Source organism: Bacillus sp. TH19, from assembly GCF_016651075.1.
Taxonomy (GTDB): domain Bacteria; phylum Bacillota; class Bacilli; order Bacillales; family Bacillaceae_G; genus Bacillus_A; species Bacillus_A mycoides.
Map to the genome: position 1 here is coordinate 1 of NZ_JAEKEO010000010.1, position 57671 is coordinate 57671.

General features: G+C 36.8%; 51 protein-coding genes, 1 pseudogene and 3 riboswitches (1 of these 55 running past the window's edge). Of the genes and pseudogenes, 38 read left to right on the forward strand and 14 right to left on the reverse strand.

Going from position 1 to position 57671, the window contains the following annotated elements; all coding sequences use genetic code 11:
- Positions 1–41: 41 nt before the first annotated feature.
- Positions 42–298 (reverse strand): annotated as a pseudogene (locus JFU54_RS30240) (hypothetical protein).
- A 292-nt stretch (positions 299–590) separates the two neighbouring features.
- Positions 591–692: riboswitch (purine riboswitch) on the forward strand.
- Positions 693–802: 110 nt separating this feature from the next.
- On the opposite strand from JFU54_RS30240, the gene purE reads away from it, so the two are divergent.
- The 12 genes from purE (at position 803) to purD (ending at position 14013) form a co-directional block, all read left to right on the forward strand.
- Positions 803–1288 carry a 5-(carboxyamino)imidazole ribonucleotide mutase gene (gene purE / locus JFU54_RS17870; RefSeq protein WP_002010008.1) on the forward strand — a complete coding sequence of 162 codons (486 nt, stop codon included), beginning with the start codon at positions 803–805 and terminating at the stop codon, positions 1286–1288.
- Positions 1285–2436, forward strand: a complete 1152-nt coding sequence (purK, locus tag JFU54_RS17875; protein WP_002140188.1) for a 5-(carboxyamino)imidazole ribonucleotide synthase — start codon at positions 1285–1287, stop codon at positions 2434–2436. The genes purE and purK overlap by 4 nt, the downstream gene beginning before the upstream one ends.
- Positions 2433–3740: an adenylosuccinate lyase gene (gene purB / locus JFU54_RS17880; RefSeq protein ID WP_002139387.1), complete on the forward strand. Its 1308-nt coding sequence runs from the start codon at positions 2433–2435 to the stop codon at positions 3738–3740. The genes purK and purB overlap by 4 nt, the downstream gene beginning before the upstream one ends.
- An 88-nt stretch (positions 3741–3828) precedes the next feature.
- The gene (gene purC / locus JFU54_RS17885) at positions 3829–4548 is read left to right on the forward strand and encodes a phosphoribosylaminoimidazolesuccinocarboxamide synthase (RefSeq protein ID WP_002029482.1); all 720 of its coding nucleotides are present in this window, start codon (positions 3829–3831) and stop codon (positions 4546–4548) included.
- Positions 4541–4795, forward strand: a complete 255-nt coding sequence (purS, locus tag JFU54_RS17890; protein ID WP_000278823.1) for a phosphoribosylformylglycinamidine synthase subunit PurS — start codon at positions 4541–4543, stop codon at positions 4793–4795. Before purC ends, purS begins: the two co-directional genes overlap by 8 nt.
- Positions 4792–5475 (forward strand): phosphoribosylformylglycinamidine synthase subunit PurQ, encoded by a 684-nt coding sequence (purQ, locus tag JFU54_RS17895; protein WP_002140189.1) that lies wholly within the window; start codon positions 4792–4794, stop codon positions 5473–5475. Before purS ends, purQ begins: the two co-directional genes overlap by 4 nt.
- Positions 5459–7678, forward strand: a complete 2220-nt coding sequence (purL, locus tag JFU54_RS17900; protein WP_061676125.1) for a phosphoribosylformylglycinamidine synthase II — start codon at positions 5459–5461, stop codon at positions 7676–7678. The genes purQ and purL overlap by 17 nt, the downstream gene beginning before the upstream one ends.
- Complete coding sequence (gene purF / locus JFU54_RS17905; protein WP_002124870.1) at positions 7663–9078, forward strand: amidophosphoribosyltransferase; 1416 nt, start codon at positions 7663–7665, stop codon at positions 9076–9078. The genes purL and purF overlap by 16 nt, the downstream gene beginning before the upstream one ends.
- Before the next feature lie 100 nt (positions 9079–9178).
- Positions 9179–10219: a phosphoribosylformylglycinamidine cyclo-ligase gene (gene purM / locus JFU54_RS17910; protein WP_002010019.1), complete on the forward strand. Its 1041-nt coding sequence runs from the start codon at positions 9179–9181 to the stop codon at positions 10217–10219.
- Positions 10216–10803 carry a phosphoribosylglycinamide formyltransferase gene (purN, locus tag JFU54_RS17915; protein WP_012260224.1) on the forward strand — a complete coding sequence of 196 codons (588 nt, stop codon included), beginning with the start codon at positions 10216–10218 and terminating at the stop codon, positions 10801–10803. The genes purM and purN overlap by 4 nt, the downstream gene beginning before the upstream one ends.
- Positions 10804–10827: 24 nt before the next feature.
- Entirely contained in the window at positions 10828–12363 is a 1536-nt protein-coding gene (gene purH / locus JFU54_RS17920) for a bifunctional phosphoribosylaminoimidazolecarboxamide formyltransferase/IMP cyclohydrolase (RefSeq protein ID WP_002010021.1), read from the forward strand.
- 378 nt (positions 12364–12741) lie between these two features.
- Complete coding sequence (gene purD / locus JFU54_RS17925) at positions 12742–14013, forward strand: phosphoribosylamine--glycine ligase (RefSeq protein WP_201065738.1); 1272 nt, start codon at positions 12742–12744, stop codon at positions 14011–14013.
- 36 nt (positions 14014–14049) lie between these two features.
- Here purD and JFU54_RS17930 read toward each other — a convergent pair whose 3' ends face one another.
- The 3 genes from JFU54_RS17930 to JFU54_RS17940 form a co-directional block, all read right to left on the reverse strand.
- Positions 14050–14214, reverse strand: coding sequence for a type II toxin-antitoxin system antitoxin (locus tag JFU54_RS17930; protein ID WP_001085171.1), 165 nt, complete (start codon positions 14212–14214; stop codon positions 14050–14052).
- Between the two features lie 15 nt (positions 14215–14229).
- Positions 14230–15075 (reverse strand): SPFH domain-containing protein, encoded by an 846-nt coding sequence (locus tag JFU54_RS17935; RefSeq protein WP_201065739.1) that lies wholly within the window; start codon positions 15073–15075, stop codon positions 14230–14232.
- A 220-nt stretch (positions 15076–15295) separates the two neighbouring features.
- Positions 15296–15679 (reverse strand): YgaP family membrane protein, encoded by a 384-nt coding sequence (locus tag JFU54_RS17940; RefSeq protein WP_002167052.1) that lies wholly within the window; start codon positions 15677–15679, stop codon positions 15296–15298.
- Between the two features lie 482 nt (positions 15680–16161).
- On the opposite strand from JFU54_RS17940, the gene pcrB reads away from it, so the two are divergent.
- The 6 genes from pcrB (at position 16162) to pruA (ending at position 24899) form a co-directional block, all read left to right on the forward strand.
- Positions 16162–16851: a heptaprenylglyceryl phosphate synthase gene (pcrB, locus tag JFU54_RS17945; RefSeq protein WP_201065740.1), complete on the forward strand. Its 690-nt coding sequence runs from the start codon at positions 16162–16164 to the stop codon at positions 16849–16851.
- Positions 16852–16863: 12 nt separating this feature from the next.
- Entirely contained in the window at positions 16864–19095 is a 2232-nt protein-coding gene (gene pcrA / locus JFU54_RS17950; protein ID WP_002010031.1) for a DNA helicase PcrA, read from the forward strand.
- Between the two features lie 15 nt (positions 19096–19110).
- Positions 19111–21120, forward strand: a complete 2010-nt coding sequence (ligA, locus tag JFU54_RS17955) for an NAD-dependent DNA ligase LigA (RefSeq protein WP_201065741.1) — start codon at positions 19111–19113, stop codon at positions 21118–21120.
- A 16-nt stretch (positions 21121–21136) separates the two neighbouring features.
- A complete protein-coding gene (locus tag JFU54_RS17960) occupies positions 21137–22333 on the forward strand; it encodes a CamS family sex pheromone protein (RefSeq protein ID WP_201065744.1) in 1197 nt (398 codons plus the stop codon).
- A gap of 94 nt (positions 22334–22427) precedes the next feature.
- Positions 22428–23198: a TSUP family transporter gene (locus JFU54_RS17965; protein WP_201065746.1), complete on the forward strand. Its 771-nt coding sequence runs from the start codon at positions 22428–22430 to the stop codon at positions 23196–23198.
- A 153-nt stretch (positions 23199–23351) separates the two neighbouring features.
- Complete coding sequence (pruA, locus tag JFU54_RS17970; protein ID WP_002159489.1) at positions 23352–24899, forward strand: L-glutamate gamma-semialdehyde dehydrogenase; 1548 nt, start codon at positions 23352–23354, stop codon at positions 24897–24899.
- A 330-nt stretch (positions 24900–25229) separates the two neighbouring features.
- Here the strand turns inward: pruA and JFU54_RS17975 are convergent, their stop codons facing one another.
- Positions 25230–25775: a cysteine hydrolase family protein gene (locus tag JFU54_RS17975; protein WP_002091344.1), complete on the reverse strand. Its 546-nt coding sequence runs from the start codon at positions 25773–25775 to the stop codon at positions 25230–25232.
- Positions 25776–26016: 241 nt separating this feature from the next.
- Positions 26017–26121, forward strand: a riboswitch (SAM riboswitch).
- Positions 26122–26247: 126 nt separating this feature from the next.
- On the opposite strand from JFU54_RS17975, the gene JFU54_RS17980 reads away from it, so the two are divergent.
- From JFU54_RS17980 to JFU54_RS17990, 3 genes are read left to right on the forward strand one after another with little or no spacing between them, the layout of a single operon-like run.
- Positions 26248–27267 (forward strand): methionine ABC transporter ATP-binding protein, encoded by a 1020-nt coding sequence (locus JFU54_RS17980; protein WP_201065748.1) that lies wholly within the window; start codon positions 26248–26250, stop codon positions 27265–27267.
- Entirely contained in the window at positions 27257–27922 is a 666-nt protein-coding gene (locus JFU54_RS17985) for a methionine ABC transporter permease (protein ID WP_002091343.1), read from the forward strand. The genes JFU54_RS17980 and JFU54_RS17985 overlap by 11 nt, the downstream gene beginning before the upstream one ends.
- A 21-nt stretch (positions 27923–27943) precedes the next feature.
- A complete protein-coding gene (locus JFU54_RS17990) occupies positions 27944–28798 on the forward strand; it encodes a MetQ/NlpA family ABC transporter substrate-binding protein (RefSeq protein WP_002010039.1) in 855 nt (284 codons plus the stop codon).
- 167 nt (positions 28799–28965) lie between these two features.
- Here the strand turns inward: JFU54_RS17990 and JFU54_RS17995 are convergent, their stop codons facing one another.
- The 4 genes from JFU54_RS17995 to JFU54_RS18010 all read right to left on the reverse strand — a co-directional run bounded on the left by JFU54_RS17995 (position 28966) and on the right by JFU54_RS18010 (position 31588).
- Positions 28966–29448, reverse strand: coding sequence for an HXXEE domain-containing protein (locus tag JFU54_RS17995; protein ID WP_201065750.1), 483 nt, complete (start codon positions 29446–29448; stop codon positions 28966–28968).
- A 63-nt stretch (positions 29449–29511) separates the two neighbouring features.
- Positions 29512–29703, reverse strand: coding sequence for a DUF3926 domain-containing protein (locus tag JFU54_RS18000; protein ID WP_002091335.1), 192 nt, complete (start codon positions 29701–29703; stop codon positions 29512–29514).
- Positions 29696–30877 carry an ArsA family ATPase gene (locus JFU54_RS18005; protein WP_201065752.1) on the reverse strand — a complete coding sequence of 394 codons (1182 nt, stop codon included), beginning with the start codon at positions 30875–30877 and terminating at the stop codon, positions 29696–29698. Before JFU54_RS18005 ends, JFU54_RS18000 begins: the two co-directional genes overlap by 8 nt.
- A 228-nt stretch (positions 30878–31105) precedes the next feature.
- Positions 31106–31588, reverse strand: coding sequence for a MarR family winged helix-turn-helix transcriptional regulator (locus JFU54_RS18010; protein WP_012260234.1), 483 nt, complete (start codon positions 31586–31588; stop codon positions 31106–31108).
- Positions 31589–31818: 230 nt separating this feature from the next.
- Between JFU54_RS18010 and JFU54_RS18015 the strand changes: the two genes are divergently transcribed.
- The 10 genes from JFU54_RS18015 to JFU54_RS18060 all read left to right on the forward strand — a co-directional run bounded on the left by JFU54_RS18015 (position 31819) and on the right by JFU54_RS18060 (position 42777).
- The gene (locus tag JFU54_RS18015; protein WP_002029490.1) at positions 31819–32055 is read left to right on the forward strand and encodes a YiaA/YiaB family inner membrane protein; all 237 of its coding nucleotides are present in this window, start codon (positions 31819–31821) and stop codon (positions 32053–32055) included.
- A gap of 141 nt (positions 32056–32196) precedes the next feature.
- Positions 32197–32487 carry an Asp-tRNA(Asn)/Glu-tRNA(Gln) amidotransferase subunit GatC gene (gene gatC, locus JFU54_RS18020; RefSeq protein WP_000086999.1) on the forward strand — a complete coding sequence of 97 codons (291 nt, stop codon included), beginning with the start codon at positions 32197–32199 and terminating at the stop codon, positions 32485–32487.
- Positions 32488–32501: 14 nt separating this feature from the next.
- On the forward strand, positions 32502–33959 hold the full coding sequence (gatA, locus tag JFU54_RS18025) for an Asp-tRNA(Asn)/Glu-tRNA(Gln) amidotransferase subunit GatA (RefSeq protein WP_201065754.1): 1458 nt from the start codon (positions 32502–32504) through the stop codon (positions 33957–33959).
- Between the two features lie 14 nt (positions 33960–33973).
- Complete coding sequence (gene gatB / locus JFU54_RS18030) at positions 33974–35401, forward strand: Asp-tRNA(Asn)/Glu-tRNA(Gln) amidotransferase subunit GatB (RefSeq protein ID WP_002010050.1); 1428 nt, start codon at positions 33974–33976, stop codon at positions 35399–35401.
- Between the two features lie 520 nt (positions 35402–35921).
- The gene (locus JFU54_RS18035; RefSeq protein ID WP_002010051.1) at positions 35922–36827 is read left to right on the forward strand and encodes a diacylglycerol kinase; all 906 of its coding nucleotides are present in this window, start codon (positions 35922–35924) and stop codon (positions 36825–36827) included.
- A 194-nt stretch (positions 36828–37021) separates the two neighbouring features.
- A complete protein-coding gene (locus tag JFU54_RS18040) occupies positions 37022–37768 on the forward strand; it encodes an HAD family hydrolase (protein ID WP_002010052.1) in 747 nt (248 codons plus the stop codon).
- A gap of 155 nt (positions 37769–37923) precedes the next feature.
- Entirely contained in the window at positions 37924–39288 is a 1365-nt protein-coding gene (gabT, locus tag JFU54_RS18045; protein WP_002140204.1) for a 4-aminobutyrate--2-oxoglutarate transaminase, read from the forward strand.
- 306 nt (positions 39289–39594) lie between these two features.
- Complete coding sequence (locus JFU54_RS18050; RefSeq protein WP_002029493.1) at positions 39595–40962, forward strand: sigma-54 interaction domain-containing protein; 1368 nt, start codon at positions 39595–39597, stop codon at positions 40960–40962.
- A complete protein-coding gene (gene gabD / locus JFU54_RS18055) occupies positions 40955–42406 on the forward strand; it encodes an NADP-dependent succinate-semialdehyde dehydrogenase (protein ID WP_002091321.1) in 1452 nt (483 codons plus the stop codon). The genes JFU54_RS18050 and gabD overlap by 8 nt, the downstream gene beginning before the upstream one ends.
- A gap of 47 nt (positions 42407–42453) precedes the next feature.
- Entirely contained in the window at positions 42454–42777 is a 324-nt protein-coding gene (locus JFU54_RS18060; RefSeq protein WP_000263259.1) for a DMT family transporter, read from the forward strand.
- A 40-nt stretch (positions 42778–42817) separates the two neighbouring features.
- On the opposite strand, the gene JFU54_RS18065 is transcribed toward JFU54_RS18060, so the two are convergent.
- A complete protein-coding gene (locus JFU54_RS18065; protein WP_002029496.1) occupies positions 42818–44047 on the reverse strand; it encodes an aminopeptidase in 1230 nt (409 codons plus the stop codon).
- A gap of 116 nt (positions 44048–44163) precedes the next feature.
- Positions 44164–45240 carry a polysaccharide deacetylase family protein gene (locus JFU54_RS18070; protein ID WP_016103211.1) on the reverse strand — a complete coding sequence of 359 codons (1077 nt, stop codon included), beginning with the start codon at positions 45238–45240 and terminating at the stop codon, positions 44164–44166.
- Positions 45241–45744: 504 nt separating this feature from the next.
- Here JFU54_RS18070 and JFU54_RS18075 point away from each other — a divergent pair.
- Entirely contained in the window at positions 45745–46452 is a 708-nt protein-coding gene (locus JFU54_RS18075; RefSeq protein ID WP_002124912.1) for a hypothetical protein, read from the forward strand.
- A gap of 45 nt (positions 46453–46497) precedes the next feature.
- On the opposite strand, the gene JFU54_RS18080 is transcribed toward JFU54_RS18075, so the two are convergent.
- Positions 46498–47694 carry a NupC/NupG family nucleoside CNT transporter gene (locus tag JFU54_RS18080; RefSeq protein ID WP_002010061.1) on the reverse strand — a complete coding sequence of 399 codons (1197 nt, stop codon included), beginning with the start codon at positions 47692–47694 and terminating at the stop codon, positions 46498–46500.
- Positions 47695–47891: 197 nt separating this feature from the next.
- Positions 47892–47993, reverse strand: a riboswitch (purine riboswitch).
- A 121-nt stretch (positions 47994–48114) separates the two neighbouring features.
- Here JFU54_RS18080 and rlmD point away from each other — a divergent pair.
- The 5 genes from rlmD to JFU54_RS18105 all read left to right on the forward strand — a co-directional run bounded on the left by rlmD (position 48115) and on the right by JFU54_RS18105 (position 54612).
- Positions 48115–49491, forward strand: coding sequence for a 23S rRNA (uracil(1939)-C(5))-methyltransferase RlmD (gene rlmD, locus JFU54_RS18085; protein ID WP_002140209.1), 1377 nt, complete (start codon positions 48115–48117; stop codon positions 49489–49491).
- A 201-nt stretch (positions 49492–49692) separates the two neighbouring features.
- Entirely contained in the window at positions 49693–50682 is a 990-nt protein-coding gene (locus JFU54_RS18090) for a tRNA dihydrouridine synthase (protein WP_061676137.1), read from the forward strand.
- Between the two features lie 214 nt (positions 50683–50896).
- The gene (locus tag JFU54_RS18095; RefSeq protein ID WP_201065756.1) at positions 50897–52915 is read left to right on the forward strand and encodes a GAF domain-containing sensor histidine kinase; all 2019 of its coding nucleotides are present in this window, start codon (positions 50897–50899) and stop codon (positions 52913–52915) included.
- Positions 52916–53291: 376 nt separating this feature from the next.
- Complete coding sequence (locus JFU54_RS18100; RefSeq protein ID WP_002029506.1) at positions 53292–53810, forward strand: YehS family protein; 519 nt, start codon at positions 53292–53294, stop codon at positions 53808–53810.
- 94 nt (positions 53811–53904) lie between these two features.
- Positions 53905–54612 carry a M48 family metallopeptidase gene (locus JFU54_RS18105; RefSeq protein ID WP_201065758.1) on the forward strand — a complete coding sequence of 236 codons (708 nt, stop codon included), beginning with the start codon at positions 53905–53907 and terminating at the stop codon, positions 54610–54612.
- A 69-nt stretch (positions 54613–54681) separates the two neighbouring features.
- Here the strand turns inward: JFU54_RS18105 and JFU54_RS18110 are convergent, their stop codons facing one another.
- Positions 54682–55377: an N-acetyltransferase gene (locus JFU54_RS18110; RefSeq protein ID WP_088038261.1), complete on the reverse strand. Its 696-nt coding sequence runs from the start codon at positions 55375–55377 to the stop codon at positions 54682–54684.
- A 14-nt stretch (positions 55378–55391) separates the two neighbouring features.
- A complete protein-coding gene (locus JFU54_RS18115) occupies positions 55392–56501 on the reverse strand; it encodes a mandelate racemase/muconate lactonizing enzyme family protein (protein ID WP_016103215.1) in 1110 nt (369 codons plus the stop codon).
- A gap of 93 nt (positions 56502–56594) precedes the next feature.
- Between JFU54_RS18115 and JFU54_RS18120 the strand changes: the two genes are divergently transcribed.
- On the forward strand, positions 56595–57671 hold the 5' portion of the coding sequence (locus JFU54_RS18120) for a transcriptional regulator (RefSeq protein WP_201065760.1). 201 nt of this gene lie beyond the right edge of the window; only the first 1077 of its 1278 coding nucleotides appear in the window; the start codon lies at positions 56595–56597; the stop codon falls past the right edge of the window.

Sequence of the window (57671 nt, forward strand, 5' to 3'; positions counted from 1 at the left end):
AAACCTAAGTCGTTTCGACTTAGGTTTTTTTGTGTTTATTTTTATTTACCGAAGGTTAAAATCCATAAATTTAATAATCCTAAAGACGAAAAAAGAATGAAATAGAGGCAGTTTAAAATAATGGTAATGATTTTTTGTGCTCCGGATTTTTCGAATGCTCCTAAAATAATCCCTAAGAATAGAAAAGATTATTTCTATCATAATAATGAGAGTAGAAAAATGGGATGATAGAAATAAGCATTCAATAATTACAGCAATTACTGCGATAGAGAAAAAAATAGGATAATAGCACAGTTATTTTTTTTCACGGTTATTCCTCCTTTGAAATTAAATCGTTATAATATAGGTTCTATCGATGTATAGAACACAAGAGAGTATACATATTGATTAAAACATACTGAAGTATTATATAAATAGTTATACGTAAAATAGATCTCTAGAAATATATATTCTAATTCCCTTTCCTTCTTGCATATAGTTGCAATTCTTCTTTTGAATATAACTAAAACACGAACGTTATCGATGACTAATAAAAAAACATTCGATTATTTATTGACATTGTTTATGAAATATTGTTAATATAGCCATAGAAACAATAATATATAAGACCTCATATAATCGCGGGGATATGGCCTGCAAGTCTCTACCTAACGACCGTTATTCGTTAGACTATGAGGGAAAGTCACTCGGTATTTTTCTATTCACAAGGGATACGTATGCCTGAGTAGAGCACTTTCTCTCATAGTAAAAGAGAAACTGTTCTATTTCAGGCTTTTTTTATTTGAATCGGGGGGATTCTAATATGAAATCACTAGTTGGAGTCATAATGGGAAGCACGTCAGACTGGGAAACAATGAAATATGCTTGTGACATTTTAGATGAATTAAATATACCGTATGAGAAAAAAGTTGTATCCGCTCATCGGACTCCGGATTATATGTTTGAATATGCAGAAACAGCTCGTGAACGTGGATTAAAAGTTATTATTGCTGGAGCCGGTGGAGCAGCGCATTTACCAGGAATGGTTGCAGCGAAGACAAATCTTCCTGTAATCGGTGTCCCAGTTCAATCAAAAGCGTTAAACGGCCTAGATTCATTATTATCCATTGTCCAAATGCCAGGAGGGGTTCCAGTTGCAACTGTTGCAATTGGTAAGGCTGGTTCAACGAATGCTGGATTGCTTGCTGCACAAATACTTGGATCATTTCATGATGACATACATGATGCATTAGAGTTGAGACGAGAAGCTATTGAGAAAACTGTGCGTGAAGGTAGTGAGCTAGTATGACGAGAATCATCTTACCTGGAAAAACAATCGGCATTATTGGAGGCGGCCAGCTTGGAAGAATGATGGCGTTGGCAGCTAAGGAAATGGGTTATAAAATTGCTGTTTTAGATCCTACAAAGCATTCACCATGTGCACAAGTTGCTGATGTTGAAGTCGTTGCACCATATGACGATTTAAAAGCAATTCAGCATTTAGCAGAGATAAGCGACGTTGTCACATATGAATTTGAGAATATTGATTATAGATGTTTACAATGGCTTGAAAAACATGCTTACTTACCACAAGGTAGTCAGTTGTTAAATAAAACGCAAAATCGTTTTACAGAAAAGAATGCAATTGAAAAAGCTGGGTTACCAGTAGCATCGTATAGATTGGTTCAAAATCAAGATCAACTTACAGAAGCAATTAAGGAGTTATCTTTCCCTTCTGTCTTAAAAACAACGACAGGTGGATACGATGGTAAAGGGCAAGTGGTTTTAAAGAGTGAAGCTGATGTTGTGAGAGCAAAAGAACTTACTAATAAAGCAGAGTGCATTCTAGAAAAATGGGTGCCCTTTGAAAAAGAAGTATCAGTTATTGTAATTCGTAGTGTAAGTGGTGAAACGAAAGTATTTCCGGTAGCGGAAAATATTCATGTAAATAACATTTTGCATGAATCTATCGTTCCAGCCCGCATTACAGAAGAACTTTCTCAAAAAGCAATTGCTTACGCAAAGGTACTTGCGGATGAACTAGAACTTGTGGGAACACTAGCGGTAGAGATGTTTGCTACAGCTGACGGTGAGATTTACATTAATGAATTAGCACCAAGACCTCACAATTCAGGACACTATACACAGGATGCATGTGAAACGAGTCAATTTGGTCAACATATTCGAGCAATCTGTAATTTACCTCTTGGAGAAACAAATTTGTTAAAACCAGTTGTCATGGTAAACATTTTAGGCGAACATATAGAAGGGGTCCTAGGACAAGTGAATAGACTAACCGGGTGCTATTTACACTTGTATGGAAAAGAAGAAGCAAAAGCACAGCGAAAAATGGGGCATGTTAATATTTTAAATGATAATATTGAAGTCGCTCTAGAAAAAGCGAAGAGTTTGCATATTTGGGACCATCAAGAACAACTGTTGGAGGGAAAAAGATGATTAATCGTTATACACGCCCTGAAATGGGTGCGATTTGGACGGAAGAGAACAAATTTAAAGCGTGGTTAGAAGTTGAGATTTTAGCGTGTGAAGCATGGGCTGAGCTTGGCGATATTCCAAAAGAAGATGTGAAAAAAATTCGTGAACATGCATCATTTGATATTGATCGTATTTATGAAATTGAAAAAGAAACACGTCATGACGTAGTTGCTTTCACTCGTGCTGTATCAGAAACACCAACATTAGGCGAGGAACGTAAATGGGTTCATTACGGTTTAACATCTACAGACGTAGTAGATACAGCGTTATCTTATATCTTAAAACAAGCAAATGAAATCTTGTTAAAAGACTTAGAAAACTTTGTTAGTATTTTAGCTAATAAAGCGAAAGAGCATAAATACACGATCATGATGGGAAGAACACACGGTGTACATGCAGAGCCAACAACATTTGGTTTAAAACTTGGTCTTTGGTATGAAGAAATGAAACGTAACGTAGAGCGTTTCAAACAAGCTGCTGATACAGTTCGCGTTGGTAAATTATCTGGTGCGGTTGGTACATATGCAAATATTGATCCATTCGTAGAAAAGTATGTTTGTGAAAACTTAGGATTAGAAGCAGCACCAATTTCAACACAAACATTGCAACGTGATCGTCATGCACATTACATGTCAACACTTGCACTAATCGCAACATCTGTTGAAAAGATGGCAGTTGAGATTCGTGGTTTACAAAAGAGTGAAACACGTGAAGTTGAAGAGGCTTTCGCAAAAGGTCAAAAAGGTTCTTCTGCAATGCCACATAAACGTAATCCAATTGGATCTGAAAATATGACTGGTTTAGCTCGTGTTATCCGCGGTTATATGATGACAGCTTACGAGAATGTTCCGTTATGGCATGAGCGTGATATCTCTCACTCTTCTGCAGAACGCGTAATTTTACCAGATGCTACAATCGCGTTAAATTACATGTTAAATCGCTTTGGTAATATCGTTAAAAACTTAACTGTATTCCCAGAGAATATGAAACGCAATATGACAAGAACATACGGCTTAATTTACTCTCAGCGCGTAATGCTTACACTAATTGACAAAGGTCTGGTACGTGAAGAAGCTTATGATATCGTACAGCCTAAAGCAATGGAAGCTTGGGAAACACAAGTACAATTTAAAGAGCTTGTAGAATCTGACGAGCGTATTACAAGTAAGTTAACGCAAGAAGAAATTAACGAATGTTTCAATTATGAACATCATATGCAACACGTTGATACAATCTTTGAACGCCTTGGATTAAACGAAGCGTAAAATTTCATATGGCACAGAATAGAGTCATTCTGTGCCATTCTTTATAAAAATATTATTCACATTTTTCAAACTACAGGGGGCTTGCGAAATGCAAAAGCTAGAATTGCTGTATGAAGGTAAGGCAAAAAGAATTTATCGTACAGAAGCAGCAGATATGGTTTGGGTAGAGTACAAAGATAGTGCGACTGCTTTCAATGGGGAGAAAAAAGCGACAATTACAGGAAAAGGTCGTTTGAACAATGAGATTACAACTTTATTGTTCAGAAAGTTACAAGAAGTTGGAATTAAAACACACTTTGTGGAGAAGTTATCTGATACAGAACAACTTGTCAAAAAGGTGAGTATTATTCCATTAGAAGTTGTCACAAGAAACGTAATTGCAGGTAGTCTTTCAAAAAGACTAGGAATGGAAGAAGGAACTGCTCTTACAACACCAATCGTAGAATTTTACTACAAAGATGATGATTTAGGAGATCCACTTGTAACGGAAGATCATATTCGTTTGTTAAATGTTGCAACACCAGAGCAAGTAAGCGTATTACGAGATGCAGCTCTACAAATCAATCAAGTGATGATTGAGCATTTCGCAAGCTGTCGTGTAAGATTAGTAGATTTTAAATTAGAGTTTGGCGTAACAGAAGAAGGGGAAATCATATTAGCAGATGAAATTTCACCAGATACTTGCCGTTTATGGGATGAAACGAGCAATGAAAAATTTGATAAAGATGTATTCCGTCGTGATCTTGGGAATTTAACAGAAGCATATGAAGAAATTTTAAAACGTTTAGGGGGAGCTTCACATGTATAAAGTTAAGGTATATGTAACGTTAAGAGAAAGTGTATTAGATCCACAAGGAACTGCGGTAAAGGGAGCGCTTCATAGTCTTTCATTTACAGAAGTACAAGACGTTCGAATCGGAAAATATATGGAATTAACAATTGATAAATCAGTATCTGATCTGGATAGCAAGGTAAAAGAAATGTGTGAAAAATTATTAGCAAACGTTGTAATGGAAGACTTCCGTTATGAAGTTGAGGAGGTTGTCGCACAGTGAAATTTGCAGTCATAGTATTCCCAGGTTCGAACTGTGATGTCGATATGTTCCATGCAATTAAAGATGAGCTTGGTGAAGAAGTAGATTACGTTTGGCACGATAGAGAGAATTTAGATGAATATGATGCAATTTTACTACCAGGTGGATTCTCTTACGGTGACTATTTACGTTGTGGTGCTATTTCTCGCTTTGCTAACGCAATGAAAGCAGTGCAAAAAGCTGCTGAGCAAGGAAAGCCAATTTTAGGAGTGTGTAATGGATTCCAGATTCTTGTTGAATCAGGATTACTACCAGGAGCATTAATGAGAAACGAAAACTTAAAGTTTATGTGCCGTACGGTTCAGTTACGTGTTGAAAATAATGAAACTATGTTTACATCACAATATGAAAAAAATGAAGTAATCAATATTCCAATTGCACATGGTGAGGGGAATTACTATTGTGATGAAGCAACTCTTAAACAATTAGAAGAGAATAATCAAATCGCATTCCGTTACGTAGAAAATCCGAATGGAAGCGTTTCAGATATTGCAGGTATTGTAAATGAAAAAGGAAATGTTCTTGGTATGATGCCACACCCAGAGCGTGCTGTAGATGAATTACTTGGCGGTGCTGAAGGGTTAAAAGTCTTTCAATCTATCTTAAAACAGTGGAGGGAAACATATGTCGTTAATGCTTGAGCCAAATCCAACACAAATTAAAGAAGAGCGTATATATGCGGAAATGGGGCTAACAGACGAAGAGTTTGCCATGGTTGAAAAGATTTTAGGCCGTTTGCCGAATTATACAGAAACGGGACTATTCTCTGTTATGTGGTCTGAACATTGTAGTTATAAAAATTCAAAGCCAGTTCTTCGTAAGTTTCCAACGACAGGTGAGCGTGTCTTACAAGGACCTGGAGAAGGCGCTGGAATTGTAGATATCGGTGATAATCAAGCGGTTGTATTTAAAATGGAAAGTCATAACCATCCTTCTGCAATTGAGCCATATCAAGGGGCAGCGACAGGTGTCGGTGGTATTATTCGCGATGTATTCTCTATGGGAGCACGTCCGGTAGCTCTATTAAACTCACTTCGCTTCGGTGAATTACAATCACCACGCGTGAAATATTTATTTGAAGAAGTAGTAGCAGGAATCGCAGGATACGGTAACTGCATTGGTATTCCTACTGTTGGCGGCGAAGTACAGTTTGATCCATGTTATGAAGGAAATCCACTTGTAAATGCAATGTGTGTAGGCCTAATTAATCATGAAGATATTAAAAAAGGGCAAGCACATGGTGCTGGTAATACAGTAATGTACGTAGGAGCATCAACTGGTCGTGATGGTATTCACGGTGCAACATTCGCATCTGAAGAGTTATCTGAAAGCTCAGAAGCGAAGCGTCCGGCAGTTCAAGTAGGGGATCCATTTATGGAGAAACTTCTTATTGAAGCATGTTTAGAACTTATTCAGTCTGATGCACTTGTTGGAATTCAAGATATGGGAGCTGCTGGTTTAACATCATCTTCTGCAGAAATGGCAAGTAAAGCAGGTATGGGTATTGAAATGTACTTAGATGATGTACCGCAGCGTGAAACTGGAATGACTCCATATGAAATGATGTTATCTGAATCACAAGAGCGTATGTTAATCGTTGTGAAAAAAGGTAGAGAGCAAGAAATAGTAGATTTATTTGAGAAGTATGGTCTTGCAGCAGTTACGATGGGGAAAGTAACTGAAGATAAAATGCTTCGCCTATTCCATAAAGATGAAATGGTAGCTGAAGTACCAGCGGATGCTCTTGCAGAAGAAGCACCAATTTATCATAAACCGTCAAAAGAAGCAGCATACTTTGCTGAGTTCCAGCAGATGAAAATGGAAACACCAAAAGTAGAAGATTATAAAGAAACGTTATTAGCTCTATTACAACAACCAACGATTGCAAGTAAAGAGTGGGTATATGATCAATATGATTATCAAGTGCGCACTAGCACAATCGTTACACCAGGTTCAGATGCAGCGGTTATACGTGTACGCGGCACAGAAAAAGGATTAGCAATGACGACAGATTGTAACTCTCGCTACATTTATTTAGATCCAGAAGTGGGCGGTAAAATTGCAGTAGCAGAGGCAGCACGTAATATCGTATGTTCTGGCGGGGAGCCACTTGCAATTACAGATTGCTTAAACTTCGGTAACCCAGAAAAACCAGAGATCTTCTGGCAAATTGAGAAATCAGTAGACGGTATGAGTGAAGCTTGCCGCAAGTTACAAACGCCAGTTATCGGCGGGAATGTATCAATGTATAACGAGCGTAGTGGTGAAGCTGTATATCCAACACCAACTGTTGGGATGGTTGGACTTGTACACGATTTAAAACACGTAACAACACAAGAATTTAAACAAGCTGGCGATTTAGTTTATGTAATTGGAGAGACGAAAGCTGAGTTTGGTGGAAGTGAATTACAGAAAATGATCTACGGAAAAATTTTCGGTCAATCACCAAGCATCGATCTAGATGTAGAATTAAAACGCCAAAAGCAAGTACTAGCAGCAATTCAAGCTGGCCTTGTTCAATCTGCACATGATGTTGCAGAAGGTGGTTTAGCAGTTGCAATTACTGAAAGTGCAATTGGTGCTAACGGTTTAGGTGCTACTGTGAAATTAGACGGAGAAGCAACAGCAGTATTATTTGCAGAATCACAATCGCGCTTCGTTATAACTGTAAAACGTGAAAATAAAGAAGCATTTGAGAAAGTGGTTGAAGCAATTCAAGTTGGAGAAGTGACAAATACAAATGAAGTAACAATTCATAATGAAGAAAATGAAGTATTACTTACAGCAAATGTAGATGAAATGAGAAAGGCTTGGAAAGGGGCAATCCCATGCTTGCTGAAATAAAGGGGTTAAATGAAGAATGTGGCGTTTTTGGAATTTGGGGGCATGAAAATGCAGCACAAGTTTCGTACTACGGATTGCACAGTTTGCAGCACCGTGGGCAAGAGGGCGCAGGCATTGTTGTAAATAATGGGGAAAAAATCATCGGTCACAAGGGGTTAGGTTTAATATCAGAAGTGTTTTCAAGAGGTGAGCTAGAGGGATTAAACGGGAAATCAGCAATTGGACACGTACGATATGCAACAGCTGGTGGAAGTGAAGTTGCTAACGTTCAACCATTATTATTCCGTTTTTCCGATCATAGTATGGCGTTAGCTCATAACGGAAATTTAATTAATGCAAAAATGCTTCGTCGTGAATTAGAGGCAGAGGGAAGTATTTTTCAAACAAGTTCAGATACAGAAGTACTTTTACACCTCATTAAGCGTAGTACAAAAGATTCTTTAATTGATAGTGTAAAAGAGGCTCTAAATAAAGTGAAAGGTGCGTTTGCATATCTTTTACTAACTGGAAATGAAATGATCGTTGCGCTAGATCCAAATGGATTCCGTCCTCTTTCAATTGGAAAGATGGGGGATGCTTACGTTGTAGCATCGGAAACATGTGCTTTCGATGTAGTTGGTGCAACATACATTCGTGATGTAGAACCTGGTGAATTGCTTATTATCAATGATGAAGGAATTCACGTAGATCGTTTTACAAATGAAGTAGACCACGCGATTTGCAGTATGGAATACATTTACTTTGCACGTCCAGATTCTAATATAGCTGGTATTAATGTTCATGCAGCACGTAAAAACATGGGGAAACGTTTAGCGGCGGAAGCTCCTATTGAAGCTGATGTTGTTACTGGTGTACCAGACTCTAGTATTTCAGCAGCAATTGGTTATGCGGAGGCGACAGGAATTCCGTATGAGTTAGGGTTAATTAAAAATCGTTACGTTGGACGTACGTTTATTCAACCTTCTCAAGAACTGCGTGAGCAAGGAGTTAAGATGAAGCTTTCAGCAGTAAGAGGCGTAGTTGAAGGAAAACGAGTTGTTATGATTGACGATTCTATCGTAAGAGGAACGACAAGTAAACGAATTGTTCGTATGCTTCGCGAGGCTGGAGCGACAGAAGTCCATGTAAGAATTGCTTCACCACCTCTTAAGTATCCATGCTTCTATGGCATTGATATTCAAACGAGAAAAGAATTAATCGCAGCAAATAATTCAATAGAAGAAATCCGTCAAATCATCGGAGCAGATTCACTAACATTTTTAAGTGAAGATGGATTAGTAGATGCAATTGGACGCCCATATGAAGGAAAATACGGTGGTCTATGTATGGCTTACTTCAATGGAGACTATCCAACAGCTCTTTATGATTATGAGCAAGAGCTTTTAGAAAGTATGAAATAAGAAGAAAAAAGCTTCTACTTCTTTTGATGTAGAAGCTAGCTTCTTTCTTAAAACGGCCGCCCTGGATGGGGAGAAATTAAAAGACGAGGTGTAAATAACGATGGCGAATGCATATAAGCAAGCAGGAGTAGATATTGAAGCTGGATATGAAGCGGTATCTCGCATGAAAAAACACGTACAAACAACAATGAGAAAAGAAGTGCTAGGCGGTTTAGGCGGTTTTGGAGGTATGTTTGATCTATCAAAATTTGCATTAGAAGAACCTGTATTAGTATCTGGAACAGATGGCGTGGGAACGAAATTGATGCTCGCTTTTATGGCAGATAAACATGACACAATTGGTATTGATGCAGTAGCAATGTGTGTAAATGATATTGTTGTCCAAGGAGCAGAGCCGCTTTTCTTCCTTGATTATATTGCTTGTGGTAAAGCTGAACCTAGTAAAATTGAAAACATCGTCAAAGGTATATCAGAGGGCTGTCGCCAAGCTGGTTGTGCATTAATTGGTGGAGAAACAGCTGAAATGCCAGGAATGTATTCTACGGAAGAATACGATTTAGCTGGTTTTACAGTTGGAATTGTTGATAAAAAGAAAATTGTAACAGGTGAAAAAATTGAAGCTGGTCACGTATTAATTGGCTTAGCATCTAGCGGTATTCATAGTAACGGTTATTCTTTAGTAAGAAAAGTGCTACTAGAAGATGGAGAACTATCTTTAGATCGTATTTACGGACGCTTAGAACTACCTCTTGGTGAAGAATTATTAAAACCAACGAAAATTTATGTCAAACCTATTTTAGAACTATTGAAGAAACATGAAGTATACGGTATGGCACATATTACAGGTGGTGGATTCATTGAAAATATTCCACGTATGTTGCCAGAAGGAATCGGTGCGGAAATTGAATTAGGATCTTGGCAAGTTCAACCGATTTTTAGTTTACTTCAAGAAGTTGGAAAACTAGAAGAGAAAGAAATGTTCAATATTTTTAACATGGGTATTGGTATGGTAGTAGCAGTAAAGGAAGAAGAGGCAAAAGATATTGTTCGTCTTCTTGAGGAACAAGGCGAGAAAGCTCATATTATTGGACACACTGTACAAGGGTCTGGTGTTACCTTTATTGAGGGAACAGAAGTATGAGTAGATTAGCAGTTTTTGCTTCTGGGAGCGGCTCTAACTTTCAATCTCTCATTAATGCGGTAGAAGACAAAATATTGGATGCAGATATTAGTTTATTAGTATGTGATAAACCAGAGGCACGCGCTATTGGACGGGCACACTATCACCATATTCCGTGTTTTTCCTTTTCAGCGAAAGCATATGAGTCAAAAGAAGCATTTGAAAAAGAGATATTAAAAAAGCTAGAAGAGTATGAAATTGATTATGTTATTTTAGCTGGATATATGCGTTTAATTGGAACGACTTTACTAGAAGCGTACGGCGGGAAAATTATTAATATTCATCCATCAATACTACCGAGTTTTCCAGGGAAAGATGCTGTTGGTCAAGCGTTAGAAGCGGGTGTGAAAGTAACCGGAGTAACGATTCACTATGTAGATGCAGGTATGGATACAGGTCCAATTATTGCGCAAGAAGCAGTAGTTGTTTCTGAAGGGGATACGAGAGAAAGCTTACAAAAGAAAATTCAACAAGTTGAACATAAATTATACGTAAATACAGTGAATCAAATTGTTCAGTCTGTGAAAAAACCAACTGTTAACTAACATACAACCAGGGGTGAAGGATAAATGAAAAAGCGTGCATTAGTAAGTGTTTCAGATAAAACAGGAGTAGTAGAATTTGTTAAAGGTTTACTTGAACAAGGGATTGAAGTTATTTCAACAGGTGGTACGAAAAAATTATTAGAAGAAAACGGCTTGCAAGTAATTGGTATTTCTGAAGTAACTGGTTTCCCAGAAATTATGGATGGTCGTGTAAAAACATTACATCCAAATATTCATGGTGGTCTATTAGCAGTTCGTGATAATGAAATGCATGTAGCGCAAATGAATGAATTAGGTATGGAGCCAATTGATTTTGTTGTTGTTAACTTATACCCATTTAAAGAAACAATCGCTAAGCCTGATGTAACATTTGCTGATGCAATTGAAAATATTGATATCGGTGGCCCAACAATGATTCGCTCTGCTGCGAAAAATCATAAATTTGTATCGGTAATTGTAGATCCAGTAGATTATGATGTTGTATTAGCAGAACTGAAAGAGAACGGTGAAGTAACAGAGGAAACGAAACGTAAATTAGCAGCGAAAGTATTCCGTCATACAGCGGCATATGATGCGTTAATTTCTAACTACTTAACAAAGCAAATGGGCGAAGAAAGCCCAGAAACAGTAACAGTGACATTTGAGAAAAAACAAGATTTACGCTATGGCGAAAATCCACATCAAAAAGCGACATTCTATAAAGCGCCATTCGCAGCAACTTCTTCTGTTGCATACGCAGAACAATTACACGGTAAAGAATTATCTTATAACAATATCAACGATGCGGATGCAGCACTTAGCATCGTGAAAGAATTTACAGAACCAGCAGTAGTAGCGGTAAAACATATGAATCCATGTGGTGTTGGAGTAGGAACTGATATTCACGAAGCATATACTCGTGCTTATGAAGCGGATCCAGTATCAATCTTCGGCGGTATTATTGCAGCAAATCGTGAAATTGATAAAGCTACAGCAGAAAAGTTACACGAAATTTTCTTAGAAATTGTTATCGCTCCTTCGTTCTCGCAAGAAGCTTTAGAAGTGTTGCAAAGTAAGAAGAACTTACGCTTACTAACTGTAAATATTGAAAAAGCGACAAGTGCAAGCAAAAAACTAACTTCTGTACAAGGTGGTCTTCTTGTTCAAGAAGAAGATACGTTATCATTAGATGAGGACGCAATTTCAATTCCAACGAAACGTGAACCATCAGAGCAAGAATGGAAAGATTTAAAACTAGCTTGGAAAGTTGTAAAACATGTGAAATCAAATGCAATTGTTTTAGCGAATGATAACATGACAGTTGGTGTAGGCGCGGGACAGATGAACCGTGTAGGTTCTGCAAAAATCGCAATTACACAAGCTGGCGAAAAAGCACAAGGTAGCGCACTTGCATCTGATGCTTTCTTCCCAATGCCAGATACAGTAGAAGAAGCAGCAAAAGCTGGAATTACAGCAATCATCCAACCAGGCGGATCGATTCGTGATGAAGATTCTATTAAAATGGCAGATGCGTATGGGATTACTATGGTGTTCACTGGCGTACGTCATTTCAAACACTAATAGAGGATGTTAAAAAAGTCCGGTCAAGATAACTGTCGCATGTCGTCGTTGCATAGCCAGTACGGTACTCATGTAGGAAAGCTACACTCCGTGTCCTCCTGGCAAATGCGCCTCGACCTGCTCGGTTCTCTTGATCCTCCTTTTTAACTTTCTATTGATACGGTTGTTTAAAAAGTCCGGTCAAGATAACTGTCGCATGTCGTCGTTGCATAGCCAGTGCGGTACTCATGTAGGAAAGCTACACTCCGTGTCCTCCTGGCAAATGCGCCTTGACCTGCTCGGTTCTCTTGATCCTCCTTTTTAAACTTTTATTGATATGAAAACAAACTAGGAGCATAGCTTCTAGTTTGTACTTATTTAATTATTGGGGGATGAAATATGAATGTTTTAGTAATTGGCCGTGGTGGACGTGAGCATGCTTTAGCTTGGAAGTTGGCACAATCTGAAAAGGTAGAAAAAATATATGTAGCGCCAGGTAATGAAGGTATGCGAGACGTTGCAACACCAGTTGATATTGATGAGAATGATTTTGATGCATTAGTCTTATTCGCAAAAGAAAACAATGTAGGCTTAACTTTCGTTGGACCAGAAATTCCACTTATGAATGGAATCGTTGATCGCTTTAAGGAAGAGGGACTTCGTGTATTCGGACCTAATAAAGCTGCTGCTGTTATTGAAGGTAGTAAAGCTTTTACAAAAGAATTGATGAAAAAGTATGATATTCCAACTGCGGCATATGAAACTTTTACAGACTATGAAGAGGCAGTAAAGTACATTCAGAAAGTTGGTGCACCGATCGTAATTAAGGCAGATGGGTTAGCTGCTGGTAAAGGTGTAACCGTAGCAATGACGCTTGAAGAGGCATTGCAAGCTGTGAAAGAAATGCTGCAAGATGTGAAATTCGGTGAAGCAAGCAAGAAGGTCGTTATTGAGGAGTTTCTAGATGGACAAGAATTTTCATTAATGGCATTCGTAAATGGAACAACCGTACATCCGATGGTAATTGCTCAAGATCATAAACGCGCTTTTGATGCTGATAAAGGTCCGAATACAGGCGGAATGGGTGCATATTCTCCAGTACCACAAATTCCAGAATCAGCAGTTCAAGAAGCGATTCAAACAGTATTACACCCAACTGCCAAGGCGATGATTGCAGAAAACCGTTCGTTTACAGGTATTTTATACGCAGGTCTTATTTTAACAAATGATGGTCCAAAGGTAATTGAGTTCAATGCACGCTTTGGCGATCCTGAAACGGAAGTTGTATTACCACGCTTAGAAAATGATTTAGTTGATGTATGTAACGCTGTATTAGATGAAAGTGAATTAACGTTACAATGGTCAAAGGAAGCAGTTATTGGTGTCGTACTTGCTTCGAAAGGATATCCAGAAGCATATAAAAAAGGTGAAATTATTAACGGATTAGATGCACTGCAAGATGTAATAGTTTTCCATGCGGGTACAGCGATGAAACATGGTGACTTTGTAACAAACGGTGGCCGTGTATTATTTGTTGCTTGTAAGGCGAATAGTTTACAAGAAGCGAAAGATAAGGTCTATAAAGAAATCGGTAAAATTGAGAGTGATGGTCTATTTTACCGAAGTGATATAGGATATCGTGCAATTGGGCATGAGATGATGAAAAGCTAATGTATAAAAAATCCCGCTGATTTCTCAGCGGGATTTTTATGCATCTTTATCTTTTTTCAATTTCCCTTTTTGCTTTGCCATTTCTCGAAGTAAATACTCGATGTGTGCATTGACGCTACGAAACTCATCATTCGCCCATTTTTCGATGACTGCGTGTAATTCAGGATCAATACGTAATGGAAAGCTTTTCTTTTTGGCCATAATCACTTACAACCTTTAGTATAGGCTTCCTGTATTAATAACTGGTTGCGCACCTTTATCTGAAACGATGGCAACTAATAAATTGTTCACCATATTTGCTTTACGCTCGTCATCGAGTTCCAGTACGCCTTCTTCATCTAACATATGGATTGAATCTTTCGCCATCTTCACAGCACCTTCAACAATCTCTTTTCTAGCAGCTAATACTGCTTTTGCTTGTTGACGCTGGAGCATTGCATGGGCAATTTCTGTTGCGTAAGCTAAATGTGTTAAACGAGTTTCTAATACTTCTACGCCAGCGATTTCAAGTCGTACTTCTAACTCACGCTTTAATTCTTCAGAGATCTCTTCAGTATTTCCTCGTAACGTGATGCAAGTTTCATCTTGGAAATTATCATAAGGATATTTTGTAGCAACGTGGCGGATTGCTGTTTCACTTTGAATTTCTACGAATCGATCGTAATGCTCAACACCAAACATTGCTTTTGCGGAATCAACAACTTTATATACGATAACGGCTGCAATTTCAATTGGATTGCCCTCAACATCGTTTACTTTTAATTTCTTACTGTTAAAGTTTTCAACACGTAAAGATACAGTTTGACGAAAAGCGAATGGAATTGTTAAAAATAAACCATTTTGACGAATTGTTCCTAAATAACTACCGAAGAACGTAATAACTTTCGCTTGATTCGGTTGAACGATACCGATACCTGTAGCTAAAACAGATGCTAATATGAGAGCTAAAATAGCTATTACAAACATTTCTTGTACAAGGCAAAATACACCGATAGCGGCTAAAACTAAAATTCCAATAACGCCGAGAAATCCATTAACATAAAATACTTGTTTTTCTTTCATATGATCGCCTCCTTGATATAAAAATGATATCACTTTTATATCATTACATGCAAGAGGGTTACACCTAATTTTCTGAATTTTATTGTTTGATATCTTTTATGTACGTTTTAAGGGTAAAAACAAGAATGTACGTTCTGTTTCGTGGTAAAATAAAGAAGACTTAGCTGCCCACTGCAGCAGCTAAGTCCCTTTGAGAGCATCTTGCATCGTGACAAATGATTCAAAGCGGTTTTGCCAGGATTAATTCTTCAATCGCTGACTCAATCTCTTTGTCAGAAGTGTCATAACTTCCATCTGACTTTGCCTTTGGCTTGTCATGACTGGAAGCTGAATTAACTTCTTCTTTATTATGTCCTTTTTCAGTGAAATTCATGCTAGGCATTTTAAATGCGCTCATATTCATATATTTTCCAAACTTACAGGCTTCAACAATAGGGCAGAAACGAACGATCCCCTCCGCAATTTTCATGGCACCAATCCATAGCAAAACTTTAGACCAAGTGCACCAAGGTTTACGTACGAGTTTAGCTGTACTACAACCGAAGAGGATGAGTCCGAGTGTAATTCGAATTAGAGCACTAATTGTGCCGATGTTTTGCTTCATTAGAAAAACACTCCTTTTTAATTAACTTCGAAATAGAAAATACTATTTCATTTGTTAGTATTCCGTATAAGTTTTTTGATATGTAATCCAACATTTGACGTTGAAAAAGATGTTGGATTGGGCGTGTGTGTAGGTAGTTTTTTTTGTTATAATGAAAGAATGCGTAAAAGGAAGTTCAAAAAGTCCGGTAAAGATAGCTGTCGCATTTCATCGTTGCATACGCCAGTCCGGTACTCATGTAGGGAAAACTACATTCCGTTCCTCCTGGCGAATGCGCCTCGATCTGCTCGGCTCTCTATATCCTCCTTTTTGAACAAATATAGTAGGGAAGTTCAAAAAGTCCGGTAAAGATAGCTGTCGCATTTCATCGTTGCATACGTCAGTCTGGTAAAGATATAGCAAGGAATGTAAAAAATCTTGATAAAAATTAACTGTTATTTTGAACAGAAATTATATAACTAGAGAAAAGAAAGGGTGTTTTCATGTACGATATTTCCAAATGGAAACATGTATTTAAGCTTGATCCAAATAAGGAGTTAAGTGACGAACATTTAGAAATGATTTGTGAATCTGGAACGGATGCTGTTATTGTAGGCGGAAGTGACGGTATAACAATTGATAACGTATTACACATGCTAGTTAGCATTCGTAGATATGCAGTGCCTTGTGTGTTAGAGGTTTCTGATGTGGAGGCAATTACACCAGGATTTGATTTTTATTACATCCCAAGTGTTTTAAATAGCCGAAAAGTAGAATGGGTAACAGGTGTTCATCATGAGGCATTGAAAGAATTTGGGGATATTATGGACTGGGACGAAATTTACATGGAAGGGTATTGTGTTTTAAACCCAGAAGCGAAAGTAGCCCAGCTTACAGATGCAAAATGTGATTTAACAGAAGATGATGTTATTGCATATGCGCGTTTAGCAGACAAGCTATTACATTTACCGATATTCTATTTAGAATATAGCGGGACGTATGGAGACATTGAGATTGTTAAAAATGTAAAAGCAGAATTGAAACAAGCTAAGCTATATTATGGCGGTGGTATTTCTAATGCAGAACAAGCGAAAGAAATGGCGCAGTATGCTGATACAGTAGTTGTTGGAAATATTATTTATGATGATATAAAATCGGCATTAAAAACAGTTAAAGCAGTAAAAGGAGAGTAGGTGCAGGCACATATGAGTACGACAGATAAGTTATTAAATGGTTTAAATCCGCAGCAACAAAAAGCAGTACAAACAACAAATGGAGCACTTCTATTAATGGCAGGCGCAGGTAGTGGGAAAACACGTGTGTTAACACACCGTATTGCATATTTACTTGGTGAAAAAGGTGTGGCGCCATGGAATGTACTAGCAATTACCTTTACAAATAAAGCTGCTCGTGAAATGCGTGAGCGTATTGATAAACTTGTTGGACCAGAAGCAGAAGATATTTGGATTTCTACGTTCCACTCTATGTGCGTACGTATTTTACGACGTGATATTGACCGCATTGGTATTAATCGTAACTTTACAATCTTAGATTCAGGTGATCAGTTAACTGTAGTAAAAAAAATTATGAAGGAGCGCAATATTGACCCGAAGAAGTTTGAGCCGCGCTCTATTTTAGCGGGTATTAGCAATGCGAAAAATGAACTGTTATCTGCAGATAAATATGCAAAAAAAATTACAACCGCTGATCCATATGAAAAATTAACGAGCGATGTATATACAGAATATCAAAAACGTCTTTTGAAAAATAACTCATTAGACTTTGATGATTTAATTATGACGACGATTCAGCTATTTGAACGTGTTCCAGAAGTACTAGAGTTTTATCAGCGTAAATTCCAATATATTCACGTTGATGAGTATCAAGATACGAACAAAGCTCAGTACCTTCTTGTTAAACATTTGGCATCACGTTTTAAAAACCTTTGTGTTGTTGGTGATTCGGATCAGTCTATTTACCGCTGGCGCGGGGCTGACATTTCTAACATTTTGTCATTCGAAAAAGACTATGAGAATGCACAAGTTATTCTGTTAGAACAAAACTATCGTTCATCACAAAATATTTTAAATGCAGCTAATGCTGTAATTGAAAAAAATTCAAACCGTAAACCGAAGAAATTATGGACAGAAAATCAAATTGGAAGCAAAATCTCGTATTATCGTGCTGCAACCGAAAAGGACGAAGCGTATTTTGTTGCGAAAAAAATTCGTGATGATATTCAAATGGGGAACCGAAAATATACTGATTTTGCAGTGTTATATCGTACAAATGCCCAGTCTCGTATGATTGAGGAGATTTTCCTAAAATCTAATATCCCTTACAAAATTGTCGGAGGTACTAAGTTCTACGACCGTAAAGAGATTAAAGACATTTTGGCGTACTTACGTTTAATTGGGAATCCAGATGATGAGATTAGTTTTGGACGTATTATAAACATGCCAAAGCGCGGGATTGGTGCGACTTCTATCGATAAAATTATTAATTATGGTGTGCAAAACGGAATCTCATTAACTGCTGTATTTGATGAGATTGAGCATGTTGGTGTAAGTGCAAAAATAACAAAAGCAGTAAAAGAATTCGCAAGTTTATTACACAACTGGGTAAATATGCAAGAGTATTTATCTGTTACAGAATTAGTAGAAGAAGTTATTGAGAAGACAGGCTATCGTGATATGTTGAAAAATGAGCGTTCTTTAGAAGCAGAAGGTCGTTTAGAAAACTTAGACGAGTTTTTATCTGTTACACAAACATTTGAATCCCAAAGCGAAGATAAGAGCCTTGTTGCATTCTTAACAGACTTAGCTCTTGTTGCGGATATTGATCGTGTAGATGAAGATCCAACTGCTGGTGAAGAAGTTATTTTAATGACGATGCACTCAGCGAAAGGATTAGAGTTCCCAGTTGTCTTTATTGTTGGCTTAGAGGAAGGGATATTCCCGCATACTCGTTCTCTTATGGAAGAGGATGAAATGCAAGAAGAGCGTCGTCTTGCCTATGTAGGTATTACTCGTGCAGAAGAAGAGCTATACTTATCCAATGCTCAAATGCGTACTTTATTTGGTAGAACAAGTATGAATGCAGCATCTCGATTTATTACAGAAATTCCGGCAGAATTAGTAGAACCATTAAACGAAACAGCACCGAAGCGTGAAACTTCGTTTGGTGCAAAAGGAAGAACGACAAGCGCAACTACAACACGTTCTCGTTCAGCTTTCGCGCGTCCGGCTGTTAAGACGACAGGTGGCGAGCAAATTGGCTGGGGAATAGGCGATAAAGCTGCTCACCAGAAGTGGGGAGTCGGTACAGTTGTAAGTGTAAAGGGTGAAGGAGATTCAAAAGAATTAGATATTGCGTTCCCGAGCCCAATTGGTATTAAACGTTTATTAGCAAAATTTGCACCTGTGACGAAACAATAGGAAAGGACTGAGGATATGTCAAAAGAGATAACAAAAAAACGTATAGAAGAACTGCGTGATTTGTTAAATACATTTAACTATCAATATCACGTATTAGACAATCCTTCTGTTTCTGATGCGGAATATGACTGTGATATGCAGGAGCTTATAAAATTAGAAGCAGAGAACCCAGAGTTTATGAGTGAAGACTCTCCCTCCATTCGCGTTGGGGGGACTGTTCTTGATATATTTGAAAAGATAACGCATAAATCACCAATGTTAAGTTTAGGAAACGCGTTTAATGAAGGAGATTTGCGTGATTTTGATCGAAGAGTACATCAGGGAATTGATGATGCGAATGTAAGATATATATGCGAATTAAAAATTGACGGACTTGCTGTTTCACTTCATTATGAAAAAGGACGCTTTATTCAAGGGGCAACACGTGGTGATGGTGTAACGGGTGAAGATATTACCCAAAACTTGAAAACGATTAAAGCAATTCCACTTCGATTAAATGAAGAAGTAACGTTAGAAGCGCGAGGCGAGGCTTATATGCCGAAGCGTTCATTCGTTAAATTAAATGAGGAAAAAGAGCAAAATGGTGAAGATGTATTTGCGAATCCACGTAATGCGGCAGCAGGATCGATACGTCAACTTGATCCGAAAATTGCAGCGAAGCGTAACTTATCTATGTTTGTGTATGGTCTTGCTAATGTAGAAGGAAAAACAATTCCATCCCACAGTGAATCACTGGATTTCTTAGGTGAGCTTGGATTTAAGACGAATCCAAATCGTCGTACATGTGAAACAATTGAAGACGTAATAGCCTATGTAGAAGAGTGGCAAGAAAAACGCCCGCATCTTGATTATGAGATTGACGGAATCGTTATAAAAGTAGATGATGTTGCTATTCAAGAAAGCTTAGGAACTACAGCAAAGAGTCCAAGATGGGCAATAGCTTATAAATTCCCAGCTGAAGAAGTTGTGACGAGATTAACAGGGATTGAATTAAGTGTCGGCCGCACAGGGGTTGTAACACCAACTGCAGAGCTCGAGCCAGTTAGAGTGGCTGGTACTATCGTTCGTCGTGCTTCTTTACATAACGAAGATTTAATTCGTGAAAAAGATATTCGAATTGGTGACTACGTTGTTGTGAAAAAGGCTGGAGATATTATTCCAGAAGTTGTGAACGTTATTTTTGATAAGCGTACTGGTGAGGAAGAAGAATATCATATGCCAACGCATTGTCCAGCATGTGAGAGTGAACTTGTTCGTTTAGAAGAAGAAGTAGCACTTCGATGTATAAATCCGACTTGTCCAGCTCAAATTCGCGAGGGATTAATTCATTTCGTTTCAAGAAATGCAATGAATATTGACGGACTTGGAGAACGTGTAATTACACAACTCTTTGATGCGGATTATATTCGTACGTTTGCTGATTTATATTCATTGACGAAAGAGCAATTATTAGAACTAGAACGTTTCGGTGAAAAATCAGCAACAAATTTAGTCCAAGCAATTGAGAATTCTAAGGAAAACTCATTAGAGCGATTATTATTCGGTCTTGGCATTCGTCATGTCGGTGCGAAAGCCGCACGTACATTTGCTGAGCATTTCGAAACGATGGATGAGCTTGTGAAAGCGACGGAAGAAGAACTAAAAACAATTAATGAGATTGGTGAAAAAATGGCTCAATCCGTTGTAACGTATTTCGATAATGAAGACGTATTAGAGCTATTACAACAATTTAAAGAGTATGGCGTGAACATGGCATATAAAGGTATAAAAATTGCTGATTTACAAAATGTTGAATCGTACTTTGCAGGAAAAACTGTCGTCTTAACAGGGAAATTAGAAGTTATGGGACGCAGTGAAGCGAAGAAGAAGATTGAGGCATTAGGTGGAAAAGTAACAGGAAGTGTTAGTAAAAGTACGGATTTAGTTGTTGCTGGTGAAGCTGCTGGTTCGAAATTAGCGCAAGCAGAGAAGCACAATGTTGAAGTTTGGAATGAAGAGAGGTTCTTACAAGAGCTGAATAAGTAAGAGGTGCAAACTTACGATGAAAAAAATAGCGTTAGCGGTATTAAGTCTTAGCCTACTTGTAAGTGGGTGTAGTATGGGTTCCAATAAAGATGAAAAAGCAGTTGAGAAATCGGGGAAAGCGAAAGAACAAGCAGTTATCCCGAAATACTCCATTTCGGATGAATATTATAAGACAACGGTTCCATTTAATCCAGGTGAGGCACGTGGTTTAGTTGTACAAGGTTTAAATAGTCGTCTAGATATAGATGAATTTGAAACAGGACTAATGCGCATTGCCAAAGAATCATTTAGTACGAAAGATTATTTCTTTAAAGGCGGAAAGTTTCTAGAGGCTCAAGATATACAAATGCTTGTAAAAAGAAAGCGTACAGATGCTGAACAAAAAGAGCTAGAGGATAAGTTGAAAAAAGATGCAGTTAAATTTCCAAATATCGGACTGAATCCAGCCTTAAGTGAAGGTTCGGAGTCACTAGAAGTGAAAAATAAAAAAAATCCAATGTATATCTCAAATATTTTAGAGCATGATTACTACGTACAAAAAGGTGGGAACGATGCTGAACCTGATGGCATTGTAATTGGATTAGCGATGAATTCTGTTCAATATTATGAGGAAGAGCATGGTTATCCGCGTGAGGCTGCAATTCCAGATGTAAAAATGTTAGCTGAAGGGAAAAAAATGGCCCAAGAAATCTTGAAAGTAATGCAGCAAAAAAAGCCTGAAATAAAAAATATTCCGGTTACATTTGCAATTTATCGTCAAGGTCCAAAGTCTTCACTTGTGCCAGGGAATTTTGTTTCTTATGCGAAGGTAGAAAAAGGTAGTGAAACGGTCGAGGATTGGAAACCAATCAATGAGAAATATTATTTGTTCCCGTCTGAACAAGCAAAAGCGGATAATAAGCGTCAAGATCTTGCAGGAGTGGCAAACTTTAAAGTGAAATTAAGCGAGTATTTCCAAGGTGATTATACAGCTGTTATCGGTACTGGAATGTATAAAGACGACGAATTAAAAGAAATGAAACTTGATATTCCTGTCCAGTTTAATGGGAAAGCGGAAATAATTGGTTTTACGCAATATGTAGCGGGGCTTGTTATGGAATACTTCCCGAATTATATGAAAGTACAAGTAACGATTAAATCTGTAGAAGGTCCAGAAGCTATTATTATACGTGAAGCGAAGCAAGATGAGCCGTTTGTGAAAATTTTAGATTAAATATGAGAGCTGTTCCTTTATGGAACAGCTTTTTTTCTCGAGGAATTTTGTTATAATTTAAAATGTTATAAATAAAGGGGTAAGGGGAAAAGTTATGGATGAACTAAGCTTTCAAGTCATTATTTTATTAATTGCATTTGGATTTTTAGCGGCTTTTATTGATTCAGTTGTTGGAGGTGGAGGGTTAATTTCGCTTCCTGCACTTATGTTTGTTGGTTTATCGCCAGCTTCGGCAATCGCAACGAATAAATTAGCTGCAACAATGGGGACGTTTACGAGTGCAATTTATTTTATTCGATCAGGCAAGGTGGATTTTCGGATTGTAGGAAAGTTAATCCCGTTAACTATTATTGGAGCAGTCGCAGGGGCTTTAGTAGTAAAGTTTATTCCACCTGATATTTTGCGTCCACTAGTGCTCGTAATGTTGGTTTTTATTGCCATTTATATTATTGCGAAAAAAGATTGGGGAAGTGCATCTACCTATAAAAAGATGACAAAAGGAAAAACATTAATGTTTTTCTTTGTTATTTTAATGATAGGATTTTATGATGGATTTTTTGGACCAGGGACAGGATCCTTTTTAATTTTTGCATTTTTATTAATTGGTTTGGATTTTATTCAAGCGGCAGCATCTGGAAAACTTTTGAACTTCGTTAGTAATATCGTATCTTTAATTACTTTTTTATTTTTAGATGTGATTCATTTTGAATACGGTATAATTATGGGATTATCAATGATTTTAGGTGCTTATTTTGGATCGAAGTTTGCAGTTCAAAAAGGTATTGGATATGTAAGGACTTTATTTTTATTAGTTACTATTTTATTAATCGGGAAAAATGTTTTGGAATATACTCATATTTTGTAGATTCATACGTATGTATGAATCTCTTTTTTTTATTATATTTTAAAAATTTATTAATTTTTAAAATATAAGTCTAGGAATATTTGAATAAATCTAAATTATCGTGTAGAATAATGTTGTAAAATGTAAACGTTTTTCTAAGGGGAGGCTAAAAAAATGGTAGTAGCATACAAACACGAGCCATTTACAGATTTTTCAGTAGAGGCTAACAAATTAGCGTTTGAAGAGGGTTTAAAGAAAGTAGAATCTTATCTTGGACAAGACTATCCATTAATTATCGGGGGAGAAAAAATCACTACAGAAGACAAGATTGTTTCTGTAAACCCTGCAAATAAAGAGGAACTTGTTGGTCGCGTTTCAAAAGCAAGCCGTGAATTAGCTGAAAAAGCAATGCAAGTAGCGGATGCAACATTCCAAACTTGGAGAAAGTCAAAACCAGAAATGCGTGCAGATATTTTATTCCGTGCTGCAGCAATCGTTCGTCGTAGAAAACATGAGTTCTCTGCTATTCTTGTAAAAGAAGCAGGTAAACCATGGAATGAGGCAGATGCTGATACAGCAGAAGCAATCGACTTTATGGAGTATTATGCTCGTCAAATGTTGAAATTAAAAGACGGTATGCCAGTAGAAAGCCGTCCAATTGAATATAATCGTTTCTCTTACATTCCATTAGGAGTAGGTGTTATCATTTCTCCTTGGAACTTCCCATTCGCAATTATGGCAGGTATGACAACAGCTGCTTTAGTTTCTGGTAACACAGTATTACTAAAACCAGCTAGTACAACTCCTGTAGTAGCAGCGAAATTTATGGAAGTATTAGAAGAAGCTGGTTTACCAGCTGGCGTAGTAAACTTCGTTCCAGGTAATGGTTCTGAAGTTGGTGACTACTTAGTAGATCACCCTCGTACACGTTTCGTTAGCTTTACTGGATCTCGCGATGTAGGTATTCGTATTTACGAACGTGCAGCAAAAGTAAACCCGGGACAAATTTGGTTAAAACGTGTTATCGCTGAAATGGGCGGTAAAGATACAATCGTTGTTGATAAAGAGGCAGATCTTGAATTAGCAGCTAAATCTATCGTTGCATCAGCATTCGGATTCTCAGGACAAAAATGTTCTGCATGTTCTCGTGCAGTAATCCATGAAGATGTATACGATCATGTATTAAATCGTGCTGTTGAATTAACAAAAGAATTAACAGTAGGTAACCCAGATGCAAAAGATATTAACATGGGACCTGTTAATGACCAAGCTGCATTCGATAAAGTAATGAGCTATGTTGCAATTGGTAAAGAAGAAGGTAAAATCGTATCAGGTGGCGAAGGAGACGATTCTAAAGGCTGGTTCATCCAACCAACAATCGTTGCTGACGTTGCAGAAGATGCTCGCTTAATGAAAGAAGAAATCTTCGGACCAGTAGTAGCATTCTGTAAAGCAAAAGACTTTGATCATGCACTTGCAATTGCAAACAATACAGAATACGGTTTAACAGGAGCAGTTGTTACTAACAACCGTGACCATATTGAAAAAGCACGTGAAGACTTCCACGTTGGTAACTTATACTTCAACCGTGGATGTACTGGTGCAATCGTAGGTTACCAACCATTCGGTGGCTTTAACATGTCTGGTACAGACTCTAAAGCTGGTGGCCCTGACTACTTAGCACTTCACATGCAAGCAAAAACTACTTCTGAAACTTTATAAGAAATAGTAGAAAAGATCTTCACAGACTGTGAAGATCTTTTCTTTTTGAGAAACTCCCTATAGCAGAAGTAATCGATTTTATAGAAGCTATTTAATTTCAATCAAGAAAAGGTTGCCAAATATTACTATTTGTTCTTTTGAATTAGTTAAAACCTATTAATATCGGGATAAACATGAAAATAGAAACAAAACAGCGAGAAAAATTGACTTATTAGTCATATTTTTTAGTATTCATTTTGAGGATTTCCTGTATAATACAATTTGAAAGAAAATCTATGGTTAGACAAGAGAACACTCCTTTCGGCTTTGCTAACTGAAAGGAGTGTTTTTTTAGGTCGCTAAAAACTCTTCTGTACTCATTATATTTGCGTATACTCCATTTAAACTCGCCAAAATTGTATTATGAATATAAACAGCTGGTATAGTAGCATTCTTAAATGAAAGATCTTTTGTAGCACAAGCATCGTGTATTACGGTACAGTGAAGGCCAAAATCAAAAGCAGCTCTTACTGTAGCATCAATACACATATGGGTCATCATCCCGCATATTACGACGTGCTCAATTCCTGAACGTTGTAATTGTTCTAGAAGATCAGTTTCTCGGAAGCTATTTGGATAATGTTTAAGGATCACGGTTTCCTCTCTAAGTGGACGGACATTTTCGTGAATATGGACACCTTCTGTATTGGGTAGGAAAAAAGTAGCGCTATCTTTTATAGCTACATGTTGGATATGAAAAATAGGTTCGTTTCTTATTCTAAAATGTTGTAGTAGCTGACTAGCATATTCACTTGCTTCTACTGGATTACGTAATTCCATCATTCCGCTTGGAAAATAATCATTTTGAATGTCGACGAGCAAAAGAGCTGTTTTCATATATCTATCTTCCTCCGATTTCATATTCAAATAATGTTATTCAATGAGTAGAGAAGATTCTCCTTTTTAAAAGTATGAGTGAGAAGGATTTTACATAACTTTAAAAATCACTATTGTATTGTTACTTCTTATTTTAAAATTCAAATAGAGAAATAATTAATATTTTTCCGAAAAATATATTGACTCTCATTATTCTGAGTTCTATAATAAGACTTAATTAAACGACAATTAAATCGATACACTCTTATCCAGAGAGGTGGAGGGACTGGCCCTACGATACCTCAGCAACGGGTTTTTTAATACCGTGCTAACTCCAGCAAGCCTATAAAGGCTTGGAAGATGAGAAGATGTGAATGAGTACATATAAAAGTGCTCTCCTTCTTATCTTTTATTACTGATAAGAAGGAGAGCACTTTTTATTTTACCTCGAAAGCTCTACTTCAAGTTTTTACAGCATATAGGAGGGAAGAAAATGATTTCTTTTAACAATGTAAGTAAAGTATATGAATCAGGTGGGCAATCTGTTCATGCGGTTGAGGATGTAACGCTGTCAGTTGAAAAGGGCGAAATTTTTGGCATTATCGGATTTAGTGGTGCTGGAAAGAGTACGTTATTACGTTTAGTAAATATGTTAGAAAGACCAACTGCAGGAACAATTTCAATAGATGATAAAGATATTACATCATTATCGGCGAAAGAATTACGGAAACTAAGACAAAGAATTGGGATGATTTTCCAAAGTTTCAATCTATTTAATTCAAGAACGGTGTTTGGGAACATTGCTTATCCATTAAGGTTATCGAAATTGCCGAAGAATGAGATAAAAGAAAGAGTGAATGAACTACTAAAATTTGTTGGTTTAGAAGATAAAGCGAACTATTATCCAGAACAGTTATCAGGTGGACAAAAACAGCGTGTTGGGATTGCAAGAGCACTTGCGACATCACCGGATATTCTCATATGTGATGAGGCAACATCAGCTTTAGATCCGGAAACAACAACAGAAATCTTAAATTTATTAAAGAAAGTAAATAGAGAGTACAATTTAACGATCCTACTTATTACACATGAAATGCACGTTGTGAAAGAAATTTGTCACCGTGTAGCCGTTATGGAAAAAGGAAAAGTAATTGAGGAAGGAAAACTGTTTGACGTTTTCACACAACCAAAAACAAAGACCACTCAAAATTTTGTACGCTCTGTTATTAATGATCACTTACCAGAAAGTGTTCTAGCGAAAATTCAAAACGGAGGTCAGATTTATCGCCTGACTTTTACTGGGGAAGAGACAGGACAGCCTGTACTATCATATATTGCGAAAAACTATAACGTCGATGTAAATGTTCTTTATGGAAATATTATTGAACTCCAAAATGTGCTATTTGGAAATCTTCTTGTAGAACTACAAGGTGAACAGAAAGAAATTCAAAAAGCATTACAACATCTAAGACTGCAAGTGCAGCTGAAGGAGGTAGAAGCTCATGCGAGTTGATTGGAGTATATTTTGGCCTCGCATATTAGATGCGACGGGGGATACCCTCTTAATGGTAATTGTAACCCTTATATTCGCTACAATTCTTGGTATACCTCTAGGTTTACTATTGTATGTAACGAGAAAAGGGAATTTTTTAGAAAATAAATGGGTCTTTTCTATTCTTAATATCATAATTAATACAATTCGTCCGGTTCCATTCATTATCTTTTTAGTAGCTTTAAGCCCACTAACAAGAAGTGTTATTGGAACGACGATTGGAACGGCTGCAGCAATCTTCCCAATGACGTTAGTTGCATCAATTGGTATTGCTAGAATGGTTGAAACCAATCTTGTTTCTGTTCCGAAAGGAGTAATTGAAGCAGCACAAGCAATGGGCGCTTCACCACTTAGAATTGTTTTTGAAATCCTCGTACCAGAAGCTTTAGCACCATTGATCCTAGGTGTCACGTTTATGACGGTCGGTTTAATTGAATTTTCTGCAGTCGCAGGACTTGTCGGTGGTGGTGGTCTTGGTGACTTAGCAATGACATATGGTTATCAACGCTTTGATACGTCAGTTATGTTTGTAACGGTCGTTTTACTTATTATTCTTGTACAGGTGGCTCAAAATTTAGGGAACTACTTTGCGAAAGTCTTTTTACGCAGATCATAAAAAGGAAGAGGGGAAAAGAAAATGAAGAAAATTTTAGCATTTGCATTATCAGCGATCGTAGGAATTACAGCATTAAGCGGCTGCTCAGGTGGAGACACAGGTGCAGGAGCGAAAGAGAAAGTAGTTCGCGTCGGTGTAACTGGAACAGATGGAGACGTTTGGGAAATTTTAAAGAAAAAAGCTGAAAAAGAAGGGATTAAAATTAAACTGGTTGAGTTCTCTGATTACACAACACCCAACAAAGCGTTAGCTGATGGAGATATTGAACTAAACTCATTCCAGCACATTGCTTTCTTAGAGCAATTTAAAAAGGAGCATAAGTTAGATATTACAGCTGTTGGTACAACGCAAATTGCACCGATGGGCTTATACTCTGAAAAATATAAGAAAGCAAATGAAATCCCAGATGGTTCGGAAATTGCTATTCCGAATGATCCAACGAACCAAGCACGTGCATTAAAACTTCTTGATGCAGCTGGCTTATTAAAGCTTAAGAAAGATTTTGGTCTATTTGGGGATCCAAGCGGTATCGCTGAAAATCCGAAGAAGTTAAAAATCACACCGGTTATCGCACAGCAAACACCTCGTGTGTTAAAAGATGTAGCGGCTTCAGTTATTAATAACGGTGTTGCTGGTCAAGCTGGATTAGACCCAGCGAAGGATCCAATTTTCTTAGAAGATCCAAATAATGAAAATGCAAAGGCCTATATTAATATTTTCGCAGCTCGTACGAAAGATAAAAATGATCCAACACTGAAAAAAGTAATTGAGTTATACCATTCAAAAGAAGTAACAGATGCAATTAAGAAAGAAACAAATGATGGTTCAATTTCAGTAGATCTTTCACTTGATGAGCTTGAAAAAATCGTAAAATAATTATTGAGTTTAACGACTAACAGTAGGAACCCCTCCGTTGTTAGCTCGTTCAACATATAATCTACTTAACAAACAAAACCCTAATTCTGTACCTTCTAATTTTGTATAACATAGAATCCAATGTTTGTTAAGTAGAGTGATGGACCAGGAGTTTTCCTGGTCTTTTTTTAATTAAAGCAGCTGGCTAATAATAAGGAAATCCAAATTATGATTGGGTAAGAGATTAAACTAAAAATGAGTGTACTTGCTAATTTCTTTTTAGGGATTAATAGTTTCTTTGATGAAAATAAGAAAAGAGAAAATAGGATAATGATAGATGCTGAGATTACTCCTGGATTATAAGAACGATAAATGAAATACAAGATAATATGCTGAACGGCGTTAAAGAAGATACAGCCCTGTATAAAAATGATCAAATAAATAGAAGATATGATGCTTAATTGATATAGAATGACTATGAGTAAGACGAAGGTTGTTAATACGGAAATTGCAATGAAAAATTGTTTGTTAGTTATAAAATGGATCGAAAATCGATTAGCGATATATTGTGGCATTTGGAAAGCTTCTTCAAGGTTATGAAAAAAGAATAGAAGGGGGATTAGCCAGATTGTATTAGTGGTGAAATGTTTTGTTGAAGATGTTTTTATCAACTTATATCAGCTCCAATAAAGGGATAGAAAGCCTATAAGAAAAGGCTTTCTACAAGGGTATAGTTATTCAATTATGATGCTTTTTAAATTACTCTCAGGTTGCGGTTGTTCTTCAGCATAGGAGGAGAGCTCCTCTTGCAAAATATTTAGTGCGTGCTTAGCTGATTGCTGAATCGGATTCGGTAGCTCTTCTAATATACGCATACCGATTTTTATTTTTGTACGAATTACCTTTCTTAGTAATTCATCATGCATGTACTACACCTCCAAACCGAATGTTTAGTACATCATCTTCAAACTTAGCTCCTTGAATAGAAAGGTGTGTTAATGTTTTTGGTAAGGTGATATTTCGCTTCATAGAGCCGGCTCGAATAATAAGCTCATCACCTTTTTGATTTAATGAAAGTTCACTTTTGTTTGAGAAGGGAATGGACAGAACGAAAATATACTCATCGCCATCTTTTTTTACATATTGTGTGCGGCCATTAAATTTTACTTCAGTAGGAGAAGGGTCTGATTTAAATAAAGCATTTCCTACACGCTCTAACATAGCTAAACCAACAACTTCTTGTTCAAACATGGGAGCTTCGTAAATAGGAAGTGGCTGAAAACTATCTTTAATTAACGCCTTATATTTCTTTTGTGTATCTTTCCATGCCTGAAAGTAAGGGTCGGTAACAGTGTTAGGGATGACGCGGTTAATCATAATGGCATCTACGTTATAATCGTATAAGTTTAAATAAGTAAAACTACGCTGAGCTTCTTTAATGACCATTTTTTCAGGATTTACAACAACGCGAATACTCGTTACTTTTCGGTTTGATAAAATATCTCTCATTTCTCCGAGCTGTTCAAGCGTATTCGTTAATTCGTCCATAATATCATCAGTTGGAAGGGGGACACCAAGAAGTGGTTGAGCTACAGGACGAACAACTTTTAAAATCTTCCTTTTAATAGGAAAGAGTTTTTCCATCCACCAGCCGAGCATGTCTGGAAAGCTAAGCATTGCTAAAGTTTCTCCAGTCGGTGCGCAATCAATAATGATGACGTCGTAAGTGTTGTTTTTATAGTAATCGAGTACTCGAAGTAAGCTAATTAAATCTTCCATACCAGGGAACATCGTTAATTCTTCTGTTGTAATATCATCAGCTGCTTTTGAAGTGAAGAGTAGTGTAATGTATTTCTGCAATTTCCCCCAGCCTTTTTCCATTTCATAAATAGTGTTAATTTCTTGTGCCCACAAGTTTTCACGAATTTCTAGTGGCTCAGAAGATAGTTTTATGCCAAATGAATCCCCTAAACTATGAGCAGGATCTGTACTCATTACTAATGTTTTTAATCCTTGTTTTGCACTTTGGATTGCTGTTGCTGCTGAAATGCTAGTTTTTCCTACGCCGCCTTTACCTGTATACAGAATAATTCTCATCATTAATATCCCCTTTGTTTCGAATGTCGAATATTACGAGTGTCGAAATATTTAATTGAATAAAAACTCAACTAGGGTCTTATCCCGCATTAACGGGCAGTAAGACTCCCGCCCAAAAATTCGACTGGAGCAAACAAATTAGGTGGGAGGTCAACTGTCCGTAAATGCCCGATTGGTTCAACTAATAATCAGTGAGGGATGAGAAAAACCCCCACTGATTAAAGTTTCACTTTATTCAATCGGAATGTTTTTCATTTTAGGTGTAGAAATCTTTTCTTCTGTTTTTTGCTGTGACGTAGCAATGTGATTCATGATCTTTTGGAATATTTGTAGTAAGAATGCTTTTTCTTCTTCTGACAATGCATCTGTCACTAGGCTAAAGTAATGGGCCGCATTTTGTTTTACTTCTTGAACGAGCATTATGCCGTTTTCTGTTAAACGAATTAATACAATGCGTCGATCGCTTTCATTCCGGTAGCGTTCAATATATCCCTTTTTTACAAGGCGATTTACAACGCCCGTTGTTGTACTCATCGGTATATCAAGAAGATCAGCAATTTTTGTCATTGTAATATCCGTATTTCGCTCCATCCAAAGTAAACAAAATACTTCTGTCTTGGAAAGTGTTAAATCAAGGCTTACCCATTCTTCTGGATAGAAAAGTTTCTTGGCGTTATCTAGCAGTAAGTCTAAAAAATGTTCATATTGTAACAATTATTTCCACTCCCGTATATTTCGAGGTTCGTAATATTTGTTTTTATTTTATGTGGAATTGAAATAAATGTCAATATTTTTAACTGTTTTTTCAGACTTGAAAGAAAATTATCTTCAAAATAGAAATTTTTTGTGATAGATTAATAAATAGAAAAATGATTTTACATAAAAACCCATTGTGATAAATATATTTATCTATAATAGGTGTACAGCTAACGAGGGGGAGAACGATGAGAAGACGAAATACGCAAGCGTTCACGTTTTTAGCATGGACTTCATTTGTTTGTGCGCTTTCAGGAATGCTAATTGGGATTTATACGCTAGATGAAACGCTTAGTGTAAAAGGATACTATTTAATTGGAACATTATTTTTAACGATGTCTTGTTTTGTATTACAAAAAACAATTCGTGATAATGAAGAAGATAACGAGAGATTTCCGAAAAATAAATCGTTAGATAAAGAGTAAATTGTAAAGAAAGGCATTTGCCTTTCTTTTTTTATGTAAAAATACCGTAAGTGCCGTGTGTTGACTTGCTTGAAGTACTGGAAATTTGGTATCATCAATAGTATTGTAGATTGAACGATATATTATGGAGGTGGCCTAGCCGTGTCAAGAATTTCCGTTGAGAATGTAAAGCACGTAGCACATTTAGCACGTCTTGCAATTACTGATCAAGAAGCAGAAAAATTTCAAAAACAACTAGATGCAATTGTTACATTTGCAGAACAGTTAAATGAATTAGATACAACTGATGTAAAACCAACAACTCATGTATTAACTATGAAAAATGTTATGCGTGAAGATGTGCCAGAAAAAGGTTTACCAGTAGAAGAAGTATTAAAAAATGCACCGGATCACAAAGATAATCAAATCCGTGTTCCAGCAGTATTAGAATAGAGGAGGGAATTTCGATGTCATTATTTGATCATTCTGTATCAGAGTTACATAAGAAGTTAAACAACAAAGAAATTTCCGTTACGGATTTAGTAGAAGAATCTTACAAACGTATTTCGGATGTTGAAGATAACGTAAAAGCTTTTCTTACATTAGATGAAGAAAATGCACGCGCGAAAGCGAAAGAATTAGATGCAAAGATTGGTGCTGAGGATAATGGTTTATTATTCGGTATGCCAATTGGTGTAAAAGATAACATTGTAACTAACGCTCTTCGTACAACTTGTGCGAGCAAAATATTAGCAAACTTCGATCCAATTTACGATGCGACAGTTGTACAAAAGCTAAAAGCTGCTGACACAGTTACAATCGGTAAATTAAATATGGACGAGTTCGCAATGGGTTCTTCAAATGAAAACTCAGGCTTCTACGCTACAAAAAATCCATGGAACTTAGATTACGTTCCAGGCGGATCTAGTGGTGGTTCTGCAGCAGCAGTAGCAGCAGGAGAAGTATTATTCTCTCTAGGTTCTGATACGGGTGGTTCTATCCGTCAGCCAGCTGCATATTGCGGCGTTGTAGGTTTAAAACCAACTTACGGACGCGTATCTCGTTACGGATTAGTAGCATTCGCATCTTCACTTGACCAAATCGGACCGATTACACGTACAGTAGAAGACAATGCATACTTATTACAAGCTATTTCAGGTATTGACCGTATGGATGCAACTTCTGCAAACGTTGAAGTAGGAAACTACTTAGCTGGTTTAACAGGTGATGTTAAAGGTTTACGTATTGCTGTACCGAAAGAATACTTAGGCGAAGGTGTTGGCGAAGAAGCTCGTGAGTCAGTACTAGCTGCTTTAAAAGTATTAGAAGGTATGGGCGCAACTTGGGAGGAAGTATCTCTTCCGCACTCTAAATACGCTCTAGCAACGTATTACTTATTATCTTCTTCTGAAGCATCTGCGAACCTTTCACGCTTTGATGGCGTACGTTACGGTGTTCGTTCTGATAATGTAAATAACTTATTAGATCTTTACAAAAACACACGTAGCGAAGGTTTCGGTGATGAAGTAAAACGTCGTATTATGCTTGGTACATTTGCTCTTAGCTCTGGTTACTATGATGCATATTACAAAAAAGCACAACAAGTACGTACATTAATTAAAAATGACTTTGAAAATGTATTTGCTAACTACGATGTTATTATTGGACCAACAACGCCAACTCCAGCATTTAAAGTGGGCGAAAAAGTGGACGATCCAATGACAATGTATGCAAATGACATTTTAACAATTCCAGTAAACTTAGCGGGTGTTCCAGCGATTTCTGTTCCATGTGGATTCGGTGCTAACAACATGCCACTTGGTCTACAAATCATTGGTAAACACTTCGATGAAACGACGATTTACCGCGTTGCACATGCGTTTGAGCAAGCAACAGACTATCATACAAAAAAAGCAAGTCTGTAAGGAGGCGAGCATAGATGAATTTAGAAACAATTATTGGTTTAGAGGTTCACGTTGAGTTAAAAACAAATTCGAAAATTTTCTCTGCGAGTCCAACAGAATTCGGAGCGGAGCCAAATACACAAACAAGTGTAATTGACTTAGGATACCCAGGGGTACTTCCTACTTTAAATAAGGAAGCAGTTAACTTTGCAATGAAAGCCGCAATGGCATTAAACTGTGAAATCGCAACGGAAACGAAGTTCGACCGTAAAAACTATTTCTACCCAGATAATCCGAAAGCTTACCAAATCTCTCAATTTGATAAGCCAATTGGTGAAAATGGTTGGATTGAAATCGAAGTAGACGGTAAAAAGAAACGTATCGGTATTACACGTCTTCATTTAGAAGAAGATGCTGGTAAATCAACGCATGCAGCTGACGGTTCATTAGTAGACTACAACCGTCAAGGTATGCCTTTAATCGAGATCGTATCTGAGCCAGATATGCGTACTCCAGAAGAAGCATATGCGTACTTAGAGAAGTTAAAATCAATCATTCAATATACAGGTGTATCTGATTGTAAGATGGAAGAAGGTTCTCTTCGTTGTGATGCGAATATTTCACTTCGTCCAGTTGGACAAGAGAAGTTCGGTACAAAAGCAGAACTGAAAAACTTAAACTCTTTCACTTACGTGCAAAAAGGTCTTGAGCATGAGCAAGTGCGCCAAGAAAAAGAATTATTATCTGGTGGTATCATCCAACAAGAAACACGTCGTTATGATGAAGCAACGAAGAAAACAATCTTAATGCGTATAAAAGAAGGATCTGACGATTACCGTTACTTCCCAGAGCCAGACTTAGTTGAACTTTACATCGACGATGAGTGGAAAGAAGAAATTCGTGCTTCTATTCCAGAACTTCCAGATGCACGTAAAGCTCGCTATGTTGAAGAAGTTGGCTTACCAGCTTATGATGCGCATGTATTGACATTAACGAAAGAGATGTCTGATTTCTTTGAAGCAACAGTTGCAGACGGTGCTGATGCGAAATTAACATCAAACTGGTTAATGGGTGAAGTACTTGCATACTTAAACAAACAACAAAAAGAATTAAAAGACGTTGCATTAACGCCAGCTGGCTTAGCTAAAATGGTTCAATTAATTGAAAAAGGTACAATTTCTTCTAAAATCGCGAAGAAAGTATTTAATGAATTAATTGAAAAAGGTGGAGACCCAGAAGAAATCGTTAAAGCGAAAGGTCTTGTTCAAATTTCTGACGAAGGAACACTTCGTAAGGTTGTAACAGAAATTCTTGATAATAATGAGCAATCTATTGAAGACTTTAAAAACGGTAAAGACCGTGCAATTGGCTTCTTAGTTGGTCAAATTATGAAAGCTACAAAAGGACAAGCAAATCCACCGCTTGTTAATAAAATCTTACTTGAAGAGATTAATAAGCGCTAAAAAAGAGAAGAATTCTTATTTTTGAACGCTAAAATAGTATAGATTCTTAAAGATTAAACAGAAAAAACACCCGTATTTGGGTGTTTTTTCTGAGTTAATCAAACGTTTGTTTAAATGGTGAAAAATAATCTAAACAAACGTTTGATTAACTGTCAAAAGTGAAAAAATGTTTGTATAGCAACTATGGTATGATAGTTGCAAAAAGGTGGGAATAATGATAAATCTAGACATAGAGAGTTTTTTCATCTCATGAAATAATAGATAATTATTATTCATTATATGTAAATTGATGTGAGAGTTTTACTGCCCGTAAATAGCGGGATAAATTTCTTGGTTAAATAAAGCAAAACTATCAGGAGTGAATAGTTACTTTTGATGGGCTACACGAATCGGGTTCTTACTGCCTGTTTGAGCGGAATTAAAGAAGGATAGGAAGATGAGAGGAGGTAAGCATAGGGATACTGAATAAGGGTTCGGTGTATTCGTTTTTCAATGAATAAGGAATTTCCTGTGCTAATAAATGATGAAGCGAGCAAGAATTATTTATAATCCTACTTCTGGGCGCGAGCTATTTAAGAAGAGCTTACCAGAAGTATTACAAAAATTAGAACAAGCTGGATATGAAGCGTCTTGTCATGCGACAACTGGTCCTGGAGATGCGACTGTGGCAGCAAGGCAAGCTGCGGATCGTAAGTTTGATGTTGTTATCGCAGCTGGTGGTGATGGTACGTTAAATGAAGTAGTGAACGGTTTAGTAGGACATGAGCATCGTCCAAAGTTTGGAATTATTCCAGTTGGAACGACAAATGATTTTGCGCGTGCGATCGGTGTACCTCGTGTTATTGAAGAGGCTGCGGATATTATTTGTGAAGGAACAACGGTACCGTTAGATCTTGGTAGAGCGAATGATACATATTTCATTAATATCGCTGGTGGCGGTCGTATTACAGAATTAACATATGAAGTACCAAGCAAGCTAAAAACGGTATTAGGCCAACTTGCTTACTATTTAAAAGGAATCGAAATGTTACCATCATTACATCCAACATATGTTGAAATTGAGTATGATGGGAAGTTGCTACAAGAAGAAATTACGATGTTTTTAATTACGAATACTCGTTCAGTTGGTGGATTCGAAAAAGTAGCACCATATGCATCTATTAACGATGGATTATTTGATTTATTAGTACTGAAAAAAGGTTCTATCGCTGATTTAATTAAAGCAGCAACACAAGCGCAGCGTGGGGAACATATTAACAATCCGAAAGTACTATATACACAAGCGAATCGTATTAAAGTGCATTCACCTGATAAATTAATGATCAACTTAGATGGTGAATATGGCGGAGATGCACCAATGGAATTTGAAAATATATATCATTGTCTGGAACTATTTGTTCCTGAACATCAAGAGGATGCCCTGTAAAGGCATCTTTTTTTTGCTTTCACCTCACTATTTGCGAGCAATAAGATTCTCCCACTGATTAAAGTTTCTCTATGTGCAGATGAATTGTAAATTGTAAGTTAGTTTGATTTTTATGGTATTTTTACAATTCGTTTATTTTATATCCATATTTTATTGCTACACTGGAAGAGATAAGAAATGAGAGGTAGGATGCTATGGAGAAGGTAAAAGCAATATTATTTGATAAAGACGGGACATTAATGGATTTTCATTCAATTTGGATAAAAGTAGCTGAAGAGCTTGTCGCTGAATGTATAAAATTATATCAACTCCCACAGTCAATGCAGCAGGCTTTATTAAAAGAGATTGGCGTAGATGGAGCATTTGTTCACCCGCGTAGTGCGCTCGCTGCTGGAACGAGTCTTGATGTGGCCAAGGGGCTTTGTAAGTATATTGCATCATCTAGAGAAGAAGAGATGCATCAATGGGTGAGTGAAAAGTTGTTTGCTCTTATGTACGAGCATCGTTCACATATGAGAATGACGGCAGATTTACCGAAAGTTTTACAAGCGTTAAAGGATAGAGGGTTTATTCTAGGTGTCGTTACAGCTGATGATTTCGCGCCGACAGAATTATTTTTAAAGCAATATCAATTGGAAGCTTTTTTTGATTGTGTTATAGCTTCAGATACATTTCCAGCACAGAAGCCAGATAAAAAAATTGTAGAATCGTTTTGTGAGAGATTTAATTTAGAGACATGTGAAGTAGCAGTCATCGGGGATACACCGACGGATTTACATTTAGCGAAAAATGGTGGCGACTGTTATGCGATTGGCGTACTATCTGGTACGGGTGATCGTCAAACGTTAGAACCACTTGCAGATTTAGTATTACAATCTGTTGAAGATTTAATTTCTCATTCAGGTGAGTTTATTTGGGAACAAGGAAAGTCTAATGTATAAATGAATAAGTCTATAAGGACTCTATATGAGTCTTTATAGACTTATTTTTTTATGCCGAGATAGTAAGAGAATGGGATGAATACTAGAAAGAGGAAGTTGGCATACATCTTGCAATATAAAGAGAAAACATTGTATAGAAAAGGATGGGGTACACAATGAACACAAAAAAATTTGCTAAAGTAAATGAACAAATTCCAGGACCGAAAGCAGCGTCTTTATTAGAACGCCGCCAAAATATAGTACCAAAAGGAGTAAGTAATGGTATTCCAACATTTGTACAGTCTGCAAATGGTGCACTCGTAACAGATGTGGATGGAAATCAGTACATTGATTTCGCAGGAGCAATTGGGACAATTAATGTAGGACACTGTCATCCAGCCGTTAAAGAAGCGCTTCATAAACAAGTAGATCAATATATTCATACTGGATTTAATGTGATGATGTATGAGCCATATATTGAATTAGCGGAAAAGCTTGCCGCAGTAGCACCAGGTAATTTCGATAAACAAGTGCTGTTTTTAAATAGTGGGGCAGAAGCGGTTGAAAATGCAGTGAAGATTGCTCGTAAATATACGAAGAGACCTGGAATTATCGCATTTTCTAAAGGATTTCATGGGCGTACATTAATGACAATGACGATGACAAGTAAAGTAAAACCATATAAATTTGGATTTGGCCCATTTGCTCCAGAAGTATATAAAGCGCCATTCCCATATGAATACCGTCGCCCAGAAGGTTTAACAGAAGAGCAGTATGATGACTTTATCATTGAAGAGTTTAAGAACTTCTTCATATCAGAAGTAGCACCAGAAACAATTGCAGCAGTTGTAATGGAACCTGTTCAAGGGGAAGGCGGATTTATCGTTCCAAGTAAGAAATTCGTTCAAGAAGTACGCAGCATTTGTTCAGAGCACGGTATTTTATTTGTAGCTGATGAAATTCAAACAGGCTTTAGTCGTACCGGAAAGTACTTTGCAATTGATCATTATGATGTCGTTCCAGACTTAATTACTGTATCTAAATCATTAGGTGCTGGTGTACCGATAAGTGGCGTGATTGGACGTAAAGAAATTATGAATGAGTCTGCACCGGGAGAACTGGGCGGAACATATGCAGGAAGCCCACTAGGATGTGCGGCTGCATTAGCTGTGCTTGATGTAATAGAAAAAGAGAAATTAAATGATAGAGCGATAGAAGTAGGGAAAGTCGTAATGAACCGATTCCAAGAGATGAAAAACAAATATAATTGCATCGGTGATGTGCGCGGCTTAGGGGCAATGTGTGCATTCGAGCTAGTTCAAGATCGCAAGACGAAAGTGCCTGATAAAACATTAGCGTCTAATTTATGTGCAGAAGCAAATAAGCATGGATTACTTCTACTATCAGCAGGAACATATGGAAATGTTATTCGTGTTTTAATGCCATTAGTGATTACAGATGAGCAACTTGAGGAAGGTTTAACAATAATTGAAGAATCATTGCAAGCTTGTTATGAGCAAGCAAATATCGCTCGTGTATAAAGAATTGGGATAACTTAAAAAAGGGCATAAAGCTTTTCTTTTTAGGCGAAAGAGAGCATCTGGCCATGCATAGAATCGGTCAGCCCCTTTTCCTGCCCCATGCCAAGCTAAAACAAAGTGAGGGTGTGGTTGCGATGGCATTCTGTATTTTTCAAGGCAGCGAATTATGTGTTGAAAAATATAAATAGATTTGTATAAATAACAAATTGAAAACAATCTAGCTTACTCTATATAAAATGCAGAAAATTCACTTTATAATAAAGATAGTGAAGTGAATCGATGGATTTAAAGTAAGGGGTGGCTAGGATGGTTGCAGAAAAGGAACGAGTGTTGATGGATTTACAAGATGTATTTGAATATGCATTTGACGAAATTTTTGTTACGGATGATAAAGGAATCGTTGTACGTGTAAATAGCATGTGTGAAAGACATTACCAGCTCTCTGCTAAGGAATTAGTAGGAAAGCATGTAAAAGAACTACAAAAAGAAGGGATTTTTTATCCGTCTGCAACGTTAGAAGTAATTGAAAAGAAAAGGCCAGTGGAACTTGTTCAAACAACGAAATCAGGAGAGTATTTGCATGTCCGTACAAGGCCTGTTTTTGATGATGAGGGAAATTTAAGAAGAGTGATTAGTTATTCTCGTGATCTTACAGAACTCTATCAATTACGTCAAAAGGTAGAGGAAATGGATAATCAGTTAAAAACATATAAAAAAGAATTAAGAGAAACATATGAACACGAAGGACTTATTTTTAAAAGTATCGCTATGCAAAAAATAATCGAAACAATAAAAAAAGTATCAGTAGTAGATAGTACTGTTCTCGTATTAGGTGAGACTGGAGTGGGGAAAAGCCGATTAGTACGCCATTTGCATGAAGTGAGTCACCGGAAGAATGAAAGTTTCTATGAAATTAATTGTGCGGCATTGCCGACGAATTTAATCGAATCTGAGCTTTTTGGATATTCAGGTGGGTCTTTTACAGGTGCAAATCGTGAAGGGAAAAAGGGGCTATTAGAATCAGCGCATAAAGGAACTCTTTTCTTAGATGAAATTGGTGAAATGCCGCTTGAAATTCAAGCGAAGCTTTTGCAAGTATTGCAAGAAAAAACGTTTCGTCCTATAGGCGGAAGAGAATTAAAAAAGGTGGACGTTAGAATTGTAGCGGCAACAAATAGAGATTTAAGTACGATGGTGAAACAAGGAACATTCCGGAAAGATTTATACTATCGTCTGAATGTCATTCCAATTTCAATTCCGCCACTTCGGGAGAGAACAGAAGACATTTTGCCGCTCATCTATCATTATTTACAGCATTTTAATAAAAAGTACGGACGTGATGTGAAGTTAGCACCTAGTACGTTACAAATGTTTGTAGGGTACCCTTGGGAAGGAAATAATAGAGAGATTGAAAATGTAATTGAACGAATTGTTATCACTGCTGATGATTTTGTAACGGTAGAAGATTTGCCACTATCTATGCAAGAGGCCACAGTTGAACAATCCGGACAAAGTCTTTATAGAATGCTGGAAGAGGTAGAGAGAAATATTATTCTTAAAGCGTATAAAACGTATGGATCAAGTTATAAAGTGGCTGAGTTTTTACAAATAAGTCAATCTGCTGCCACTAGGAAGATTAAGAAGTTCATAGAGGAGGAAGAAAACATTGGATAAAAAAGCGACGTTCGTAAACTTAGAGAAAAAAGCGATGTATATAAATGGTGAGTGGATTACACTGCAAGAACAAATCGAAGTGAATAATCCAGCGACAAAGGAAGTATTTGCAACTGTACCAAAGGGCGGGATTACAGAGGCAAAGCAAGCAGTTGATGCTGCACATGAGGCTTTTAAATTATGGTCAAAATTAACGGCAGCGGATCGCGCAGTAAAGTTAAAAAAATGGTTCACGCTCATTGATGAAAATAAAGAAGAAATTGCAGCAATCATGACGAGAGAGCAAGGGAAGCCGTTTGCAGAAGCACTTGGTGAAGTGAATTATGCAAATAGTTTTGTTGAATGGTACGCAGAAGAAGGAAAGAGAATATACGGTGAAATGATTCCTGCTTCTCATCCGAATAAGCGTATTTTAGTTATGAAGCAACCAGTTGGGGTTATGGCAGCTATTACGCCTTGGAATTTTCCGGCTGCTATGATTACGAGAAAGGTAGCTCCAGCACTTGCAGCAGGCTGTACGGCAGTTGTGAAACCAGCGAGTCAAACGCCATTAACTGCATTGAAGTTAGTTGAATTAGCACATGAAGCAGATATTCCAAAAGGTGTAATAAATATTGTAACAGGTAGTGCAAAAGCAATTGCTGATACGTGGATGGAAGATGAGCGCGTTCGAAAAGTTTCCTTTACAGGATCAACTGAAATTGGAAAAGAATTAATGGCTAGCGCTGCGCAAACGATGAAAAAGGTTTCGCTTGAATTAGGTGGTCACGCTCCATTTATTGTTATGAATGATGCTGATTTAGATAAGGCGGTAGAAGCGGTAATTGGTTCGAAATTCCGTAACGCAGGACAAACGTGTATATGTACAAACCGCATCTTTGTTCAAGAAGAAGTGTATGAAGAATTTGCAGGGAAGTTCACAACAGCTGTAGAGCAGCTGAAAGTTGGAGATGGATTCGGCGAAGGAACAACTGTAGGTCCACTTATTGATGCGAATGCAGTTTCGAAAGTACAAGAACATATTGAAGATGCAATTCAAAAGGGCGGAGAAGTTTTATACGGTGGCCATAAATTTGCAGAGTTAGATGGTTATTTCATTCAGCCAACGGTAATTGGATTGGCAAATGACACGATGCTTTGTATGAATGAAGAAACATTTGGACCGGTTGCACCAGTTGCGAAATTTAAAACAGTTGAAGAAGTAATCGAACGAGCAAATAATACACCATATGGCTTGGCTGCTTATATTTTCACAAAAGATATTAGCCAAGCATTCCAAATTAGTGAAGCGTTAGAGTACGGAATTATCGGCTTAAACGATGGCCTTCCATCAGTTGCACAAGCACCATTTGGAGGCTTTAAAGAAAGTGGTATCGGCCGTGAAGGAGGCCATTTCGGTATCGAGGAATATTTAGAAATTAAATATATTTCGTTAGGACTATAAGTAGTATACTAGAATCTCTATAAGGTAACAGAGAAGGAGATTCTAGTATGGTATATTGGCTATTATTACTCGTAACAATTATTTTTGAAGTAGCTGGAACGATTGCGATGAAGTTATCGAACGGTTTAACAAAGCTTGTTCCAAGTGTACTTATTTTCGTATTCTATGGAATTTGTTTCAGCGTGTTTGCTATCGTTGTTAAAAAGATTCATTTAAGCATTGCTTATGCAATTTGGTCTGGTGTGGGAACGCTACTTATTACAATCATTAGTGTGTACTTTTTTAAAGAGCATATTAATTTATTCCAAGCATTTTGTATTCTCTTTATTGTTTTAGGAGTAATTGGACTGAAAGTGTCATCGGCATCATAAAAGGCTATCTTCCGGCGTGGAAGATAGCCTTTTATTTTTATTAAAACGCCCAGTTACCTTTACGGAAGATCGGCTCATGTCTTCCATCAGCTGTAATGCCGTCGATATCAAGCTCAGCTGATCCAATCATGAAGTCTTCGTGTGTAATACTAGCGTTTGCGCCATTTTCAGCAAGTTCTTCTTTAGACATTGTTTTTCCGCCAACTAAGTTAAATGCATAAGCATTTCCGATTGCAAGGTGGCAAGATGCATTTTCATCAAATAGCGTATTGTAGAATAAAATATTTGTGTTTGAAATTGGTGAATCATGAGGTACTAAAGCTACTTCGCCTAAGAAGTGAGAACCTTCATCTGTTTCTACTAAATGTTTTAAAGCCTCTTCACCAGATTCAGCTTTATAGTCTACGATACGTCCGTTTTCAAATGTTAACGTGAAGTTATCGATAATGTTACCTGCAAATGCTAACGGTTTTGTGCTAGATACTTGGCCGTTCACACCTGTTTTAAGAGGCATTGTAAATACTTCTTCAGTTGGAATGTTAGCCATAAATGCTACGTTCTTTTCATTTAAGCTACCAGCACCAGCCCATACATGCTTCTCTGGAAGTTCGATTGTTAAGTCTGTTCCAGGGCCTGTATAGTGAAGAGCTTTATAATGTTTTTCGTTTAAGTAATCTACTTTTGTATGTAGTGTTTCATCATGTTCTTTCCATGCTTCCACAGGATTTTCTAAATCAGCACGAGTAGCTTTGAAGATAGCATCCCATAGCTTTGTTTCTTGTTCTTCTGGCGCTACGTCAGGGAATACTTTTGCAGCCCATTCTTTCGTAGGAACAGAAATTACGCACCAGCTTACTTTATCTGCTTGTACATAATCACGGTATACTTTCATCGCTTCTCCAGCTACTTTATGGGCTGTTGCAATTTTCTTTGGTTCTACACCTTTTAATAGATCAGGATTCTCTGCATAGATGGACATAAATGCAGCGCCTTCTTTTGCTAATTCTTCACGAGCATTTGCTTTCCAAGAAGGGAATTCAGAGAAAGCTTCTTCAGGAGCTAGATCGAACTTTAAGCGTGTTAACGTCTCATCATTCCAATCAACATATACGTGTTTTGCACCAGATTTATATGCTTTTTCTGTAACGAGGCGTACAAACTGTACAGCCTCAAGAGGTGCACTGATTGATAAAGTTTGTCCGGGTTGAATATTAACACCAACATTGACTGCAAGGGCAGCATATTTCTCTAACGTTTGTTCAAATGACATATGTATAATCTCCTTTAGTTTGAAAGATTTCTTACTATATATAATACAAGAAAATTCTAAAAATATATATAAATATAACGTAAAAAGAGAGCTCAAAATGTATTGAGCTCTAATAGTTATTTAATCGAAGAAGCAAATTGTTCTACAGTCGTTGTATGGTGTATGCGAACACGCTTCATTTTTAACAACTCATCAGGTTCACCTTTCGTAATGAATTGTCCAGGCTTCGTTGTTGTTGCAAATTGATAGTGTTTCTTTGTTTCTGCGACAACTTTATCATCTACATGACCGAATGGATAAGCAATTGCGATAACAGGCTTACCTGTTATTTTCTCTAGCTTTTCTTTTGATCCTTTTAACTCTTCATCATAGTTTGTAATTTTCGGCAAGTCTGCGTGTGTTGCTGTGTGAGATTGTACAGAAAAAATACCTGAATCAACCATTTCTTTTATTTCAGATGTAGAAAGAGCTCCTTCTACATCAACGTTATCAACAATCATATATTCTGTTGCCGCTGGTTTAAATGTATCGTCTTTTAGTTTTTGTAAAACATGAAATGCATTCATATTATTTTTCATACCGTCATCAAATGTAACGAAAATCGGCTTGTTTACTTTATTTATATCGCCCCAGCGTTCAAACGTTAACAAAGTATAACCATTTTCTTTTAAATACTTCATTTGTGCTTCAAAGTTAGCAGGCGATACGAATAAATCTTTAATACCTTGTCCATGATAATCATCAATTGCATGGTACATAAGAACAGGAACTTTTTGCTCGAAAGTAATAGTAGATTTCGTAAGTGGAATAGTTTTTCCGCCCTCTGTTGTTCCTGTAGCTTCAATTTGATATTCACCGCGTTTTCCTTCAAATTCTTTTATATCAAAGGGAAGTGTAAATTGTTGATCTTTCTCTTTAGAAGAAAAAGATTTAGCACTTTCCTTTCCATCAGCAGTGCGCCAAATTTTATATTGTACTTCGGTTAAAGAATCTTTTATGTCTGTAATATGAATATTTGCGTTTGTAGATTCGTGCGTAATTGGATTATAAGAAATTTTACCTTGTTCCCGCACCGTCTCTTCTTGTTTCTTAACCTCTTGAACCTGTTTTTCTTTTTTAGGCTCTACATTGCTAGTATTACATCCTGCTAGAATGGCAGATGTACATAAAGCAATCGCTGCGTATTTTCTCATAAAATCACCTTCTATTGTGTATTATGTTGCATGCTTACATTAAAATCCCCACCGCTATAAGAGAGGTGGGGATTTACCCTTGTTCATCATATCATTTTTAGGTGAATGGTAGGTTAGTGACTTTGAATAGAGGTATTCTTGCGTTTCTTATTTGATTTGATAATGATATAACCTACTACAAAAATAAGAGGGATAATGAATACATAGATTGGCATTCCCCATACATAATAGCTTTTCATGCTTAAAACTAGTAAGTGTAAGAAGTCGAAAAGGGCGTGAGCTTTCATAATATCCTCCAATATATTTTTACAAATTATAACATTTTAAATTTGTAATTTGTATATTTTGGTAAATAATTTAAGTTGATTTTAAAGTAAGAGAAAGGTTTATTAATATGCAATTTTGCATATTTAGAGTAGTTTCTATTAAAATATCAGGATCTTGGACTATAATAAGAACCGCTATAAATGTAAGTAAGAATGATGTACGGAGTGGAGAACAGAAATGAAATATAAAAAACTAGTATATATCCTTTTCATATCGCTATTCATAGTCGGTTGTCAAAGTGAAGTGAGTAAAGCGAATAGTGTGGAGGAGTATATTCCATCACGCCTTATGAATGCGGAAGTTACGGCGGATATTATGACGCTAGAATTTCCTTATGGGATAAAAGAGAAATTGGAGAAAATCGGAAATAAGATGAGCGCTAGCATTACAAATAATTTAGATTGGTATTTGAAGTATGCAGAAGAAGAAATTATCCCGAAAAAAACTTTTCCTTATCATCAAAACTTGGGTATTACAAAAGAAGAATATGATTTTATGATAGATGAAATGAATAATGCAGAATATATAAATACAAAAGACGGAAAACTCTTTTTTAAAAAGAAAGACCATGAAATTCAAATTCTCTCTGATGAGAATTTGAAACTAATTAAAAATATTCGAATTGATACAGAGAAGAATACAATTAAAACTCCTTTTGGAGAGTGTGAATATGAAGGTGAAATAAAGGCATCGGATGAACAAAAAGCTACTGGGCCATGGAGTGGGAAGATGTGGACCTTAAAAAGCGATGGATTACTTTATCATTTTTCATTAGGAAAGTTAAAAAACATAAACAAATCTATCATTTATATTTCAATAAAAGGTATATATAAAGATAGGATTATCAATACAGAAGAAGCGGTCGAATTTCACTCGGTTTCATAAAGAATCAAAAAATCACCTTACTTAAACAAGTAAGGTGATTTTTTATTAAATAAACAATCCAGCGATTGTTGCAGATAAAATAGAAGCAAGTGTTGATGCAAATAGCATTTTCCAACCAAATTTTGATACGATGCTTCCTTGTTTTTCAGAAAGGGCACGGATTGTACCAACAATCGCACCAATTTGGCTAATACTTGCGAAGCTAATTAAGAATACTGTAACGATTCCAACTGTACGTGGAGCTAATGTTGCAGTAGCGCCTTTTAAATCAAGGATTGCTACAAACTCGTTTAATACAATCTTCGTACCCATAATACCACCAGCTGGGATAATATCTTGAGTTGGAATACCCATTAAGAATGCGAATGGAGAAAGTATATAACCGAAGATTTGTTGTAAAGTAACAGCATATCCCATTGCACCTGAAGCAGCGCTAATTACGTAGTTTACAACTTCCATAACACCAATGAAGGCAATCATTAACGCAGCAACGATACCAGCTACTTTTAAACCATCAAGCGCACCGTTAATCATAGCGCCGATAAGGCTATCTCCGAATAGGTTTCTATCAAATTTTTGAACCACTTCGTCTTCTTTTTTCGTATCAACTGGTGTTAATAATGAACAAACGATTAAGCTTGAGAATAAGTTTAGCGGAAGAGCCGCTAATACATATTTCGCATCTAACATCATAACGTATGATGCTGTTACAGAGGCAGAAACTGAGCTCATTGCAGAACAACAAATGATAAACATACGGTTTTTATTAAAATGTTGTAAATCATTTTTAATAACGATTAACGCTTCACTTGAACCAAAGAATACAGAATTTACTGCGTGGAATGATTCAACGCGTGGTAAACCAGTAATTTTTGAAAGTGCACCGCCGACAATACGAACGATGAATGGTAAAACACCTAAATAACTAAAGATAGAAAGTAGTGCTGAGAAAAATACGATAATTAGTAATACGTTTAAGAAAAAAACAAAATCTCTTTGAATTCCATTAAAGAGAAAATCGACACCTGTCGTACCAAGTTTAATTAGTTTGTTGAAAACTTTACTAATGAAGATGATAATTTGCTGTCCGATCTTTGTGCCAAACATAAACCAACCGATTAAAATTTGGAAACTAATCATAATAGCAATTGCACGGAAGTTGATTTTACTTCTATTGTTTGACAAAGCAAAGCATAAACCTAAAACGACAAGAATACCGATAATGCTCATTACATATTGCATGTAGTTGCCCCTTTCAGAAGTTCGTATAAAGTTTTTACATAAAACGCTCGTTATATTACTAAAAATAAAGTAATGGAAGTTTCATGTCATACGTAAGATGTCTGACCTTTTTGAAAAATAAAAAAAAGACCCCTATGGATTCACTTTCATCTATGAGAGAAAGCTAATCAATAGGAGTCTTTTTTATACATAGGCTAATATTCATTAGTTTTCCCCATAGTCCAGCAATTTAAGGTTGCCGGGTAGAAACTCTCGATCCATATTATCGACTATATATGAGGTAACATCGTCCGTATTAAATTAGTAGTAGCGTAACATTACTAGAGAACTATCGTCAATAGCTTTTTTTCTTCCAATAGAAATAGACCATATAAGTATGATAAAATGTAACGCAGTGTTATGAAAAAGAGAGGTTGGAAAATGAGTATAAAAATGACGCCACCAGTTGAAAAAAACGAGTTTATAGATGTAGTGTTTGAAGATTTAACACATGATGGTGCCGGTGTTGCGAAAGTGAAGGGATATCCTATTTTCGTAAAAAACGGATTACCAGGTGAGGAAGCGCAAATTAAAATTATTAAAGTGAAGAAAAACTTCGCGTTCGGTCGTTTAATGAAGCTTCATCAAGAAAGTCCATATCGTAAAGATGCAGAATGCCCCGTGTACAACGAGTGCGGAGGTTGTCAACTTCAGCACTTAACATATGAAGGACAATTAAAAGCGAAAGAAAAACAAGTACGTGACGTTATGCAGCGCATTGGCGGACTAAGTGATGTTCCTGTTCATCCTGTACTTGGCATGAAAAACCCGTGGGTATACCGCAATAAAGCACAAGTGCCAATTGGAGAACGTGAAGGTGGACTTGTAGCTGGTTTCTATCGTCAAGGAACGCATGACATCATTAATATGGAATCATGCTTAATTCAGGCGGAAGAAAACGATACATTAATTCAAGAAGTAAAACGTATTTGTGAAAAGCACGGTATTTCGGCTTACAATGAAGAGCGTAACAAAGGAACACTTCGCCACGTAATGGCTCGCTACGGACAAGTAACAGGGGAAATTATGCTTGTCTTCATTACACGTACAGCTGAATTGCCAAATAAAGAAGCAATCATTGAAGAAATCGCAGCGAAATTCCCAGAAGTAAAATCAATCGTTCAAAACGTAAACACGAAACGTACAAACGTTATTTTCGGAGACAAAACGACAGTACTGTACGGATCAGAATATATTTATGACTTTATCGGTGACATTAAATTTGCGATTTCAGCACGTTCATTCTATCAAGTAAACCCAGAACAAACGAAAGTGCTATACGATAAAACGTTAGAATACGCAAAATTAAATGGTAACGAAACAGTAATTGATGCCTATTGCGGAATTGGATCAATCTCCTTATTCCTAGCACAAAAAGCGAAAAAAGTGTACGGCGTTGAAATCGTCCCAGAAGCAATCGAAGACGCAAACCGAAACGCAGCACTAAACAACATGACAAACGCTGAATTTGGCGTAGGAGAAGCAGAAGTAGTCATTCCAAAATGGTACAAAGAAGGCGTAATCGCCGACACAATGGTCGTAGACCCACCGCGTAAAGGCTGTGACGAAGCACTACTAAACACAATCATCGACATGAAGCCAAAGCGCGTCGTATACGTATCATGTAACCCAGCAACATTAGCACGCGACTTAAAAGTACTAGAAGAAGGCGGATATAAAACACAGGAAGTACAGCCTGTTGATATGTTCCCGCATACGACTCATGTGGAGTGTGTGGCTTGGCTTAAGTTGGTATAATAAAAAAGCAGTTGATATAGAAAAATCTATACCATCTGCTTTTTGGTTTATAAAAATACCATTCAGCAACGATTTTAGTTAAAATGAGTATTGCTGATTTTCACAAAATATAAATGTCCAAATGTACTTTTGCTATTTGGCTTTATATTTTTAAATTGAGAGTTTGAAATTGTATTCATATTGAGAGGATTTGAATTTGAAATGATAGATAATTTTTGGAATGATTTACCACGACCGTTTTTTGTACTTGCACCAATGGAAGATGTGACAGATGTTGTTTTTCGTCACGTAGTAAGTGAAGCTGGTTGCCCAGATGTATTTTTCACAGAGTTTACAAACTCGGATAGCTATTGTCATCCAGAAGGTATGAAAAGTGTACGTGGCCGTTTAATTTTTACAGAAGATGAGCAACCGATAGTGGCGCATATTTGGGGAGATAATCCTGAATATTTCCGCCAAATGAGTATTGGTATGGCAGAGCTAGGATTTAAAGGTATCGATATTAATATGGGCTGCCCTGTACCGAATGTAGCATCAAGAGGAAAAGGTAGTGGCCTTATTCTACGTCCAGACGTTGCGGCAGAACTTATTCAAGCAGCAAAAGCGGGTGGACTACCTGTCAGTGTAAAAACACGACTGGGCTTTAAAGAATTAAGCGAATGGGAAGATTGGTTAACGCACATTTTCAAACAAGATATTGCGAACCTTTCTATTCACTTACGTACAAGAGAAGAAATGAGCCAAGTAGATGCGCACTGGGAACTAATTCCGGAAATTAAAAAGTTACGTGACCGTATCGCACCAAATACGTTAATAACAATCAATGGAGACATTCCTGACCGTCAAACTGGAATGGAACTTGCTGAAAAATACGGTATTGATGGCGTTATGATTGGACGAGGAATCTTTAAAAATCCGTTTGCCTTTGAAAAAGAACCGAGAGAGCATAGCAGTCAAGAACACCTTGATCTTCTAAGACTGCAGCTTGACCTTCAAGATCAATATGCAGAAGTACTACCACGTTCAATCACAGGGCTTCATCGCTTCTTCAAAATTTATGTAAAAGGATTCCCTGGAGCTGCTGAACTAAGAAATCAATTGATGAACACGAAATCGACTGATGAAGTGCGTGCGTTGCTTGATAAGTTTGAGGCTAGTGTTGATAAGGATGGAGATAGTGAAACAGTGTAACTTGTGAAAGTTAGAGGGGATGGGGTGTAGCGATTTTATGAGTGTTTGTTTCATTTTAATTAAGGTGAACCATATCATAAGTACGTGAGATATTCTATGTAAAACAAGGGTAAGAAAAGAATACAGAAGAAAATCGAAAATGGCAGGTTGGTCTTGATTTTCACTGATATTATCATGTTTATTTTATTATGCCTATAACTTGGAGGCTATGTGAATGTTAAGTGATCAGACGAGATATTCTAGGCTCGCGAATATAACAAAAATAATAAATACAAAATTAGAACTACGTGAAGTATTACAGCGTGTAACAATGGCGATATCAGAGGAGATTGTTAGGTGCAACGCTGTTGGAATTTATTTACCCCAGGAAGATGGAACATTTAGAGGGTTTGCAGGGAAACCAGAGACCATAAATGGCGTAACGCTCGATACTCAGGTAATTGATCCTGAAATAGACTTACTGGCAAAAGAAGTTATTGAAACAAAAAAAACCATCTATATCCCTGATACCTCAAAGGATCATCGGCCGGATCCAAGACCAGTTGATGCGTTCAAAATTAAGTCCTTATTAGCCCTGCCTATCTCATTTGGACAAGAGTTATTTGGTCTGGTTTTTTTATTTGATTATGGAGTTCCAATGAACTTAACAGATTCAGAGATTCAAAGTGTTGAAGCTTATGTAAATATGGCTGCGGTCGCAATTCAAAACGCAAATAATTTAACACAAAAGGAAAACCTTATTGCCGAGAAGCAGCTGTTACTAGATGTTACCCGTGATTTATCAATGTGTTCCTCGATACAGGAGAGTTTTGATAAATGTTTTTTTTACTTAGGACAGATTTTAGAGAGTAAAAACATGGCTGCCCACCTTTTAGACCCGCTAGACAAAACAACGATTAAAACAACGAAGTTAAGCAAGGACTGTGATTGGACAGAAGCGGATTGGATGGAGAAAAGCTATGAAGCCAAGATCCAAGAGGTTATTCAAACAAAAAATATAGATAGTAAGGGTCTACTGATGATTCCATTGGTTTCATTGGGAGAAGTATTAGGGGTAATCGTCGTTGGCAAAGAGGGAAAAGCTCACAATTACGATAATTCCCAAATTCAACTGGCAAAATCTATCGTTGATGCCACAGCTCCTACGTTTTCAAACTTGTTATATATGGATCAACTTGAAAGCATGGTGGAAGAGCGAACGAGAGAACTAGCTGCTGCTAATGAAAAAGTTACAAGTGTGATTGAAATTATTACGGATGGATTCTTTACTTTGAATAATAAATGGGAATTCACGTACGTAAATAAGCATCAATATTTTCCACAAAGAAAAACAGCAAAAGATGTATTAGGTAAGAATATATGGGAGGTCTTCCCGAGTAGCGTCGACGCAGTTATGTATAAGGAATTTCATCGTGCAATGTCAGGGCGAATTACAGTTCATTTCGAATTTTTTTCTATCTCTGATGAATATTGGCACGAAGTTATTGCATATCCGTATGATGATGGTATTTGTTGTATTTTTAAAAACATAACGGAAAAAAAGCAATATGAGCAGGAATTGAAAAGGTTATCCAACATAGATTTAATAGGGCAAATGGCAGCAGGTATCAGCCATGAGATTAGAAATCCAATGACAACAGTAAGAGGATTTTTGCAGTTATTAAAAGAAGAGCGCACCTATGAGAAACATAATAAGTACTTTAATTTAATGATTGAAGAACTTGATCGTGCCAATTCTATTATTACTGAATTTCTCTCAATCGGTAATACAAGGAAATCGGATTTGCAGATGTTAGATTTAAATTCAATTATCCACGATATTATTCCTTTAATAAAGATTGATACGTATAATCAAAATAAATCTATTCAAGTCGATACAAATGACATTCCGGAATTATTTTTAAATCGTAATGAGATACGACAATTATTAATAAACCTATACCGTAATGGCTTAGAAGCGATGAGCACAGGGAAAGTTCTAACCATTAGCACCTACAAGGAATGTCAAAATTGTGTGGTGCTTGCAGTGCGGGATCAAGGAAAAGGTATCAGGCCTGAAGTATTAGAGAAACTGGGTACGCCATTTTACACGACCAAAGATAATGGAACTGGATTGGGATTAGGCATATGTTATGCCATTGCTGCCCGGCATAATGCGAAAATAGAAATTCAAACAGGCTCGGAAGGCACTACCTTTTTTGTTAAATTTAATTATGAAAATAATGAACAATAACCTCATTTAGATTAGTTACGGTGAACCGTGCCACAAATAAAAAGTAAAACTTAAGTAAACATAATCAGTATATTTCACCTGAATTTTGCGTAACATTCATGTTTGAGTTGCCCACTAAATTAGAGTTGCATAAAAAGAAATGGACTAACCTATATCAGGTTAGTCCATTTTTAAGTGTGTTAATTAATAGTAAATCCCCATCCGTAATTTTGCGCGATTATCCCACCCTTTTTTGCTGTTTTAAAATCATCCCCAAAAGCATTAATCCACCTAAGACTACAAAACCTACCTCTAAAATGTTAAAGTAGTAACTTAACGATATTAATTTATACATGCTAAAAGCATTACTATAATCAACATTTCAGGAGGAAATACAATGGCAATGAGCAACAACGATATATTAAAAAGAGTAAGATACGCTTTAGATATAAGAGATATAGATATGGTAGAAATCTTTGAACTTGGCGGGATGGAAGTAACGAAAGAGGACGTACTTGATATGCTTACAAAAGTAAAGAGAAGTCCACAACATGAAGCGGAAGATGATGATGTAATCGAAGATGAGTACGTATTAACATGCAACATGATGATGCTAGAGGCATTTTTAAATGGATTTATTACTTTAAAAAGAGGGAAGCAAGATCCGAAACCAGGCCAACCGGCACCTGTACAGAGCAAGGAGAGTGCCAATAACCTTCTTTTAAAGAAAATGAAAATAGCACTATCTTTAACGAGTGAAGATGTGCTTGATATATTAGACAGCGTGGGCGTCATCGTAACAAAAGGAGAGTTAGGCGCTTTATTAAGAAAGAAAGGCCATAAGCATTACAAAGAGTGCGGCGATAGATACGCAAGGAATTTCATTAAGGGATTAGGTGTAAAGTACAGAGGATAATAAGTTCGGTGAAACAGTAAATGATATAATAGATAGAGTAGGGCGTTTGTGTCCTATTCTTTTTTATTTGTAAAATAATACACTAGGTGATGAAATGGTACATACATATTTAGGTGAGACAATTAATTTTCATATAACTTATAAGAAGAAAAAGTCGGTGCGTCTTTTTGTAGATTCGTACGGAAATGTGGAAGTGCAAGCTCCAAAAGGAACGCCTGTTGAATACTTAGTCAAATTGTTAGAGGAGAAATGGGATTGGATTCAGAAAACACGTAAGGAAATGCAGGAGCGAGCGCTTGGACCACAGGAAAAGGGTTATGATCAAGGAGAGGGTTTTCTCTATTTAGGGAATACGTATCCGATACAGATTTCTCAAGATGCAAGTATTGAACAAGATAATGCAGTATTTGAAGGGAATAAGCTACATATTTACGTGAATGAGCTTAAGGATGAGAAAATCCAGCAGGCTTTAAAACGATTTTACTATAAGCAGTGCAAGGCTTTAGTAGAGAAGAGTATTAAAGCGCATCAAAGTAACTTTAAAACAAAACCGCGTTCTATTCGTATTACAGATAGTAGTCGTACGTGGGGAACTTGTGATTCAAATCTACAGCTAACGTTTAATTGGAAGCTAGCGATGGCACCACAGCGGGTAATTGACTATGTAGTCGTTCATGAAATGTGTCATATGGTTCATTTAAATCATGATCGCTCTTTTTGGCGTCTTGTCGGGAAGATAATGCCTGATTATAAGGAAATGGAAAACTGGTTAGCGTTATCTAGTTGGAAGATGACGGTTTAGTTATTACTTTAGATTGTGGAATGAAATAAAGTAGAACCCTAATGAATTAGGGTTCTCTTTGTACATAGATTATCGTCCAAACTTCACAGTGAAAGTATCGTCTATTCTTTCCATCGCATACCCACGATACCCCTCTGAAAGTAACGCTTGCTTTTCACTAACATCACTCATCGGAACACTTTTAACATTCGTCCAATCTCTTTCTGTGTCCTTACGCAATTCCTTCACAAAAACATACCGCATACTACCGCCATATTTCTCCTTCAGCGCAGCAATTTCCATCCCTTGCGCAAACTTATCTTTTAAACTAGGAATGTTAAAAGGTGCAACGGTGCAGCAAACATAGTCGTACTGGCTGTCTTCTTTTTGTAATTCATCCATGATGACTGTGGCTAATATTTTTTGCATGCCATTTCCTCGGCAGTTTGGATGAACGTTTGAGATTTCTTGATAGATGACGCGGTGTAGCTGACTTTCTGGTAGACCAATATCAAGCCCTAAATGTTCATCGTCGATAGGAGGGACTAGTAGGGCACGAAATGCGATGAGCTCGTTTTGTATAAACGCCCCGATCATCATGCCGTTTCCTTCTAGAATGTATTGAAATTCTTCTAGCGAGAGTGGTTGTAAACGACCTTTATCTTCTAGCGCTTCAACTACAACGTTTTGTAATGATAAAATTTGTTCCATATGTTCTAAAGATAGTAATGTAACGTGAAATGGATCGTTGTTTTGTTTTAATTTTCCTTCGTAAAGAGTCGTCATGTGTTAGTCCTCCTTTAGCGTACAACGTCTTGAAAGACGGTTAATTCTTGTAATGTATTTTCGTTTATTTCAATGCCGAGTCCCGGCTTTTCGTTTAAGCGAATAAATGGTACGTCGTAATGTAAGTTTCCGATGTCTTTCGTGAATTTTAATGGTCCCGTTAGCTCGACGCTAGTAATGATTTTTTTTGAGAAAGCGACATGGAATCCTGCGGAAGAGGCAACAGATGATTCGACCATGGATCCAACTTGGCATTCAATGCCTGCCATTTCAGCTTGATGAGCGAGTTTTACAGCTGGATATATGCCGCCGCATTTCATTAGTTTTATATTCACTTTATCAGCTGCGTCTAATTTAATAATTTGGCGCATTTCACGAGAGCCTTTTAGTCCTTCATCAATCATAAGCGGAAGATCTGTTTTCGAACGAATATGAGCCATTGCATCAATATCATCCGCTACAACAGGTTGTTCAATCCAGTCGATGTTTAAATGACCTAATGAACGAAGTGCTGTTAATGTGTTTGCGCTATTTTTCCATCCTTGGTTTACATCAACACGAATCGCGATATCATTTCCTACACGTTCACGTACAGCTTCAATTCGTTTTACATCTTCTTTTACATTCGTACCGACTTTCATTTTGAAAGATTGGTAACCTTTTAGAATCATAGAGGCAGCTTCTTCAGCCATGTCTTCTGGATCTGCAATACTTAAGACGTGAGTGACAGGAAACTCTTCATGATAGCGTCCGCCAATTAATTGATATACAGGTTGATTTAATTTTTTGCCCATTATATCAAAACAAGCGATATCAATCGCAGCTTTCGCTGTAGGAACACTGTAAATTGTATTGTCCATCATATCGTGTATTTTCTCGATATTCATTGGATTTTTCCCAATTAGAGCAGGAGCTAGTGTATGTTTTAAAACATGGAAAGTACTTTCCCATGATTCACCTGTAACGTGATCATCAGCAACGCCTTCACCGTAACCAATAATGCCTTCATCTGTTTCCATTTTGACGATAATAGAAGGCATATCAGAATAAGAACCATAACTAATAACAAACGGATCGCGAAGTGGTAAACGAATTGCGTAAAGATGAATAGCTGTAATTTTCATTGAATAAAGACCCCTTCCTGTTTACAATGGTTTTGTACATTTGATATAGTTGACGTTAAATAGTCGTTAATTAATGATAAGGAGTTAGAGAAAATGATGATAAAAATTGCAGTTGTCGGTTCAAAAGAGTTTATGGAGAATGTTTTACCTATTGCTCATAAACTAGAAGAAATAGAGATTGATCCATATATTTACCTTCATCCGGCAGAATCTTCTGAACTATTAAAGCGTTTAAAACCTTGTGATGCTATCTTTTTCTCGGGTGCCCTACCTTATTATATGGCAAAAGAAATAAGAGAACAATTACCAATTCCAAGTGTATATTTGCAGCAAGACGAGACAACTGTCGCATCTTCACTCCTTTCTATAATATACCATCAAAGTATTCAACCTCATAAAATTTCAATTGATTTAGTAGATCGTTCGTTTATTACAAATGTGTTCCATGACATCGGTCTAAAAGAAACGCCGCAAGTGATGGATTATGAAAATATGTTATGGAGTAATGATGAAATTAAGAGAATCATTGATTTTCATTTAGCTAAATATCAATCTGGAGAGGTTGATTTAGCTTTAACTAGTATTCACGCTGTCTACGATGAACTTCAAAAAATAGGGATTCCTTCAGAGCGTATGATAGATCCAACGCAATCAATTATACATGGGTTAAAAGATGCAAAAATAAAAGCTGAGTTAGCAAAAAGCCATTCAGCCACTGTTGGTGCTTGTATTATATCCTTTATAGAGTTACAAGAAAGCTCGCTTGAACAATTAAATGTAATTTCAAAAGAATTACGTGGTTCATTTAAACAAGTTGATGAAATGACTTTTATTTTGTATACAACTCGTGGTGATATTGAATTGAGTATAAAAACAAATACGATAGATCGTTTATTTATGAATATAGAAGGCGCAGTATCTATTGGATTTGGTTACGGAAAAACAGTAAATGAAGCGGAACAAAATGCAAAAATCGCTCGAGGTTTCGCAAAGAATAATCCGATAGAAAGCTGCTTTTATATACTAACAAGTGATAAAGAATTATTTGGTCCGTTCCCGAAAGAACAGAGAGTACAAAGTTTAAAAAACGATAATCCTGAATTAATGAAAATAGCGAAGGAAACGAAGCTTAGTCCTGCAAACTTGTCAAAAATTATTCAGTTTAGTCAA

Bases quoted from the DNA above. Each gene is read 5' to 3' on its own strand.
- purE (WP_002010008.1), top strand. From the start codon at position 803: ATGAAATCACTAGTTGGAGTCATAATGGGAAGCACGTCAGACTGGGAA.
- purK (WP_002140188.1), top strand. From the start codon at position 1,285: ATGACGAGAATCATCTTACCTGGAAAAACAATCGGCATTATTGGAGGC.
- purB (WP_002139387.1), top strand. From the start codon at position 2,433: ATGATTAATCGTTATACACGCCCTGAAATGGGTGCGATTTGGACGGAA.
- purC (WP_002029482.1), top strand. From the start codon at position 3,829: ATGCAAAAGCTAGAATTGCTGTATGAAGGTAAGGCAAAAAGAATTTAT.
- purS (WP_000278823.1), top strand. From the start codon at position 4,541: ATGTATAAAGTTAAGGTATATGTAACGTTAAGAGAAAGTGTATTAGAT.
- purL (WP_061676125.1), top strand. From the start codon at position 5,459: ATGTCGTTAATGCTTGAGCCAAATCCAACACAAATTAAAGAAGAGCGT.
- purF (WP_002124870.1), top strand. From the start codon at position 7,663: ATGCTTGCTGAAATAAAGGGGTTAAATGAAGAATGTGGCGTTTTTGGA.
- purM (WP_002010019.1), top strand. From the start codon at position 9,179: ATGGCGAATGCATATAAGCAAGCAGGAGTAGATATTGAAGCTGGATAT.
- purN (WP_012260224.1), top strand. From the start codon at position 10,216: ATGAGTAGATTAGCAGTTTTTGCTTCTGGGAGCGGCTCTAACTTTCAA.
- purH (WP_002010021.1), top strand. From the start codon at position 10,828: ATGAAAAAGCGTGCATTAGTAAGTGTTTCAGATAAAACAGGAGTAGTA.
- purD (WP_201065738.1), top strand. From the start codon at position 12,742: ATGAATGTTTTAGTAATTGGCCGTGGTGGACGTGAGCATGCTTTAGCT.
- JFU54_RS17930 (WP_001085171.1), bottom strand. From the start codon at position 14,214: ATGGCCAAAAAGAAAAGCTTTCCATTACGTATTGATCCTGAATTACAC.
- JFU54_RS17935 (WP_201065739.1), bottom strand. From the start codon at position 15,075: ATGAAAGAAAAACAAGTATTTTATGTTAATGGATTTCTCGGCGTTATT.
- JFU54_RS17940 (WP_002167052.1), bottom strand. From the start codon at position 15,679: ATGAAGCAAAACATCGGCACAATTAGTGCTCTAATTCGAATTACACTC.
- pcrB (WP_201065740.1), top strand. From the start codon at position 16,162: ATGTACGATATTTCCAAATGGAAACATGTATTTAAGCTTGATCCAAAT.
- pcrA (WP_002010031.1), top strand. From the start codon at position 16,864: ATGAGTACGACAGATAAGTTATTAAATGGTTTAAATCCGCAGCAACAA.
- ligA (WP_201065741.1), top strand. From the start codon at position 19,111: ATGTCAAAAGAGATAACAAAAAAACGTATAGAAGAACTGCGTGATTTG.
- JFU54_RS17960 (WP_201065744.1), top strand. From the start codon at position 21,137: ATGAAAAAAATAGCGTTAGCGGTATTAAGTCTTAGCCTACTTGTAAGT.
- JFU54_RS17965 (WP_201065746.1), top strand. From the start codon at position 22,428: ATGGATGAACTAAGCTTTCAAGTCATTATTTTATTAATTGCATTTGGA.
- pruA (WP_002159489.1), top strand. From the start codon at position 23,352: ATGGTAGTAGCATACAAACACGAGCCATTTACAGATTTTTCAGTAGAG.
- JFU54_RS17975 (WP_002091344.1), bottom strand. From the start codon at position 25,775: ATGAAAACAGCTCTTTTGCTCGTCGACATTCAAAATGATTATTTTCCA.
- JFU54_RS17980 (WP_201065748.1), top strand. From the start codon at position 26,248: ATGATTTCTTTTAACAATGTAAGTAAAGTATATGAATCAGGTGGGCAA.
- JFU54_RS17985 (WP_002091343.1), top strand. From the start codon at position 27,257: ATGCGAGTTGATTGGAGTATATTTTGGCCTCGCATATTAGATGCGACG.
- JFU54_RS17990 (WP_002010039.1), top strand. From the start codon at position 27,944: ATGAAGAAAATTTTAGCATTTGCATTATCAGCGATCGTAGGAATTACA.
- JFU54_RS18000 (WP_002091335.1), bottom strand. From the start codon at position 29,703: ATGCATGATGAATTACTAAGAAAGGTAATTCGTACAAAAATAAAAATC.
- JFU54_RS18005 (WP_201065752.1), bottom strand. From the start codon at position 30,877: ATGATGAGAATTATTCTGTATACAGGTAAAGGCGGCGTAGGAAAAACT.
- JFU54_RS18015 (WP_002029490.1), top strand. From the start codon at position 31,819: ATGAGAAGACGAAATACGCAAGCGTTCACGTTTTTAGCATGGACTTCA.
- gatA (WP_201065754.1), top strand. From the start codon at position 32,502: ATGTCATTATTTGATCATTCTGTATCAGAGTTACATAAGAAGTTAAAC.
- gatB (WP_002010050.1), top strand. From the start codon at position 33,974: ATGAATTTAGAAACAATTATTGGTTTAGAGGTTCACGTTGAGTTAAAA.
- JFU54_RS18035 (WP_002010051.1), top strand. From the start codon at position 35,922: ATGATGAAGCGAGCAAGAATTATTTATAATCCTACTTCTGGGCGCGAG.
- JFU54_RS18040 (WP_002010052.1), top strand. From the start codon at position 37,022: ATGGAGAAGGTAAAAGCAATATTATTTGATAAAGACGGGACATTAATG.
- gabT (WP_002140204.1), top strand. From the start codon at position 37,924: ATGAACACAAAAAAATTTGCTAAAGTAAATGAACAAATTCCAGGACCG.
- JFU54_RS18050 (WP_002029493.1), top strand. From the start codon at position 39,595: ATGGTTGCAGAAAAGGAACGAGTGTTGATGGATTTACAAGATGTATTT.
- JFU54_RS18060 (WP_000263259.1), top strand. From the start codon at position 42,454: ATGGTATATTGGCTATTATTACTCGTAACAATTATTTTTGAAGTAGCT.
- JFU54_RS18065 (WP_002029496.1), bottom strand. From the start codon at position 44,047: ATGTCATTTGAACAAACGTTAGAGAAATATGCTGCCCTTGCAGTCAAT.
- JFU54_RS18070 (WP_016103211.1), bottom strand. From the start codon at position 45,240: ATGAGAAAATACGCAGCGATTGCTTTATGTACATCTGCCATTCTAGCA.
- JFU54_RS18075 (WP_002124912.1), top strand. From the start codon at position 45,745: ATGAAATATAAAAAACTAGTATATATCCTTTTCATATCGCTATTCATA.
- JFU54_RS18080 (WP_002010061.1), bottom strand. From the start codon at position 47,694: ATGCAATATGTAATGAGCATTATCGGTATTCTTGTCGTTTTAGGTTTA.
- rlmD (WP_002140209.1), top strand. From the start codon at position 48,115: ATGAGTATAAAAATGACGCCACCAGTTGAAAAAAACGAGTTTATAGAT.
- JFU54_RS18090 (WP_061676137.1), top strand. From the start codon at position 49,693: ATGATAGATAATTTTTGGAATGATTTACCACGACCGTTTTTTGTACTT.
- JFU54_RS18095 (WP_201065756.1), top strand. From the start codon at position 50,897: ATGTTAAGTGATCAGACGAGATATTCTAGGCTCGCGAATATAACAAAA.
- JFU54_RS18100 (WP_002029506.1), top strand. From the start codon at position 53,292: ATGGCAATGAGCAACAACGATATATTAAAAAGAGTAAGATACGCTTTA.
- JFU54_RS18105 (WP_201065758.1), top strand. From the start codon at position 53,905: ATGGTACATACATATTTAGGTGAGACAATTAATTTTCATATAACTTAT.
- JFU54_RS18110 (WP_088038261.1), bottom strand. From the start codon at position 55,377: ATGACGACTCTTTACGAAGGAAAATTAAAACAAAACAACGATCCATTT.
- JFU54_RS18115 (WP_016103215.1), bottom strand. From the start codon at position 56,501: ATGAAAATTACAGCTATTCATCTTTACGCAATTCGTTTACCACTTCGC.